Raw genomic sequence first — 57,671 nt, forward strand, 5'->3', positions numbered from 1 at the left:
TCTTGTCTTTTTTAGCTCTCCAGATCGAGTAACCGATCGCTCCAATCAATAACAAAAGGATTATCAATGAACTAAATGAGGTTATATAAGCCGCCGTAATATAACCTTGCGGTCTAAACTCAAATACGATCTGATGCTCTCCCGCAGGAACTAACATAGCCCTTAATATCCAATCCGCCCGGAAATGAGGAGCGGGCTTCCCATCAATCGTAGCCTCCCATCCCGGTTGATAATAGATCTCAGAGAATACTGCTAATTGCTCAGAATTAGTCTTCGTCGTATAAACTAACTTATTAGGGCGATAACTATCCAATGTTATCGTAGCGGTAGAGTCCAATTGAGGCGTGAAACCTTTCACCTCATCAGCGAAACGTTTATCGACAACCGCCGTCGTTAACGGATTAATCGTATTCAACGCCGCTATTTCCGCATCCGCATTCTCCACGACCTCCACTTTATCCACAAACCAAGCGTTGCCGAAAGCGAACGGATTCCTCAAAGGCGGTTGCTCCGGATTATAGATAATATAACGTGTATTTAGCATATTCAAGGACGGGCAAGCAGCGAACGCCCCCATCAAATCCTCCGCGATCTGCGCTTTCTGGAAAGCCTCGATAACCGAGTTAAGCTCTCCTTGCAGACGGTGGTCGATCAGTTCTTGGTACCGTCTCAGCTTCGCGGCATAATAACCACCAACGGAATGGTGATAGTACGAGGTCGTTGTCTCCAAGAAAGGATTATTCAAATTCAAGACACGATAAGAAAGGTCCTTATCCTTCATGATTTCTTGATCGGCTACCGTCTCTTTATATACCTCTGTAGGTTTCTGGCGGATAAAGTTACTATCGTTCAAATACCGTTTATCCACCGTCCATAAGTCAACCAACATCAAGACCGCAACACCGATCCCTACGAATGTCGCCACCTTTTTCCGATCTTTCGAGGTATAGAACCAGAACAACAAAGCCGCCCCTAATAAGATAAAGACCAAAGAGCGCAACGCATCCGCCGAAGCCAAGGAAGCACGATCCATTAACAAGGCGTTGTAATACCAATCTGGCAACTGATATTGAGCGTCGAAAGAAGAACGGAAATCCAACAGCATACTCGGCATCAACCAAAGGATTAAAGAAATGCCCCCCGTGATAGCCAAAGCAGCGATCAATCCTTTCTTCAACAAGGCATCGCTCACGGTCTCGGATAACACCTCTTTCAATCCCCATATAGCGATAATAGGAAATACCATACCCGGAATAACCAATGCCATCTCTACGGTACGGAACTTATTATACATCGGCAAGTAATGGAACATAAAGTCATTGAAGCTATCAAAATTACGTCCCAATGCCAGCAATATCAAAAAGACAGAACCTCCGAATAACCACCATTTCATCGGATTCCGGATCACGAACATTCCCAGAACAAACAAGAAGCAGACCAATGCCCCGAAATAAACCGGCCCGGAAGTAAATGTCTTCTCTCCCCAATAGGTAGGAGCCTGTACCTCTTTTCCGACTTGAGCGCCTTTCGCCCTTAATTCCTTATATAGCTCAGAATCCGGGCCTAGCATTCCACCTGAACTTCCACCATAGGCATTCGGGACCAACAAGGTCAACAACTCCCCTTTTCCATAGCTCCAAGCGAACGCATAATCCTTGTCTAAGCCGGAAGAAATCTTCTCGCCCGAAGGGGTCGTTGTCGTTAATTCCGTAGCCCCACGGATAGAGTTCTGTCCCAAATCCCATTGAGCATACATATTCTGGGCATTCGGCAACACCGCCAATATCACGCATCCAGCCATAATAGCGGTTACCGTACCCAGTTCTTTATAAGCTTTTTCCTTCAGTTTATTGAACAAATATCCCAAATAAACGAAGAAGCAAAGTAATAATAAATAATAAGTGATTTGCAGGTGCGTATTCGCGATAGAGAATGCGACACCCAACAAGAACACGACCGCCCCCCATAAATACTTACGCTTGAACAACAGGGCCATACCCGCCAACGTTAATGGCATATAAGCGATTACATACGCTTTCGTGACATGGCCGGCCTCTATAATGATCAGATTATAAGATGCTAAAGCGAAAGCGATAGCACCAGCGATCGCCAACCACCAATTTACGCCCATGACACACATCAAGATATAGAAACAAACGAATCCGGTAAACACCATCCCCGCATCCATATACCCCAGCGCTTTTAAAGGCTTCTCCACTAAAAGATATCCGGGAAATCGTGGAGCCGGATTTCCATATCCCGACACATAAGGCATTCCGCCAAACATAGCATCAGACCATGCGCTGAATTCTCCCGGTTGGGCCGTCTTCTCATATTCATCCATCTGGCTATTCCCCATACCGATAGCCTTTTCCGTATCCCCTTGCCGGACTACCTTACCCTCAAATACGGCCGGAGAAAAATAAATCACCGTCAATACCAAGAATACGGCTATCGCTGCGATATGTTTTCCCCATTTACTCATTATACTCCGCATAAAACTTATCTATAATTTATTGTTTATACTCTACCTTTAAACCATTTGGCAAAATAGAATCTCACGGCGAACCAACCATGCAACAGAATCGTCGACACCTTGCCATAATACTTACACATGACCTCATATCGCTCCTTTAAGGAAGCTTTCCGGTTCACACTACTTAATCCTTCCTCTAAAAAATTAGACAGGGTCAAACGTGTATTATGTATTCTTTTCGATCGTCTCAGACATTGGATACACCAATCATAATCCGCCGTCAAACGGTATTCCGTATTATATAACGGAGCGATCTCCCGTTTTGATATAAACGACTGGTGACAAACCAACATTCCCATCCGGAAACTTTTCCAAGTCAGTTTCTCCGGTGCTTTCAATCTGCGCATCCCTAATGATCTACCCTCCGCATCAACGATCTGGGTCTCTCCGTAAATCACGTCTGGCAAAGATACTTTCTTTTTCAAAGACGCCACAATTCTTTGCACGGTATCTGCGGTATAAAGTGTATCCCCCGCATTCAGGAACCACACATAATCCCCCGTAGCCCGCTTCAATCCCTTATTCATAGCATCATACAAGCCTTTATCAGGCTCGCTTATCCAAGAAGCGATACCGGACTCATATTGCTTGATGATCTCTACGGTCTTATCCTTCGACGCTCCGTCAATCAATATATACTCGATATTCGGATACGACTGGCTAAGTACGCTCAATATCGTACGCTCCAACCATCGCTCCGCATTATAGGTGATCGTTATGATCGAAAATGTAGGTTGCTGATTCATTTCCATTATCTCTTATAAATTTCCGACTTGTCTCACACGATATTTTTGTAAAGGATGCTTAGGAGAAGACGGATATAATCTCTCTAGTAGCCCATCCTCTAACATTCTTGGTATAACCCGATTAATTAAATAAGAAGCCTCTCTATGAACAGCTTCCGCTATTATTTCCAGAGCTACATAATCCTCACAAACAGATAGTATTAACCTCGACAAATCCTCATAACGCATATATTTCTTACTTTCATCCTTCTCCAGTTTGCTTTCATCTTTTTGAGACTTGCTTTCATCCTTCTTCAGTTTGCTTTCATCCTTTTGAGGCTTGCTTTCATCCTTCTCCAAAAACAGCAAACGGTACCTAGTTCCCCGGCCATTTCCTATAGACTCCAAAAAACCAGCATTGCACATACTTTTTAGTAGCTTTGTAATATTTGAGCTATGTTGGTTCAAAATATATTGAAGTCTTTCATTAGATACTTGTTTTTCAGAGTAACAAAGAGCCAAAACCGTGAATTGATCATATGGAATTCTTTCAATTTCCCGTCCAAACAGACGCTTAAGTTCTTCTAAGACTTCCTCTGGATACAAACTTTCCATCGGTAAATTCAACACCACCCGATCCGGGTGACTTTGCTCCTCCACAAATGGAGGTCTCCAATTCGCATTTTTCCAACCCATAAAAATCTTATTCACCCCACTTCCTGCTTTCTCAGAGAAGCCAATCAGCATAAACATCTTTTGCAAGCTCTTATTACGGCATATACTTTCACCTCCGGCATAATACTGGGCCTTACTCACTAGCAGTGTTCCGGGATTTTTAAATACATAACGATCTTTCCATTGTTCTATCGTTATATTTCCTTCCTCCATATAATCACAATGCACCAATGTATTTACAAATGCCTCACGTAAAGCGACATGCGTGGTAGTATCTTCCAATCTCACACCATTCTCCAAACGGAATGGCTTAGGCAGTACAGATGATAATTTAGGATACACACGCCGATAAAATTGAAAAAGATTCGCTTCCCAAGTTCCATCCATACAAATGCGATCTGTCCATCTAACATTCTCATCTACCGACATTTTTTCCTGATAATCCGGAAAATAAGATGGAGCACATTCATTATCCGTTATACTTTCTGTCCTTCCAAACATTAATATACCCGCTAAAGTAAACCCTTCTTGACCTGTTTGCCTATCTTGTCGATATCCTCCCAATTTTCTCAAAAAAGCCATATCATCAAGTGTCAACCAAGGGTGATCTGGCTGACGACTAGAAAGTAGCAGTCGATATTGTTTAAGTGAGTCCAAATCAATATCTTCCATTGAATAATTACATAAAATACGAGAATCTCTCGGATGTTCCTCATCCGCATCGGCAATCATTCTGCGAACTTCCGTATCCGTACATTTATAATCTCCCTCATTATTTCGTTTATAAGTATGTCCATTCAAGGGATTTCTTGTTAAATATACAGGACGTTGTGAACGAGATGCTCTCGGAACATAAATCAGCAAAAGAGATTTTCCTCTATAGTCTACCTCTTGAATATTCTTGTCAGTAAGTAAATTAACATTAACGCAATCCGGATTATTCAATTGGTTACAAATGATTTGCCGATAAGACACAATTTGCTCTGGAAGAAGTCCCTCCACAAATAGTGCCCCATTTTTCTCCTTTATTCCCAGAACGATAGTTCCTCCATCTGTATTCGCAAATGAAGAATACGTTTCCCACACACTATTTGGGAATCCGGCACGAGCGGTCTTAAACTCTAAATCGACAGCCTCTTGACTACGCAACAAGCTATCCACATATTCTACAAAATCCCACTCGTCCACCTTAATCCATTCAGGCTTATGCTGATCGTCCATTTATTCCATTTTTCCACAAATGTAGCAATTTTCATTTGCTTTCAATCACTTACCAGCAAGCATTCATTCTTACTTCGATATGCTGATCTTCTTTCACGCTATTTTCTCTTATTACACAGGCTCTGATACAAAGCTATATATTTTTCGGCAATAACCGATTCCCTATAGCAATCATGCACCTTGCGGACGCAAGCCTCACTAAATCGAAAAGTCTCTTGGTTGTCAATTATCCACTTAATCCCTACAGCCAAATCATTTGTATCCTTATATTTAGCTACATACCCATTCTTCAAATGATCTATCATCTCCGGAATCCCTCCTGTCTCAAATCCCACACAAGGCGTACCGCATGCCATCGACTCCATAATCGTATTGGGTAAGTTATCCTCCAACGAAGGAATAACGAACATATCGGCACAGGCATAAACGGAAATCATAGAGTCTTGATCCGATATATATCCCAGCGTATTCACCTTAAAAGGAAACTGGCTAATCAATTCTTCCGAGCTATTTCCCATCAACACGATTTCTATGCGATCTTGGTATTTCTCTTTTAGTTTTTCGCAAGCCTCGATCAAAAAAATCGCTCCTTTCCGGGTATCTGAAAGCTTAGCGGCGGCAAAAAGAAGAAGGAACTTACCTTCCGGCAGGTCGAATCGTTTACGGGCCACCCGCTTTTCCATACGCTTAAAGGCTGTCACGTCAATCGGGTTAGGAATCGAGGTAAAACAGGCTGTTCTCAACCAATTGCCTTTTTGGGCCTCTTCCATTATCCATCGGCTACAACCGACAAATGTAATCTTAGATAACCCTATTTTCCCTTTCTCCTTAAAAACAGAAGCCGCTAAATCAAAAAACGGATTTCGTTTCAGCATCGGGCACTGATAACAATTCGATATATACTTCTCACATCCTCCCGGATAATGACAAATAGCCGTAGCTGGCCACAAATCATGCATAGTCCACACAATAGGTTTTCCGGTATTTACTAATTTCTTAATATCAGAAAGAGACAAAAATCCTTGATTCACCCAATGCAGATGAATCACATCCGCCTGTTGCACTAATGGGTGCTTCGATAAATCCGTGCCTGTATTGGCTATGGAAACTTGAAAGAGGTTCTTCTTGCTAAAGAAGTTACAGATAAAGATTATCAGTCGTTCCCAAATGAAGCGAAAAGAATTAAGCCTATGTGAAGTCCATGAATTATTTACAGAGAAAACTTTTACATGGTCTGTTTTCCGATCACGTACTAACATAGAAACCTCTACACCAGATTTACCCAATGCTTTCGCTAGTCGGTTTGCGGCGACTGCCGCTCCACCGGTTAATTCAGAGGTATTTAATATCAATATCTTCATGACTTCTCTATTATTTTCCAATAACCATTTTTCCTAGCTCCAATGCGTTCAATCCAACCATGCTCTTTCAACTTTTTTATAAGCTTCCGGATATACTGCTCTGTCAAATCCAAACGATTTGCTAAATCTATTTGACGGATAGTAGGCTCCTCTCGCAAGATCTGATATACCTCCCGTTCCATATCCGACAATTCATTTATCCGCTCATTTATCCGCTCATTTATCCGCTCATTTATCCGCTCATGAAAAAAAGTCAAGTATAAAAAACCCATCTTATGCTCATATACAGGAGCGGATAATCCTTCTGCCAAGCAGTTGTCAATAATACGTTGTGTTCCCCGTCCCCAACTCTCGATAAAGCCAGCTTTGTAAAAAACATCCGCTATCAACTTATTATGAGGTCTAGAGGGGTGAGGACGAGACAAGTCCTCAACCGTAATATCGTGCAAACGAGCTTCATTCCCTATCACCAGCTTGTCCTCGTAAACACGTACCTGAATTTCGGAAGAAACAAAATATTCTCGATGGATAATCGAATTCAATAAGGCTTCCCGCAGAGCCTCGTAGGGATAAACCAGTTTCTCACGCCTATGAATCCCCTCATACGATATATAACTTAATAAATATTTCGTTCGCAATATATCCAAAGCCCGATCAACCTGCTGAATCAGGTTCCCCTCGACAATATCGGTTGTCAGTACCTCCGTATCGGTAAGGAACTTTCCTATTTTAATACGAGCTTGTAACACATATCTCTGCACATTCTTTCCAAACAAGACTACAGCGGCTCTCTTGAAACGGCCTCCTACGATCAAATTCAACCGCTCCATCAAAGCCAGCAGATCCGTTTCCTGCTCGATGGAAGGAACCCGGTCTTTAGCCAATAGCTTAAAACGTTCTACCGTATCGGTATCTATGTCCTCCAATGAGAAATCCTCCTCGATCACACTTTCCCATGTCAAACCCATTTTCGCAGCCAAAAACATATTTAGCTGATTCCCTTGTAGCTCGGAAGTAACGCTTCCACTCCGGGTATAATACCGTCCATGCACGGAAATCGGCATGGCAGAAGGTTGGACTTCTATTTCCAAATATTCTTTACCGGCCTTCTCCCTCAAATGGATAAGAGGCATAATACCCGTTTTCTGAGCGATAAAGTTCGGCAGTTTCTCAATCAACTTCTTTGGCTGCTCTATCCCTACAACTTCTCCTTTATCATCGATACCGATATATAATACACCACCCTCCGTATTACAGAAAGCTGATATATAACGGGTATATTCGTCATGCCATGACTCTTTGAATTCGGTATGTTGGTTTTCTTCCATAATCTAAAATTATATCAAACTTTTTTTCTAAATATCCTCCGAACACAAGTATTTAATTTAACTAACAAGGAATATGGTAAACAATTTAAAAACAAATGATAGTTACAATCCAAATTCAATAATCCCCAAGGCAATAAACGTATATACTCCAAAAATGCACTTTTCTTATCATTATCAAAAACAAAGATTACAAATCTTATCTTGTACCAAAGATAAACATAATTATCTAAGTCTTTTATCTGATAAGAGCAGTTTAGCCTCCAAAGCTCTATACCAACATAGTCTTCTTTTATTGCTGGCTGCATATTTTTCTTAACACTCAAATAGCAACTGCTATCTCTTCTATACAATGCTAGGTTTGATTTCGAATAAGCTATTTTATACAAGCAAGCTAATTTAGCCCAAACGATTACATCTTCACCTAAAGAAATGCCCTCAGGGAAACAACCAATAGATAAAATAGCCTTTTTTCGAACAGCCACAGCTGAAGTCCAAATAGGTCCTCTCGCTTTTGAGGCCATCGTAAAATAATTATCTAAAATACCCTCATTCTCTTTAAAAGAATAATAATCAATTGATGCGGGAGTTATCATATTATTCATCTTAAATGAATAAGCTGTACCAAAAATATCACATTCCGGATATTTTTCAACCAAGAAAGCGATAGTTTTTAAATAATCAGGTAACCACTCGTCATCAGCATCAAGAAAGGCAATAATCTCACCTCTAGCTTCTTTAATACCTTGGTTCCTCGCTGCAGAAACACCTTTGTTCTCCTGTTCAATCAATCGAACTGAATTTTTAAACACAGCTTCATTTTCTGAAAGAAAATCCATCAAAACAGATAAACTGTCATCTGTCGAACCATCATTGACTATTAGAATTTCAAAATCAGAAAAGATCTGCTGTTTAACAGACTCCATGGTTCGACAAATCACTGCAGCTTTGTTATAAAGAGGAATCACTATGCTTATCATATTTACATAACGCCTTTATTAGCATAATTAATAGCTTGAGATATTTCCATTATCTTCATATGGTACATCTCATACAATTTACCCCGGTTCTTGATTTCCTGAAATCCCATCAACCCCTTATTCCAAATACGCATTCCTCCAGCTATCATTGACTTAAAACCAGCATTATACCATCCAACTTTCAAGCCACACAACCATGCACGTAAACACAACTCACAATCATCACATTGGAAGGGGGCTAAAGAGAAATCAATATGTCCTAAATGCTCAATGAATAATTTCTTGTTTAACAACATGGGGGCCCGATTTACAGCATGCACAAAATAAAAATCTTTATCTCGTAGTCTATCATCCTTATATAAATCCACATATCCCCACTTTTCCTTATCATCGGTAACGAACTCCAATCCATTCAGACCACCTAGAATAGCCATATCCGGATATTTCTTAAAATAAGATATACCTTTGTCCACCCAGTCCAAATCGGTTATCTCATCATCATCCTGCATTAAGACTATATATTCACCATTTGCGAAACGAATAGTCTTGTCATACATCACGTTCTCATACAAGTCGTTGGCACGCACCAAAAACTCATTACCACGAGTAAGAAACCTCATAAGAGACTTAGTATGTTTGTATTCAGAGCCATCATCTATTACTACGATTTCCGCGTTCGGGTACTCACGTAATTTACTAACAATACGTTTGACTCCCACGCTTTTATTATGAGATTCTATAATAAAGCTAACAAGCGGTTGATTAGTATATCCTTTCGCCAACCAATCCTCATAAGTTTTCTGCTTTCTTTTAAAGGCACGTTTCGCCAATGCCCAATAAACTTTCTCCCAATATAAACGAATATCCATTCTTCCTTAATTTATTATAGAATTTAACTGATTGAATAAAGATGTTATATACTGATCATAACTATGATACATATTATTCTCTTTAAGCAAGACATCCTTAACTCCCTCACAATGCCTTATGCTAAACAAGAGTTTTTCCCCTAACTCAGTATTTGAGTCAGGATCAAACAAGTCACCATTCCTATGGGGCTTTATCAAACAAGCCGATCCTGCCGCAGAAGAACATAACGTATAGCAACCTGCCAACAAAGCCTCATTAATAACAGTCCCAAAAGGCTCATAGATACTAGGTAACACGAATATCTGAGCTATATTGTAATAAGCGAACAGATCCAGCCCTTCTTGTTTCCCGACAAATTGAACAGAATGCATATATATATATCCCCGTATCTGCCGTTTTAATTCGGCTTGCAACTCACCATCCCCAACTATAAACAACCGAGCTTCCGGACTTTTTCCTATTACATCATGAAATGCTTTTAATAAGAGAGATACATTTTTCACTTCTACCAAACGTCCAACATACAATATAACCTTTTTCCCTATCAGATCATACTTCTTTGTTAAAGATACAGATAAAGGAAGAGCTTGCTTCAAACGCTCACGAAAAATGGCATCAGATTGAATTATAGGGAAATAACAGTATTTCGCCTTGTATTTCAAAGAAGTACCATACCATTCCATGGATTTCGGATCCGCCAAAATTACCGCTGATAGAATATGCAACATCACATAACGCATAATTCGTTTCACCCAACTAGCATTTTGAGCCATTTTCACATTATCATCACAGACCGTAACAATCTTCAGGCGCCAATTAACCAATATCTTAAACAAACATACCAACAACCCAAGCAAGTTATACTCAGAAATGAAAACAACATCAGCCTTATTTTTCCACAATATAGATAAAACATCAAATCGCAAGTTCTTAATACCCAGAAAGCCTGGGCTCAGGTACTTTGGAATAAAAGATAAATATTCTTGAAGTCGCTTTTGATCGAACGTTTGTTCCAACGCGTTGTCAAACTCAAAATAGAACTTTGCATCAAATATCTCATCTATCGAGTTAAAAAAATCAACTCGGTAAGGAGCGATCGCCGGATGGAAAACGATAAGTTTCTTTTTCATATCAAAAAATGTTTTATCTTCGTTGAATGCCAGACCTCCCTATTTGTTTCCAACTTCATCCTCCAATAAGAACGTCTTTCCTTATTGCTTAACAAAAGGAATTGAAAAAGACGAATATAACTTTTCAGCTGGGTAATAGCAAAGATCAATCGGCAGCCAAAAATACCATAAACCTTTCGAAAATAAATGTATTGCCCCTCATATAAAAAATAAAGACGAGATTGCTTTATATAAGAAGCACGTCCCTCCAAGTGCGTAATTTGAGCAGAGGGAACAGAATAAATAGAAAAACCAGCCCGGGTAATACGGTTGCATAATTCCGTCTCTTCATAATTCATGAAAAATTCAGGAGAGAAACCACCGACCTTCAACAATACCGATTTTCGAACCATCAAATCAGCTCCTATAATAGACGCAACAGGAATGGGCTTACCTTCCTTATTGAAATACACTGACCGAGGAAAGGACAAACAAATCGGAGAGATATATAAAATAGATAGAAACTCCCATATAAAAGAGGGGAAACTCCTGCTAAAAGAAGTCGTAGGAAGCCCTCGCTCATCATATAGATTTCCACCACAAGCCCCAACATCAGGGTGCTCTATCAAATACGCATACAATTTATCGATCGCATCATTTCTCAATATGGTATCCGGGTTCAAAAACAAGATACAATCACCTGACGCATATGTCATGCCCAAATTATTCGCACGTCCAAATCCCATGTTTTCATCAGCTTGTACACATATCACTTCCGGATATTGTTTTTGTATTAACTCCAATGAACCATCACCAGAGGCGTTATCTACAACGATAATCTCATAATCAACATCTTCCGTTTTTTCTTTCACCGACTTAATACTATCCAATATTAATCGCGCAGTCTTATAATTCACATAGACGATAGAAATATTCATTTTAACATAGAATTACCATTACAACTTTCGCAAATATTTTCGTATGCGCAAGTGCTTCTTACACAAATAGTACATATAATAAAAAAATCCCAATCCATTTAGAATCAATCGACCTCTATCTCTTAACATCACTATATCATGTTCTTTAGAGCTAAGGCCATCCATTCTGAAAACAGATACAATATCTTTCAAATATACAAATTTGAATCGTTTAGCAAACAAATTAATATTATATGCATAGTCTGAGAAGAGCCTATATTTCAAGTCATAAGAATAATTTTTATAAGCGGCCTTAGGATAAAAAATAGATTGATGGCAGATATTAGTACTACAAATCGTATAAGCAGAATATGGACCACCATAAATATACGATCGCCTTTGCGTCGGATCAACAAATAAAGCATCGCCATAATAAACAGCCTTCGGATCTCGTACACTCCTCATAGCATTCTCCACCGTAAACTCAGCCACAAATTTATCTCCCGCATTCATGAATATCAAAAAATCTCCCGTAGCCATGGACAATGCTTTATTCATCGCATCATAAACGCCATGGTCTTTCTCTACTAATAGCTTGGATATACGTTCTTTATAAGTTTTGACAATATCAATTGTCCCATCAGTGCTATCACCATCAATCAATATATACTCTATCAAAGGATAAGTTTGTGACAATACACTCTCAATCGTACCTTGAATCTCTTTCTTTGCGTTTAAAGAAACAGTGACAATACTTACTTTGAACATTCTATTTATTTTTTTATCAAATCAAAAATAGCACAGCCGAAATGACAACCACAGTTTGCCTCTATTAACTCTTGCGTCAACTTCACTTCTTTATGGAAAGAATTACTATCATCCACATATGAGAAAGTACGAATGTCGAAAAATGGGGTAATCATTTCCAATAAAAACTTCAATGAAAACACACGATGCGCATGAAACTCTATGCGCTGTTCTCCCATAGGTACCGAAAAATAGAACCGTCCCCCCGTATCTAGCAAGTTTGTGATATTCTTAAAACCGATAAAATAACCATCATAACAAATTGGATCTCCATAGCGTCCTAAACCAAAATGTTCCAACGCATGTAAGCAAGATACAGAATCAACGGGTCCAAGCTGCAGACCACCTGCCCGCATTAAATCTGCTTGGTGGAAAACTACATTTGGAATATTATCCTGCATTGGCCTTATATCAAGGACCTCTATTTCCCGAAATGATGCAACATGAGCAACAAAACCATCTATACGACTTCCAATATCCACATGACGATTAGGGTTATTATTCTTTACACAATTCGCCACATACAAGTCTTGAAAAAAATAATGGAAACTTAGAGAGCCGGCATTTTCTTCTTGATCGCTATAGCAAGGATACAAACATGTAACCGGGAACAATTCAGAAATATCCGAATATTGAGATTTTAATACCTTTAAATCTGCTTTTAATCTTTTGTATTTATTAAAAGACATTCGCCCTGACATCAAGGTAACCCCTAAATACAAATAAGAATAAAAATTAATCTTATTCTTACAAACACTTAATATCTTTCTCACGTTCATACTTTTCATATTCTAAAAACAAAATTTCTAAGACTCTTTATTCCTCAAAAAGGACAAGCTTTCTTTCAATATAGCGCAATTAGCCAACCACAATAGCGTTATATATATACTCCCCATCAACAAGACCCTCCCGATAAACAATAAATAAACAGAATGGATAGCAGCAGTCAACAACCAAGCACTCCCCAAGGACAAAGCCGTGATTACCGCATATGGAAACACATCAAACACAATGTCTTTCAGGCTAATTCCAATAAGCTTATAAGCTTGATAATGCCAATAGAACAGGCTTACAACATAAGTCGAAATATAAGCCTTTATCATGGTCTCAATTCCTAAGGGGGATGTAAAATAAAGAAGTAACAATTGAATAACTCCTTGGCTAACATTCCCTAGCAGATAAATATTTGATTTACCATATGAGATCAACAATTGTGTATATAATAGCCAAATGGGCAAAATCGTTCCTAGTAAACAAAACAATTGTAAGAAAGAGACACTTGGCATCCATTTTTCCCCAATTGTGATTAAAATAAACTCTTTAGCGACAAACGCCAAACCGATCATACAAGGAAAAGACAAAAAAACCGCAAACCGAACCATTTTCCGGAAAATATAGCATTGTCTCTGTCTCTCCTCTCGTACCTGCACCAATACTGGCTGAGCTACTGAATTGACCATACCACAAAGAATAGTATTTCCCATCAACATCCATTTATAGCCTTGAGAATAATATCCAACCCAAGTTGCGTTAAACAGCCTTCCTAATAAAACAGAGAAAAAATTATTATTGATTTGTTGGAAAATATTCGTAAGAAATATTTTTACACTAAAAGAGAACATATCTCTTAATGGACGAAAATCGAACTCTAAGGAAGGACGCCAAGGCGCTATCACACATTTTAACACAGAGCTGACACTAACATACACGACGCTTTGAAAGACCAAAGCCCAATAAGCCCACCCTTTTAAGGCAAAAACAATACCAATCAAACCAGATAGAACGAGTGCCGTAATATCAATCTTAGCTTGTTCCTTGACCATCAACTTTTTAAACATCACAGTAAAAGCGACAGTCCCGATCCCAGAGAAAAAGAAACCAACGAACAATACCCTTGACAAAGAAATCAGTTCCGAACGATTGTAAAAACGAGCAATTAAAGGAGCACTGAAGAATAAAACCACATACAAGAGGAGGCCAACAAAACAAGAAAACCAAAATACAGCATTATAATCTTTATGTGTGACATCCTGTTTATTAGTTAAAGCCACCGTAAACCCACTATTTATAATCGTATTAGCAATTCCTGTAAATATCGCCAACATCCCTACCAACCCATAATCCTCCGCATTAAGAATCCGAGCCAGATAAATACCAAACAACATCCCCAGCAACTGCTGCACCCCATTGCTGACCCCTCCCCAGAAGAGCCCTTTCGCTGTCTTATCTTTTAGTGATTGTTCTGCCATTTGATATTTACGGTAAAAGTGCCACAAAGATAAACATTTACTCTTGGGTAACGGGCAAAACCCGGAAGCTTTTCATACTTTATGTATAAAATAACAAATAGTACGTATGGAAATATGAATTAGTATCAATAGAAAACACCAATTAGTATCAATAGAAATCCGGATTTCTATTGATACTAATTAAAAAGTCTCGCACCTACTAGATATAACAAACTAATAATCAGAAATATACAAAACAGGCCCATTCTAATATAGCTTATTGTACATTTTTACATTTTACTAGTCTTGCGAACTAAAGGATGCGAAACAGGCACTCGTAGACTAATAGGCACATACACGGACATTGACAGACATAAACCGACACTGGCCGATTTGCCTCATACGGCTTACGATACCTTTGTCATGTTTTAGAAAACAAGGTAATTCATTTAATCATCTTTTAAAATTTAGAAATTATGGCAGTAAAGTACAGATTGATCGAGAGAAAGAACTTGGGTAACGACAAGACAGAAACACCCAAGAAACAGTATGCGCAAGTGGTCTATGGGGATCTCGTAGAGTTCGAGACTTTCCTTGAGGAAGTGGCAGATGGAAGTGGAGTAGGCTCCGCCCAAGTCAAGGCGGTACTCGACCGTATCAATATCGTGTTGAAACGAAATCTCTCGCAAGGGCGCAGGGTGAATGTAGGCGAATTGGGTAATTTCCGTTTTGGGGTAGGCTCTACGGGAGCCCCTACCACCGAGGAATTTACCACCAGTTTGATCAAAGAACCTAAAGTTGTCTTTAGCCCCGGAAAGGCCTTGAGAATAGCTAAGAAACTCACTAATTTCGAGAAAAAGGAACTCTCCGAACCGCAAAGCGGGGGTAGCCAAGACAGCGAAAGCCCTGACGAGATCTAAAATCTCAATCTCTATTCGCGGTGGATTTATGCTTTCAATACGTAAATCCACCGTATTGTTTCCAATATAAAACAAAAAGCAAGCGGATGCGTTCCTACATCTTAAACGTATGATGATTATCACCCGAGACGAGAAACGAACCATCCAAGTCCAAGAGAGAACGATCGAGGTAGTCCCTATCTGGGAATGGATTCTCAAGCCTTCCCCGCATAAATCCTCCGTATAATATCCACCACCTTCATACCTTCCAAGACGTTGGTCGTTATGATCTCGCCGGGGGCGCCGGAAAGGACATTGACTACGTTACGGATCACGAAGTTGTGGTTTTGGGCGGAGCCTTTGTAAGGGCCATAATCATTGCCGGGGTTGGTAGGGGCCAATTCCGGCATTTCATGCCCCTTGATATGGCAATATTCTACCTCATTCATATATTGACCGCCGATTTTCACGCTGCCATTCTCAGCCACGATCAGCATGCTGCTTTCCAGATTCTTGTCCCATACCGCCGTAGAGTAGCTCAAACTACCCATTCCACCGTTCACGAAATTAAAATTCACGAAACCGGAATCCTCAAAGGCGGTCAGTTTCTCGTGGTTGAAGTCGGCGAAACGGGTCTGGATATTACAGATATCCCCGAATAACCAGTACATAATGTCGATGAAATGGGAGAATTGGGTGAATAAGGTACCACCATCCAAGGCAGCGTCGCCATGCCATCCTCCGGGTTTATAGTAGCGTTCGTCACGGTTCCAGTAGCAATTCAGCTGCACCATATAAATCTGGCCTAATTTTCCGGACTCAACCATCTCCTTGATCCAGACCGAAGGCGGGGAATATCGGTTTTGCATCACGCAAAATACCTGCTTACGGAATCTCAGCGAGGTATAAACCACTTTCTCGGCATCCGCCAAGGTCAAGGCCATAGGCTTTTCTATGACCACATGATGTCCGCTTTCTATCGCTTGGATCGCCATCTCGGCATGTAAACCGTTGGGTGTACAAATATTCACCACATCTATATCCAATCCCAAACGGAATAGTTCATCTATATTCCGGGCGAAAGGGACCGCATAAGCCTCGATCCCCAGCTCCTCTTTCGGACGGATATCACACAAAGCGACCAACTCCGCCCCTTCATCCCGGGTAATCATCTCGGCATGACGCTTACCTATATGACCACAGCCGATCACGGCGAAACGTATCTTCTTATTCATAAAACACTCTTTATAGATTCTATAATATAAGCCTGCTCCTCTTCTGTCATCTCCGTATGAATCGGCAAGGATAATACGGATCGGCTCAAGCGAGAAGCGACATTCAAATCCCCGGAAATCCGGCATCGACCCCTCATCACCTCCTGCTCCTGCAAAGGCAATGGATAATAAATCATAGAAGGAATACCTCGTTCTTTTAACGCTGCTTGTACTTGATCCCTCTTTTCTACAGCTAGCTGTACCGTATATTGATGATAGACATGCGATGAAAAGACTGATTTTAGCGGTTTGCGTACAGTTTTCAATCCGGAAAAGGCAGCATCGTATCTAGCAGCCACTTTACAACGAGCGGCGGCAAATTCATCCAAATACCGAAGCTTAACATCTAAGACAGCGGCCTGCAAGGTATCCAAACGGGAGTTGCAGCCCACCAAAGAATGATGATATTTCATCTTTTGCCCATGATTGGCGATCATTCGCAGGCGTTCGGCCAATCGCACGTCGGAAGTAAACATCGCCCCACCATCTCCATAACAAGCCAACGGTTTCGAGGGGAAGAAAGAGGTCGTACCTATAGAGGCGATCGTACCGGCTTTCTTTACCGTTCCATCCGAGAAGGTATAATTAGCACCGATGGATTGGGCATTATCCTCGATCACATATAAATTATGGCGGCCAGCGATACTCAAGATCGATTCCATATCACAACACTGGCCAAAAAGATGAACCGCGATAATAGCTCTCGTCTTTTCAGACAGGGCATCTTCTATCTTTTCCGGGTCTATATTGAATGTACCGGGATCTACATCCACTAATACCGGCACTAGGCCAAGAGCCAAAGCAACCTCAGCCGCAGCGATATATGTAAAAGCAGGAACGATCACCTCATCGCCCGAATGTAAGTCTAATGCCATCAAGGAGATTTGCAAGGCATCCGTACCGTTGCCGCACGGGATCACATAAGGAACACCTAAATAATCTGATAAATGGTTACAAAATCCCTTCACCTGAGGGCCATTGATAAAGGCACAAGCATTTATCACCGTTTGCATGGCAGGATCGATCTCACTACGCAAACGTTCATACTGCTTCCGCAGATCTACCATCTGTATCTGTTTCTCAAGCATCTTATCCATTCAAAAAATAGGGCTATCCCGTCGTTAAAACGGAATAGCCCCCTCATTATTGCGTTTATCTTATTATTTCACCTCGCTACCCGGTTTCACCTCTTTCTCCGGGGTGATAACGGCCAGCTTTCCATCGAAATTCTCGGCGGAGAGAATCATGCCCTCGGAAACAATACCTTTCAGCTTACGGGGAGCTAAGTTAGCGATAAAGCAAACTTGCTTGCCTACCAATTCCTCGGGTTTATAATGCTGGGCGATGCCCGATACGATCGTGCGTTTCTCCAGGCCATCGTCTATACGGAACTGAAGCAGCTTATCCGCTTTCGGAACCTTCACGCATTCCAGCACCGTACCCACACGGATATCCAGTTTCATGAAATCATCGAACTCAATATTCTCACGGATCGGTTTCGCCTTATAATTCGCTTCCTCATTCGCTTTCTTCGTATCCAATAATTTCTGCACTTGGGCCTCGATCACGCTATCCTCTATCTTCTCGAACAACAACTCTGCCTTGCCCAATTGATGACCGGCCTCCAATAGATCCGTAGCACCTAGGCGATTCCATCCCAACGGCTCTACATTCAGCATCTTATTCAGTTTCTCCATGCTAAACGGCAAGAACGGCTCAAAAGCGATCGCCAGATTAGCCGTAATCTGCAAAGCGATGTTCATGATCGTAGCGACACGAGGCATATCCGTCTTTGCCAACTTCCAAGGCTCCATATCAGCGAGATACTTATTTCCGATACGGGCTAGGTTCATCGCCTCTTTCTGAGCGTCACGGAAGTGGTAGGTATCCAACAGACGTTCCACGTTCTCTTTCACATCCGCGAAATCCTTCAAGGTCTGACGATCGTAATCCGTCAACTCGCCAGCCGCCGGCACCTTACCCTCGAAATACTTATCCGTAAGGACTAACGCACGATTCACGAAGTTCCCTAAGATAGCGACCAACTCGTTATTATTACGAGCCTGAAAATCTTTCCATGTGAAATCATTATCCTTTGTCTCTGGCGCATTGGCCGTCAAGACATAGCGCAACACGTCTTGCTTGCCCGGCATATCCACCAGATACTCGTTCAACCAAACCGCCCAGTTGCGGGAAGTAGAGATCTTGTCGCCCTCCAAGTTCAAGAACTCGTTAGCGGGGACATTCTCCGGCAAGTTATAAGAACCTTCCGCTTTCAGCATGGAAGGGAACACGATACAATGGAACACGATATTATCTTTACCGATGAAATGGACCATTTTAGTCTCCGGATCCTTCCACCAAGTCTCCCAGCTATCCGGCAGCAACTCCTTCGTATTAGAGATATAACCGATCGGAGCGTCGAACCATACATACAGCACCTTTCCTTCCGCCCCTTCTACGGGAACAGGGATACCCCAATCCAAATCGCGACTCACCGCACGGGGTTGCAGACCCATATCCAGCCAACTCTTACACTGCCCGTAGACGTTCGGCTTCCATTCCTTATGATCCTCCAAGATCCATTTACGCAAGAATGGCTCCCACTTATCCAAAGGCAGATACCAATGCTTCGTCTCACGCATCACCGGCTTGCTGCCACTGATAGCGGATTTCGGATCTTTCAAATCCGTCGGGCTAAGGGAAGTACCGCAAGCCTCGCACTGGTCGCCATATGCCTTCTCGTTTCCACAATGCGGACAAGTACCCGTGATATAACGGTCGGCCAAGAATTGCTTCGCCTCCTCATCGTAGTATTGCTCGCTTGTTTTCTCGATGAATTCGCCTTTATCATACAATGTACGGAAAAAATCCGAGGCCATCTGATGATGCGTAGCGGAAGTAGTACGTGAATAGATATCAAACGTGATGCCGAACTCCTCGAACGATTTCTTGATAATACCGTGGTAACGATCCACCACATCCTGCGGTGTGATCCCCTCTTTCTTCGCTCTCAACGTAATGGGTACCCCATGCTCGTCCGAACCACCAATCATCAACACTTCCTCTCCCTTCAAACGAAGGTAACGGGCATAAATATCAGCAGGCACATACACCCCGGCCAAGTGTCCGATATGCACCGGTCCGTTCGCATACGGCAACGCCGTAGTAATCAGCGTTCTCTTAAAATGTTTTTCCATACCTTGTGTTCTCTTTTTGAGGGGCAAAGGTACGGAATAATTTGGTTAGACGAAAAAGAATAATTTCCTTTGTGAGTGAGTTTCCTCTTAATGAGGCTAGGAACTTTACCTCTAATAATAAATATATGGGAAGAAGACATAAAAACAAGGTATAAAAAAAGAGCTTACCGCTATTGGACATAAGGCGGAAGCTCTTGACATCATCGAAAAAGGTAATTTCTTCGACAAAAAGAAGATTATTATAATAAAGATCGAAGATAAGATTTACACGGCGGCTATTACGACTTCCGAGAAAGGGACTTTAATCTCATTTATTTAAATTTAAATTGAGAATATACATTTAAGCATTGAAAGATTGCACCCATCCTTCAATGCCCAAACATTCCGATTATTCATAAGGATTGATAATCTCCGTGGCAGTCTTTTCATCGACTAGCGTACCATCCACCATAATTCCGATCGAGATTTTTGACTTGGATTCATCATCCAGTTTCACCGTAAGATGATAGCTATGCGAAGGCTCCAAAGTCAAAACGTTCGAATAGGTATGAGGTTCCTTCTCGCCGGGCAAGGTGAGATTGATGGTATATTGCAAGGCCCTCCCCACCGCACCTACGTTGAAATAGGCGGTCTTGTAGCTATAGTTGTTCTTGTTGAAGGTAAAGCTACGGCTAGACACATCGACGGCGTACAGGGTGATAGCGTAATCCGAGAGGTTTTTCTTGATAAAATCGCTGAACTCGACATTTACCGAGGAGTTTGCCAAGACACATTTCAGCGTTACTTCCGTTGGCTCCACGGGTTTGACAGTAAACGAGGTATCTTTTGCCAGACGAGCCTGCCCCCAACCGCTATTGGTACGCTCTGCCTCACTCTCCGTGCAACTCTCTGCCGTAAGGAGATAGCCGGATCCCGCACTGCAAGTGATCGGCGAGCCGGCGATATCACCATATTTACGAGAAGAGAAGACCATCGTCTCGCCACGGGAAAGGCTCACGTTGAAATCCTTCACATCAAAGCCGGACAAAGCACGGGTAACAACTTCAACTTTCGAAGTATCGACTACAGATAGCCAGATCTCACCCAGCTCTTCTGTGAGTACCGGTTCCTCCTCGCTCGTGCAAGCGGAGAACGAGAAAAAGCATAGGACAGATAATAGGTATAGGATTCGCTTATTCATAATCATAATTCAATGTTACATTATCTATTTTGAGAACGCTGCCGACTACACGATCTTGATTGTAAGGACTAGTGGAGTATCCTCCTTCAACTTGCCGCATATTACCAATATCTGTATTTGTGCCAGATTGGAAAAAGATTCCAATATAAGCAGCCTTTGTAGTTGACTGTGTATAGGTAAAATTTAACGTTTCTTTCTTATAAACATCTTGAGTCATAGAATTAAATTCCTGAGTAGTCGCTATTTCCACATTATTGCTATCATATATTTTCGCATAAGCGATACACTGATCAGTAGAAGGTAGAGGAGCATATTTGTAATCAAAAGAAATACTCTTTGGACGTGCGGTATGCGCAATTCCTAACGAATAGGAATCACTATTTTTATCAAATGTCCCCGTAAATAAATACCCAACATACGCCGTTCCATTATCACGAGTATAAGAATAAACACTTGCTCGCTTCCAGCTACCACTTACATTACTATTATAAAAAGCCAATGTTGAAATCTCTGCCGCTTTTTCGCCATCTTTTTTATCTGTTGTAGACCAAGTTCCCGAACACCAGCGCCATCTTACACCATAACCTGATCCTTTATTCGAACCGAAAACACCTCCTGAGTTAGCATTCTCAGCCCCATTCGTTGTCTTTTCATTACGGGTATTCCAGTTTGTACAATAATCGCAATACATATCCGCATCCCAAGTTCCATTACCACTATGCAATTTCGTGCTACTCCACGCTTCCATATCCCCATTCGCTATCACTTGTGCGCTCTCCGTCGTCACCGTTTGAGTATTGCTGCTTAATACGCCTCCGAAGCGGGAGCGGATCGTATAGTTTTTGGATGGCTCCAAACCTTTGATTACATAGCGGCCATCAGAGGTCTTGTCCGAGGGGATCCAAGTCTCTCCATTATCGGCAGAAGCCTCGTACACAACATTGGCGATCACCTTATCGGCCATGTCAGCCTTATGAGCAGTCATGTTATCGGCTGTCATAGGCGTGATGTAGATGAACTTGCTCCATACATCGCCATCGCTTTGCGCGGGAAGGGTGAAGGCTGGAAGATCCGGATCGCATTGAACGATATAGCGTGTACGTCTCACTAAATCACTATAACTCCATGTATGCGTAACCGTCTCGCCTAATTTATTCTGGCCGGCAAGGATCAAGTTATAGGTCTTACCCTTACCCCCTGAGACGAAGAAGTCCTCACCGTTTGTCAATGTCTGTGAAGGCGTAACTCCCGAGCCGCCAGTCTCAGAGACAGTCAAGGTATAGAAATTATATTGTTCCACCAATTGATCCGCCATCTGAGGACGAATAACAGCACTCGCCAAAAAAGCCGTAAGGGAAACCGATTTCACCTCGCCCTCCACGATCGTTACCTTATCACTCTCGCCATAGAAATAAGGGACAGCGGACATGCCCGCCTCCCCGCCATAAGCCGCTTTTACCCGGTACTCGCCCACAGGCAGGAAACAGCCCGCCTCCACGCCCGGCGGCAGGGTCTTCACGGTCTCACCCGTAGCGGCACAGACGATCGTTATCGTAAAATCTGAGACGGTGGGAATCACGCCTTCCGCCAGCGAAGCCTTCGTCTGTACGTCGCTGACAGCAGATTCCACCTCGATCCCCGTGAGGAGCAAACGTCCCTCCCCCTTGCCACCATTACGGTCGATAACCTCATCGGCGCAACCCGCCACCATCCAGCAAAGGGTGGCCAAGGTCATTATCTGTCGTATCATCTTTCTCATATCCTATATCAATGCTTTTTATTCATAAACCAATTCCATCTCGTCTATCCAAAGGGTACTGCCTTCCCCCCCGATGAAGTAATCACCGTACTTGCTAGCCGCCGCCACGATGACGATATATTTGGGCGTACGATTCGTCGCACGATATTCCAAGGGTATCTCAACCTGCTTATAGCTCGTGGTAGACTGTCCGCTGATGAACTCGCCATAGGCGATGATATTACGGTCGTTCTTGTCGAAGACCTGCCGGACAGAGGGCTTGGTACGGATCTCGTAAGGTTCCGGCTTATCCGAGAGGGCGATATATATCTGGCAAGAGTCCGGACGGCCCCGAAGGTTTTCCAGACTGCCCACATCCTGCCCGATACGATTGATCGTGGTAGAGGTATATTTATATTGGAACTTGAGGGAGGTAGGGAATGAGGTGAACGGACGGCCCAATTGCAGCACGCCATTCGTGCCGTCCAACGCGAAATCGCCCGTGAAGATATTCCCGGCCCCCAGCTTGATCACGGCGTCCTTGGATTCCAGCAAGGCAGCTTTCCCTGACACGCTCTCGGTCGTAGGCGTCGTCAGATTACCGATGAAAGCCGCCGCACCCGGGTTGCCGGTTCCCCAGAAGGAGGTTCCACCCGAAGGCCACGGATTCCATTGCTTGCCGTCTTGCGACCAATCCTCGAAACCGCCATTTGTCAAAGCGATCTCACCGGCAGTGGTAAACGAGCCGCTGCCCGTTTGCGCATTGTCTACGCTGATGCGATAATCATAGGCTGTACCGCCCCGCAGCCCGCCGATCGTAGCGCTGAAAGAGGCACCCGAGGTCTTCACGTCTGCCGCCGTGCTCCACGCGGAAGCCGTCTGTTCCTTATATTCCACCACCGGGGTCTTGCCGCTTTGCACAGAGCCGGTAAGCGTGGCTTTCGTCACCATGGGGAAGACGCTCGACGAGGTAGAGGCACCGCCCTCGCTTTGCTCTATCACCACTTTCCATTCCTGCCATACCTCCTCGCCGGCACGAGCCGCATAAAAAGTCTGCGGATAGGTAAAGTCGCGCACGGTAGTAGGATCGGGCGTGACACGTCCATAGGCCCCACCAAGGTTAAGCGTACGAATTTTGATGTTGGAAAGATCCTGATCCGCACTCACGTAGATCACGGCGACACGGCTGACAGGATCTACCAAATGATCCACCATGCCGTCTACGTCTACCGTACGATCCACGATCTGGCGTACGGTAAGTGTCCATGGATTATCTTGGTAGGTACGGACGTTCAGCTCAAGCGGCGTGGAGAGGTCGAGCCGCGTATTGGCCGACAACGAGAGGCTATCAAGCGAGGCAAAATCATGAAAAGGGAATTTCTCCTTATCGTCGCATCGTGCGGAGTCCAGCTCGATCGTCGCGTCGCGCGGATCGAGGATGAGGCGCGTCAGTCTCAGCCGTGACACATCCACGGAGTCGTTCACATAGAGTGTCACGGTGCGAGCCGAGCGATCTATATCCACGCCGGAGGCTACCGTCCCGTCTTCCGAGGCACGCAGGCCCTCAGTCACGATCTCACTGATCGTTCCCTCCACCAGTGGGTAAGGAATATCGTTATCAATAGCGCACGAGGCCAGTCCCAACAAAGTTACCAGACCGGCCGCACGTAAATTCTCTTTAAACATCAATCGTTGAATCTTCATTAAATTATATTTTCTCCATTAAAGATAGAAGGTCATGCCTATGTTGATCGAGAAGAGGTTGATCTTGAAATTGCCGGAGGAGACACGCTGATGCCCCTCCTCTATCTGGTTCGTCTTTTGGTCGATCCACTTGAAATCGAAACCCATCACGCCAACCGATACCTCTACGGCCGACCAGTCGGTGATAAAAGCCGTCATCCCGGGAGCGATACCGATCTGCAGGTTCTGCGCCGTTTGGTAGGAGCCGTCGTAGGTGGCACCCGTACCGGTGGAATTCTTGCCCGTACCGTATCCATAGGTGAGGCGCGCCTCGTTGAACAGGCCGAATATCTTGCTGCGTCCGATAGGCATATAGGTGCGCAAGAAACCGGATACCTCGTACTTATGCTCCAGATAATAGAGGTTGTCGAGGCTGATGTTGAAATCCTCGCCGAGATTCAACTCGAAGTTCTTCAAGTCGAGGTAGTCGCGGTGATAGGCGAAACGCATGCCCGCGGAGATGTTGTTGCGGAAGAAGTAACCCACGTAGGGACTGACACCGAAGTTGTAGCCTTTTCCCTCCACGTTCTTCAAGACGAGGAAGTTCAGATTCCCCTCATCGTGCTCGGAGTAGGAAACAGTTCCTCCCGCCATCCACGTACCTTTCGGGATGAAGACGGTCTCTTGCACTTCTCGGTCGATACGATTCATGGCTCTCTTGCCACGTTGGGCCCAAGTCTCCCCTACGCAAAGGGCGCAGAGGAGGGCCAGACAGATTAGTTTATTTATTCTCATTTTTCCTATTCTAGTCATATTTCATCGGGAGATTCGGAATCCCCTCCCCCACCGGGCTCCGGCGTGCCGGGTTCGGCGGGTCCAGAGGGCGTGCCCTTGGAACGTTGCTTGTAGGCGGTTCGTACCTGGGCGAAAAGATGAGTCGCGTCACGAACAAATACGCGCGCCTCTTCCGAGGGTTGCAACAGGCTGGAGGCATTGGCCAGTGCGCACATATCGTCCAGCAGGTCTTGCGCCTCGGAGGACAGCTCCTTGGAGGTCACATTCTCTGTGCGTACCGATCTCGATTTGTCGCGTAGGGCGGCCAGCTCGGCATAGCGATCGTTGAGCCGTCGTAGCTCGGCGATGTAAGGTGCCAGTTGCAGAGTGACTACCGAGTCGGCGAACTCGGGCTTCGCTAGGTCGATAAGCAGGCCATTGATCACCTCCGTCTCCTGCGCTGTGGGCAGGTTGGCGAAGTCGCGGTAACCGCGCAAGGCGGGTTCCATCCGTTGGGCGGCGGTACGCTCGGCGGCAAGGGGCAGCTTGGCGTAATCGAGCACGCGGCGGACTATGTAGTTACCCGCCGTATCCCGATCGGCCTCCACTTGCTGCATTTCCGGGGTCTCCTCCGAGGAGGAGGCTTGCATCGTCAGTTCGGTCAGCTCATCGATAATGCCGTTCATACGCGTCACCTGTCCGGCGGAAATGTTTAGCACGGGCACTCCGCTATCGGCTAGCAACGAGATCTCGTCCGGCGATTCGGAATCGGAGCCGCTCGGCATCAGTTTCATGTAGCGTTTCAACAGACTTAGCTTCTCGGCCTTGTTCAAGTTACCTAACGACATCGGAGGAATCAATGTGAATGTACCCATAATTCGATTTTTTTTGAAGGTTATTATTCGTTTGTACCCGTTCGAAGGGTCGAAAAGCCCATTCCGGTTTCCAAAAATGGATTTTGAGGAGTCGAGAGCCGTTTTCCCGCTTCAGGAGGTGGATCTCGAGACCTCGAAATGTATTTTCTTGTCCCGGGAAAGCATCTCGAGCCCCCGAAAGGCATTTACCGGTCTTAGGAAATGGATTTCGAGGGGTCGAAACGGGTTTCGCGAATATAGGGAATTATTCCCAGATAGTAGGCGTTCCGTCATAAATGAGGGAAAGATCGTCTACATATAGGGTGCTTCCCGCGCCTCCGGTCATGTAATCGCCGTATTTACTGGATGAGCAAACCACGATGATATGGGTGGGCTGATCCGTCAGGTTCTTATATTTCAACGGGATGTTGAACTCCACGTAGCCATCGCCCTCCGTAGCCGCCCCGGAAGGGAGCTCGCCGTAGGCGATGATGTTTTCATCATTCTTAAAATCGATGAAAGTACTTTGATTGCCATTATCAATCGTATAGGTCTTTTTCGCCAAAGCGATATAAATAGCGCACTGGTCGAGTGTCTGATCTTTTACAATAGTTACGCCTGCTGGAACATTCTTTACTAGATTTATCACATTAGGCGTATATTTATAAAAACCTTTCAGCGCAATAGGCCGAGCGGTAAAGGATTGACCAAAATTGACGGTCGCAGTCTGAGTCCATATATTTGTTGAACCAAATGATCCCGTGTACAAACTGGCTGCGGCAAATATTCCCCCCATCAAATCCACCTTACCAGACTCCAGTTTAGCAGCCTTACCTCCTTGCGTATGAACAAAATCCGTGACGGCTTGTGTCGGGGTCAAACCACCCATCTTCGCGCCCTCGTTACTTGTATCCCAAAATTTGGAATCCGTGGCAGCATTAGGTGAGCTACCATCCCAGCCATCCAGGGATCCATTTTGTAAAGCAATCTCCGCCGCCGTAGTAAATTCTCCCGTAGCGACACTAATCTCTCCGTCTGTCAACCGATATTCGTAAGCCGTGGTGGAAGTCAATCCCGTCAAGGTAGCCGAGGCGGAAGAGGCCACCGTATTAACCGTGGTCGCCACATCCATCCAAGTATCCGTATTCTTTGGACGATACTGGAACTTCAAGGATGAAAGCTCACCGGAATCAAGCGTTATGTCAGTAGCCGTCAGATAAGCGAGCTGGCTCCACGGGTTCGCGGACAAGGTAGCGCCGCTCTTTGCGTTCGGATCGATCGTGAAGTCGTATGTGTACTGGTTCATCGTAGGATCTATCGTTACGGTTACATTTCCTGTGCCGGTAGCCTGATTCTTAAAGTTCAAGATATAATGATCTTTCGCACTGACCTCCGAGATTTTTTGCTCCTTGGAGTTCGTTTTTCCGGCAGCGGTAGTGACCGTATAGGCCACCGTTAAGTCGGAAACCGGGAAATAGGCCACACTCGTACCTTTCGGGGCGAAATCCACCGGAGTGATCGAAGCGGTAGCGCTCTTCACCTGCACCTTGATAGAACCGTTGCCCAGTTTGTCCAAGAAAGCCTGCTCGAAAGCCACCGTCACCTTCACGTTCGCCAAGGAGCAAACCAAATTGGCTGTCGCTGTCTTGCCTTTCTCGATCGTCACCGTCGTCTTGCCCGTGTAATAGGCACGATCCGCTCCGGCATTGCCGTCCCATCCGTTGGAAACGGCCTCGATGGTATATTCTCCCTGTTTCAAGGAAATCTCTTTGCCGGACAACTCCGTATGGTCGTTCGTCTCATACTTGGTCACACCGGCGGCGTTCTTTATCACCACACGCATCTGCTTGGAATTGTACGTAGCGTCAGCCTTCGTGTTCACCTCCGCGCTTTGCTCCAAGGTCACACGCAAGTAGCCTTCGCTTCCCTGTGTGCTCAATTCATCACCTTGACAAGAATAGAAGAAAATACCGGTTAAAAGCAATAATATAAATTGATATGTTTGTCTCATACTTCTATTCCTCCTTTTACTTTACTATGATAGATAAAACGGTCTCGTCATTAACATTTCCATCATTATCTTCTAGACGGATCTTAAAGACATGGCCATTAGCAGAAGTTGTCGTTTGATAAATACTTACCGCTTGAAAGAATTCGCCTAAGGGGAATTGGTAAGAAGTAGCGCCAGCAGCAGGAGCTTTCAGATTAGGAGCGATCATCTTTATTAATGTCATTACCGGACTGCTATCAGTCGCACCGACAAACTCTACTCCCTTGCTAAAATCACAACCTTTCTCTATTAATTGTGGATCACTGATTACCGAGTCAAAGCCTGAATTACCTGCTTCTATAACCACTTTCATACTTTTCAGTCCGCTCTCACTCGTAATAGTGGCTATTGCCTCCGCTTTTTTATCCGTATCATCCGGTAGCGTATAAGTAGTTAGAGGTATTGAAACTTTTATAGCGGAAGGATCACTCGGATCCACCGGACCCTCCGGCTCATCGCCGCCATCGTCCACCACCGGCACATCTACGGAATCCGTCAGCCCATTCCACGTCACCTCAGCAGAGATCTCGATACCCTGCAAACCATTCGGATTTTCCGGATCATAAGTGCCCGGCTTCATCGTGATGGCCAACGCGTCGCCACCCAGCCAGTCGGAGCTCTCGGCCGAGGCGGGCTTCGTGATCACACGGCTCTCGCGTATATCCTTATTATCCTTATTCTTTCCCACGAAAGAGACTGTTATCTCCTTTACGCCCTCATCTAGCATCCAATAGAAAGCGGAGGGTTGCGCAAAAGCCTCCGTTCCAGAGTAGGTAAGCACCTTGCTCCGCGTACCGGCCTTCACCGTGATCGACCAGCTAGTAAAGGAAGTCTGCATTTCCGTGGAATAAACAAGCTGTATCTTCGTATTTTCCATCTTACAAGTAACGGTGACATCGGTAGCCTCACCTTTCTTCACGGCGAAAGAGGTGCTTCCACCATAGTAAGGATCTGTCTCTGTCGGACCGCCCGGCTTATGGGCATACATCGTGTAGCTGTCTACCGGAAGTTCCACGGAGGCATTCGTAGGATCGTAAGTAAGGGTTTTGTAAACGCCCGTGCTGTTACTGATCTCCACGATATATCCCGTGGCGCTCACCGATGGGATAGACTCTGGAGTTCCGGGGTTAGCATCGGCCTTGGTCTGCACGTCGTTGTTCTTCGCGTCTACAGCTACCCCAAGATTCAGCAAGCCCATCTCGGAGGAGCCATCCTCTTTCCCGAGGATCTCGTTCTTCATCTCGCAGGAAGCCAGCCCCATTACTAGAAGGCAACCTGCCATTATCGTATATTTTATATTCATCATTAAATTCGTTCTACTGGTTTTACATCCTAATAACTATTAGAGCCAATCGGAAGGGATCTCGATATCGATAGGCTTATCGTTCGTGGAATCATCGAAAGTAATCGTGATGCCTACCTTGCCGGTGGTATCCTCTACTTTCGGGTTGACAGTGATTGTCCACATGCTGCCCCACTTCATCTCGCGGGTCAAGGTATTGACCTCGGCCTTCGTTCCATCTGCCTTCTTGGTAAACTGGAAAGTCGCCGTCACGTTCTCCCCGGCCTCGGCCAGCTTCACGTAAAGAGGATCCGTATCTCCCTTCGGCCAGATGATCGGACCGTTCTCACCTGCCGCTTGGGTAGAGAAATGAACGGCGTAATCAGAGAAATAAGTAGCCATCGTATCGCCAAATTTCACGACCAGCTTTCCGCAGGCCGGCTTACAAGCCACATTTACAGCCGCTACCTTATCGCTATTCACGTCGAATCGGCTAGAGCCATACATATAGATACCGTTACGGGTGGAGGCATTCACGTTAAACTCTTCCCCATCAGAAGCTACTACCGTGTAAGAGCCGTTGCTCAACTCGATCAAACCTGTGGGCCTTTCCGAGTATTTCCACTCACAGCCCGATACCACATGGCCTTGCGCATCCAAGATTTTCACCTTGTAATCCGCAAGGGGACGATCCGTCAGGTATGTACTCTCATCGACAGCTTTTGTCTTCGTATCAAAGACCGTCTCGGCGGCAAGGTCTAGTATTACCGCACCTTTTCCGCCCATAGCCTGCGAGCCTCCCTCCTCGGAGGAGCAAGCGCTCAACATTAGGCCTCCCGCCAAGGCACAGACCATTTTTACTAATAAAGTCCTCAATTTTCTCATGCAAAAATTTATTGATTTCTGTTTTTTTAATTTACCTAATAAAAAGTGTACAAAAGAACGACTTCGTTAGGAATCTCACAAGGTCAATTTTTATTATTACCTATTCTTTTTTTTAGATTCCATTTTATACAACAACAAGAACAGAGCGTCTTACGATTATCCTCTGTCCTGTTTTTATTCTTCATTATTCTATTTATTAGATTGAGTCCAAATAAAAATATCCTCAAAAAAACGTATATTTGCCATCAAAATTACGTAAGAATATGGAAAATGACATCCCTAAAATAGACCTGCCACAAGATTGGGTAATAGGAAAACTCTCGGAGAAAGACATTGGACTGCTGAATTTATACGCTAATTATCCTTGTCGACTAAAGGCGGGAATATTCGTGCTATGCCTAAGGGGAGAAGTGGAAGCATCTATAAATCTGACGCAATTTAAAGTAGAGGCCGGGAGTTTTATTACGATTCTGCCGGGTACGATTTTCCAGATTCATAGAATGGATAGAGATCTGCAAATTTATTTCATGGGATTCTCGTCTGATTTCATCAATCAAGCGAATATCAATAAATCGGTCATGGATATGCACTATGCCATAAAAGATAGTCCTGTTTTCAAACTAAAAGAAGAAGCCCAATCATTATTGAGAGATTATTTCGAATTGTTGATCAAGACATATCAGTTTTGTGTCTCGCAATTAAACAGGAGTCTCATCAACCACCTGTTTTCCGGAATATTAATGGGAGTCAGCATCATGTATAAAGATAAGACAACAGACACGTCCAATCTCTCTAAAGCCGAAATTATCAGCAAGAACTTCACTCAATTAGTCATGCAAAACTATACCATGCAACGATCCGTTGCATGGTATGCCAAGCGGCTTGGCATCACACAAGCGCATCTAAGCAGCATTATCAAACAAACTACCGGAAAAACTTGCATAGAGATCATAACCTCCATGGTAATCATGGACGCTAAAGCTCAACTGAAATCAACGAACCTTTCCATCCACGACATAGCCTATACGCTAAATTTCACGAATATGTCTTTTTTTGGAAAGTATTTCAAGCGGTATGTGGGCATGAGCCCACAGGAGTATAGAAATAGTTAGTCGATACTCACATTCCCCAATTCTCCCTATCCAAACTCCTATACTGTATAGCCTCCGCCAAATGCCGGACTTCGATATGTTCCGAATTATCCAAGTCCGCTATCGTGCGGGAGACTTTCAGGATACGGTCATAGGCACGGGCGGAGAGGCAGAGACGTTGCATGGCGGTTTTGAGGATGGAGAGGCCGGAAGCGTCGGGAACGGCGTACTGATGGAGTAGCTTGGAGTTCATCTGGGCATTACAATAAACACCCTCATAAGCGGCAAAACGCCTTTCCTGGATCGCACGGGCTTTTATGACCCGCTCACGGATAGCGATACTAGGCTCTGAGGGCTGTTGCTCGGATATCTTCTCGAAAGGGACAGGGACAATCTCTATCTGGATATCGATACGGTCCAATAAAGGGCCGGAAATGCGGTTCATATATTTCTGGACGGCTCCGGGAGAACAGAGACAAGGACGGTCCGGATGGTTGTAGTAGCCGCAGGGACAAGGATTCATGGAGGCCACAAGCATAAAGCCGGCCGGATATTCCACCGTGAAACGGGCACGGGAGATATTGATCACTCGATCTTCCAATGGCTGCCGCATGACTTCCAAGACACTCCTGTTAAATTCCGGCAACTCATCCAAAAAAAGGACACCATTGTGAGCCAAGCTGATCTCTCCCGGCTGCGGGAAAGTGCCCCCTCCTACCATGGCGACATTAGAGATCGTATGATGGGGAGAGCGAAAAGGACGTTGTACCATCAAGGAGGTGCCACCTCCTATCTTACCGGCTACGGAATGGATTTTAGTTGTTTCCAAGGACTCATGCAAGGTAAAAGGGGGCAAGATCGTGGGGAGACGTTTCGCCAACATCGACTTGCCACTTCCGGGAGAGCCTACCATGATCAGATTATGTCCGCCGGCTGCGGCCACCTCCATCGCACGCTTCACGTTCTCTTGTCCCCGGACATCGGAGAAATCGCAATCAAACAATTGCTGGCGGTCGTAAAACTCCTTACGGGTATCAATGACCGTAGGCCGCAATGTAGGTTTCCCCTCCATAAACTCCAGCACCTCTTTGATATTCGAAGCTCCATACACTTCCAGATCGTTCACCACCGCAGCCTCACAAGCGTTTTGCTTGGGTAAGATAAAGCCCTTAAAGCCTTCTTCCCTAGCCTTGATAGCGATAGGCAATGCCCCTTTTATCGGTTGGAGGCTCCCGTCCATAGAAAGCTCGCCCATCAATACGAATTTGGATAAGTTGGATGAATCTATCTGCTCTGCCGCCGCCAGAATACCGATCGCCAAAGGCAGATCATAAGAAGACCCTTCCTTACGGATATCTGCGGGGGCCATATTAATAACGATACGATTGCGGGGGAATTTATAACCACATACTTGAAGAGCCGAGATAATGCGTTCATGGCTCTCACGAACGGCCACGTCCGGAAGACCGACTAAAAAGAATTGGATACCTTTGGAACAGTTCACTTCTACGGTAACGACCGTAGCGGAAATCCCCTGCACAGCAGCGGCATAAGATTTTACTAACATAGTTAAGAATTTTGAGTTACTAATTACAAATTAAAACCGGAACCTCCTGTTTTCAATCGCTCAGTCTTCGAACAAGTTCTCCAGTGTTTGCTTGATCTCGATTCCATTCTCTGTTTTCATCAAGATCTTATGATCCTCATCTATCAAGAAACAGCGTGGCAATACGCTTACGTTATACAGATCTATCAACATAGCCGCTTGTCCGGCCGAATCTGTTACCAGGTTCCACGCTATACTATCCTTCTTCAGTACATCCCGGACATTATCCGGATTATCGTCCAAGCTAACCAAAAGAATGTCCAACTGATCTTTCGGATATTTCATCGCTACCTTATCCAGATATAGATCCTCTGTCTGGCACATATCACACCAAGGAGCGGTAAACGTCAGTAATAAATACTTCTGCGGGAAAGAATCCAAACTTACCGTATTCCCATAAATATTCCTTACGGAGAAATCTGGGGCTTCCGCACCCAAAGCCGTACGTTTCGCACGGGCGCTATATTGCTCCAGCTCCTTTACCAGATAAAAGTCTTTCAACCTTGGATTCAATAACGCCAACAACTCATCAATTTTACGAGTATCATCGGGATCTGAGAAAAAAGATTGAATCAAGACAACGGATGCCTCTTCATTCGGGTTCTCTTTCACGTACCGGATCGCTTCCTCGCTCAATTGCATATTAACATTCGCCAAACGAGCGGCGATATCCGTCTCCTCGATCGTATCGTTCAAATCCTTGCTATTTAAAGAATTTGATAAATTTGTCAATTCCGTCAATAAAGGAGCGATTTTCTTCTTAAAAGCGGCCAACTTATCATTTGTCCGTCCCCCCTTTACCTGCAATAGCAATGGAGAGTTAGCGTCGCCCGTGATTTTTACGGTTTCTCCCGGTTCCAGATAAGCCGTAACCCAATGCTCTTTATCCGCGAAGAAGATAGTCACACAATGGAAACCCGCTTCATTTTGATCGATCTGGAACTGCCCGGGTTTCGTACAAGCCACTGTATCAACTACTTTATAATTATCCTTCTCAAATACAGCATATACGGTTTGATCTTCCAGATTAGAAAGTTCCCCTTCAATCCGATAGACATAATCCTTGCCACAAGATGACAAACAAATTATAAAGCCAATAATAAGTGTCAGTTTTTTTATCATTACTCCTTTTTAAGCTCTTCTTATAACAGATAATCCGGTCTAAAGGTAGGAATATTTTTTAAAACTACTTCACATTTATAATAAAATTAACGCAGTTATCATAAAAAAAGCGCAGAATTAGTAATTCCACGCTTTTTTATAAAGATATTTTTAAACCTTGACCTTTTTTAATCAAGGTTTTTTAAGCAATTATAACTGAGGACCAGCAGCAACCAATGCCTTACCAGCTTCGTTGCCCGTGAACTTAGCGAAGTTCTTCTGGAAGCGAGCAGCCAAATCCTTCGCTTTCTCATCCCATTGAGCAGGATCAGCATAGGTATCGCGAGGATCTAAGATCTTCGGATCTACGCCCGGTAATGCAGTCGGAACCTCGAAGTCGAAATACGGGATCTTCTTTGTCGGAGCCTCATTGATAGAACCATCAAGGATAGCGTCGATGATACCTCTTGTATCTTTGATAGAGATACGTTTGCCGCTACCGTTCCAACCTGTGTTCACCAAGTAAGCCTTTGCGCCAGTCATTTCCATCTTCTTAACCAACTCTTCGCCGTATTTTGTCGGGTGCAATGACAAGAAAGCAGCACCGAAACAAGCGGAGAATGTAGGAGTCGGTTCCGTGATACCACGCTCTGTACCTGCTAATTTAGCGGTAAATCCAGACAAGAAGTAGTATTGAGTTTGCTCCGGAGTCAAGATAGATACTGGAGGCAATACACCGAATGCGTCAGCAGACAAGAAGATAACTTGTTTTGCGTGCGGGCCTTTAGAAACCGGCTTAACGATGTTCTCGATGTGATAGATCGGATAAGAAACACGAGTGTTCTCTGTAACTGACTTATCAGCGAAATCGATCTTACCATCAGCGGCAACTGTTACGTTCTCAAGAAGAGCGTCACGTTTGATAGCGTTGTAGATATCCGGCTCGCTCTCTTTATCCAAGTTGATAACCTTAGCGTAGCAACCACCCTCGTAGTTGAATACACCTTCGTTATCCCATCCGTGCTCATCGTCACCGATCAACAAACGTTTCGGGTCCGTAGACAAAGTAGTCTTACCAGTACCAGACAAACCGAAGAAGATAGCTGAGCTCTTGCCCTCTTTATCCGTGTTAGCGGAGCAGTGCATAGAAGCGATACCACGCAACGGGTTCAAGTAGTTCATGATAGAGAAGATACCCTTCTTCATCTCACCACCGTACCAAGTATTCAAGATAACTTGCTCTTTAGTCTTCAAGTTGAAAACAGTAGCAGTCTCAGAGTTCAAGCCTAATTCTTTGTAGTTGTCAACTTTAGCCTTAGCTGCGTTGAAAGAAACGAAATCAGGTTCGCCGTAGTTAGCCAATTCCTCAGCTGTCGGACGGATGAACATATTAGTTACGAAGTGAGCTTGCCAAGCAACCTCCATGATGAAACGTACTTTCAAACGAGTAGCCTCGTTAGCGCCACAGAATGTATCGACAACGAACAAACGTTTGCCAGACAATTCTTTTACGGCTTTAGCCTTCAAGTCTGCCCAAGCAGCCTCAGAACAAGGCTTGTTATCATTCTTATATTCATCAGAAGTCCACCATACAGAATCTTCGCTGGCTTCATTCTTTACGAAAAATTTATCTTTAGGAGAACGACCTGTATAAATACCAGTCATCACGTTTACAGCACCTAGCTCAGTTACCTGGCCTTTCTCGAAGCCTTCCAAACTCGGTTTAGTTTCTTCTGCGAACAGAACATCATAAGACGGATTGTGAACGATTTCTTTCACATCAACAATTCCGTACTTGCTTAAATCTAAATTAGCCATCTTGAATTTAATTTAAATGATTGACTTTATATAACTTTTCTCTCTACTCTAGTTCGATACGGTGAGGCTTTCCGACCTTTTGGAGCTTGCTGCGACTCCACCTTGTTAACCGCGGTACAAAAGTAATATTTTTTTTTATCGTACACAGCTTATTAAGGAAATTTTTCAGTAATAATTACTCTTTTCCATGCAATTAACAAAACCCTTAGTCTATTTGTAATATGGAGTTTACAAATCATATACTTTTAGCTAGCATCTCAACTATTTCCGAAGTCGTCATCATAGGTATTCGCTTTTATTGTGACTGAAACAAAGATATATACTTTTTTCCACACAAACAAATCCAGCGTATAAATATAAGAAAGGCGCAGGATAAATATCTTGCGCCTTCTCTTATATCCGATCAGAAATATATTACTTTACCTCCCAAATCTCACCTTTCATCAAAAGGTCGTGTAATTTACGTGTAGGATTCTTCGCTTGTACCTCCTCGATTTGCTGGTGGACAGCCTCATCATAGGTCGGTCCCTCCACATCTCGTATTACGCCTAACGCGATTGGCATATCACCGCTCATCATGGCAAGCATCATATGCAAGGTGTTATCCTTCTCATGGGCGTCGTGTACCAATACGTCATCCATCGTATAACCATCTTGTCCGATCGTTACGGATTTCAGTTTTAGGCCGTCTAGCACAAGGCCTTTATCCATGTTAGCGCCGTAAACCATTTTCTCGCCATGGCGAAGGAAAATCGTACGATCCGCACGGTATGCCTTATCAACGATCCCCTTATGGATACCATCATTAAAGATCACGCAGTTTACCAACACTTCCGTAACGGAAGCGCCTTTATGACGAGCGGAAGCCGTCAATACCTCGGTCGTATTCTTCAAATCCACATCGATCGAGCGGGCGAAGAAATTACCACGGGCACCCAATGCCAACTCAGCCGGCACAAACGGATCTTCCACCGTTCCATACGGAGAGCTCTTGGATACGAAACCACGGTCGGATGTCGGGGAATACTGCCCCTTCGTCAAACCATAGATCTTATTGTTGAAAAGAACGATATTCAAATCGATATTACGACGGACAGCGTGGATAAAATGATTACCGCCGATAGCCAAGCAGTCGCCATCACCCGTAATCAACCATACGCTCAAGTCCGGGCGAGCCGTCTTTACGCCGGTAGCGATAGCCGCTCCACGACCATGGATCGTATGGAAGCCATACGTATTCATATAATAAGGTAAGCGGGAAGAACAGCCGATACCTGAGATAACTGCCATATTGTGAGGAGCCACTCCTACCTCGGCCATAGCCTTATGCAGGCAATTCAGTACCGCATGGTCGCCACAACCCGGGCACCAACGTACGTACTGGTCGCTTTTATAATCTTTCGGTTGAAATTTAGTTTCTTCTGTTGTCATCTTTTAAGCCTCCAATATTTTAGTGAATTCCTCAACTAATCTCGCAACGACAAAAGGTTGTCCCTTTACACGATTGAAGCGATACGGGTTAAATCCGGGTACCTTTCCACGTAAATAGTTAGCGAACTGTCCGTTATTTTGCTCAGCCACCACCACTTTCTTATACTTAGAAAGAACCTCAGCCGTATTCTTAGGCAGCGGGTTGATAAACTTGAAGTGAGCGAAAGCCACCTTCTTGCCATTCTCCTGCATCGTCTCCATCGTCTCGTAAAGGTGTCCGTAGGTTCCACCCCAACCAACGATCAATAAATCAGCGTCCTCATCTCCGATCACTTCCAGTTCGGGGATATAGTCGGCGATCTTATCGATCTTAGCCTGACGGGTCGTCACCATCTTCTGGTGGTTAGCCGGATCGGTAGAGATAGCGCTCGTCTCGTAGTCTTTCTCCAGACCACCCAGACGATGAGCAAAACCTTCCGTTCCCGGAATCGCCCAGTAACGAACCAAGCTTTCCTTGTTACGACGATACGCCTTCCAAACTTTCTCGTCTTGATAATTAGCTACGTAATTCGGCTTAATCTCCGGATATTTATCCATTTCCGGAATTCTCCAAGCGGAAGAACCGTTAGCGATAAAGGCATCGGTCAACAAGATAACCGGAGTCATATGCTCCACGGCCAACTTACCCGCCCAAAATGCGGCATCAAAACAATCAGTCGGCGTAGAGGCCGCTATTACCACGGCAGGGCTCTCACCATTACGGCCATACAGAGCCTGCATCAAGTCCGTTTGCTCGCTCTTCGTCGGCAAGCCCGTAGAAGGACCGCCACGCTGAACATCGATAATCACCAAAGGCAACTCGGCAATTACAGCCAAACCGATCGCCTCGCTCTTCAAGGCAAGACCTGGTCCGGAAGTAGACGTAGCCGCCAAGCAACCGGCGAAACTAGCTCCGATAGAAGTACAGATACCGGCGATCTCATCCTCGGCCTGAACCGTGATAACGCCTAAATCCTTACGTTTAGATAATTCATGTAAAATATCAGTAGCCGGAGTGATCGGGTAACTACCCAAGAACAACTGCAAACCAGCTTTCTCGGCAGCGGCTATCAAACCATAGGAAGTAGCCTTATTACCATTCACGTCCGTATAGAATCCGGGCTCGGCTTTCTTACTCTCGATACGATACGTAGAAACCGAGGCATGGATGTTATTACCATAATTATAACCGTCCGTCAAAGCCTTGATATTAGCTTGGGCGATAACCGGTTTCTTAGCGAACTTATTCTGCAACATGTGCATAGCCTCCTCCAGCGGACGCTCGAACAACCAGCAAACAAGTCCTAAGGCGAACATATTCTTACAGCGAAGAGCCGATTTATTGTCCAAGCCAAACTCAACCAATCCGTCTTTTACCATCGTAGAGATCGGAGCGGCAACAACCTGCACGCCAGTCAATCCCAGCTCAGTAAACGGATCATCGGTCGTAAACAAGGCCTTATCCAAATCACTTTTCTTGAAAGAGTCCGTGTCGATTAAAACAATCGCATTGGGTTTTAGGTGTTTTACGTTCACCTTTAGCGCGGCGGGATTCATGGCCACCAATACGTCGGCCTTATCACCGGGTGTGAAGATTTTGCGCGATCCCAAGTGCACTTGGAATCCAGATACACCACTTAGTGTTCCTTGTGGAGCACGTACTTCTGCCGGATAGTCTGGGAATGTAGAAATCTCGTTCCCGAAAACCGCGGACAGGTTTGAAAAGATTGTACCGGTTAACTGCATGCCATCTCCCGAGTCTCCCGAGAAACGAATTACAACCTTCTCCAGCGTCTTAACTTTTGTCTGTTCTGCCATAATATACTTTATTAGCTTTATCGCTTATTGGTATTTAGATCGTCCGCAAAGTAAAGCATAAACTTTGCGAGTTCAAAACTTTTCCGCATCAAAAAGCAGAGAGGTATAGATCAAGATTATTAGATGATAGATTAAAATGATTAGACACATAACTATTCACGGTCTTCCCATAATACATATATACTCCCGCCCTAAAGCCCTTATCCGATTTGATCATTCCTTGCACGGAACCGGCGTCGCCCAACGACAATAATAAAGGCACGAATATATTACTATAAGCCATCGAGGTAGTACGAGCCACCCGGTTGCTGATATTCAGTTTGCAATAATGTAATACCCCATATTGCTCGAACACCGCGGGATCTTCCCTCGACAAGCAGCAAGTCGTCTCAAAGCAACCGCCTTGGCTTACCCTCAGATCGATCACCAAAGCTCCCTTTTTCATCGTACGCACCAAGTCCGTAGCGATAATATAGCGATGTCTCGTATTAATATAACGCATCGCCCCGATCACCACGTCGGCGCTACGAAACGCGTTATGCAGCACATTCGGATGGAACGTGGAAGTAAAAAGCCCTTGCCCCAAGACCTGTTGTATTATACGCAATTTATTGATATCATCATCGAATACTTTCACGGATGCTCCCAAGGCCAACGCGGCACGCGCGGCCACGGTCCCGGCGTTTCCGGCCCCGATGATCACCACTTCCGTAGGGGATACGCCCGGGATACCGCCTAATAATATCCCTTTACCTCCTTGGGTATTGCTCAACAACTCGGAAGCGATCGTTATGGAAGCCGCCCCCTCGATCTCGGAAGTGACATTCAGCACCGGGAAACGATTATATTCATCCGCCATCAACTCATAAGAGATAGCGGTAATCCGTTTCGCCATCATCAACTCGAAAGCCTCCTGAGCGAATAAATTAAACTGCACCAATGAGAAAACGGTCGTGCGAGGTCTCATAAGCGCGATTTCCACCGGCAACGGAGGCAATATCTTCAAGATCAGATCCGCTTGGAAAACTTCCGCGGGCGTATCGACGATCTCCGCCCCCGCCTCCGAGAAATGATTATCGGAATAGTTGATGCCTAATCCGGCGCCACTTTCCACCAGCACCCGGTGACCGCAATCGGTCAGCATATCCACCGCCTCCGGAGTCAACGGCAAACGTTTTTCCGCCTCGCATCGTTCACGAGGAATACCGATAAGCAAACGGTTATTCACCTTGCTGATCTCTTTCAATAATTCCTGCGGGATATAGGCCCCCTGTGCCTGCCGGCCGTCGTTCGCTTCCATATGCTATAGGATTTTCATTAACGCGTTCGATATGTCATGTACATCAGATTCTGTTAACATCTTCTCGGCATCAAACGTTATGGACGCCTTCGTATAAAACGGATTCCTTTTCTCCAGACTCTCGGCGATAAACGCCCTCAGTTCCTCCCCGGAACGTCCTTTCAACACCGGACGGGTATGTTTGCACAACTCCAGACGCTTCGCCAGCTCCTCGACTGACACCTTCAAGTAAACCGTCGTGCCAGAAGCGTTCATAAACTCCATGTTATCGAAAAAGCAAGGAGCGCCTCCTCCCGTGGAGATCAGCACGTCCTCAAACTCAGCGACCTCGTGAAGCATATTCCGTTCTATCTCTCGGAAAGCCTCCTCCCCTCTCTCGGCGAATATCTGCGAAACGGCCTTATGATAACGCCCTTCTATATAGAAATCAAGATCTATGAACGAAAGACCGGCGAGCTTGGCAAGCTCCTTTCCCACCGTTGTCTTGCCCGCTCCCATATATCCGACCAAAAAAACACGTTTCATACGTTATTATAATAGTTTTCGCAAATGTAAACTTTTTCCGGGAACTCTATCTTCTTTATTCCTAAGAATCAATAAAAAAAATCAGAGGCCAATGGCTTTTACTGTCTGGGTCGCACGATCCACTACCAATAAAGTATGACGAGCACCGGCTATTTTCTCGGGATAGACCATCGAATCTGTAAAATCCTGCAATAATTTTCCGTTCTTAGGGCTGATCTCCCATAGCTCCGACCGTTTATCATCGACACGAAGCGTAACAAACAAACGATCCCCTACAAACGCTATCGACTGGGGAGACTTTTCAAATCCCAATGCCACCAGATACGGCGCAAAGCCCGTGTCCCCTGCCCGAATGTCCGCAGGATCGAATAAATAGATCATATTTTTATTCTGGGCCGTCACATACAAAAAGCCATCATTTCGCGCCGCTACCGCATAAGTACCCATTGCCTCTTGTAAATTTACGCTACGGCTATATATAGGTACCCGAGCAGCGGAACCGGGCTGTACATCTTGCTCCAAGACAACTACCAGTTTCCGTTTATCCCGGATAAAGACAGCCCCTTGACTAGCCGTCACATCAAACGCATGAACGGTCTGATAACCACCCTCACCCCAAGTACCCGTACCGATACAAGTAATGAACTCATACGTTTCCGCATCGAACACATCCGTACGGCTTCCCGTATTCGTGACATATATTTTCCCATACGAGCGAGTCACGCCGTTTGGCTCCCCCGCAAAGGTCTCTTTCTTATCTCCGTTCATCCACTCAACCATACTTTTCACATGACGCACATTACCGGAAGATACATCAAAGACCTCCAAACTATAATGTCCCGGAGCGTCATTTGCTACATATAGCGTATTCCCATAAAGATGGACCGCTTTCGGATGAAAAGTTTCCACAGTGGCACCGGGAATATCCAAGACAGAAAGTGTAAATGAGAGAGGAGAACCCTCATCGCCAGCCCTATCCGTCTCCATCGGAGCAAGCCCAAGCCCGCCATCTATGGCATCCAATTCCGGATCATCGATAATGTATTTCGAGGAAGTATACACGTTTTTATTCTCTACCAGATTCTTATTCCTCCGGGTATGCAAGAAACGGCGGGAATAAACCGGTAATTTCTTGCTCACGGAAAGCTGTGAGTAAACCTTCATACAAATTGTAGGGAAACCGCCTTCCGCCGGATAGTACGTCATATTCCCACTATGCCCATACCCCAAGCAGTGCGCCAGCTCATGATACGGCGTGTCAGAACCATTGGCATCGTCGGCATAATGGGTCAGATAGACATATTCACCTAGCCCAAAGGTATTTCCTCCACCCAGACCGACAACATTCACCACGCGTCCATAACACAACCCGCCATGATTCGTGATCTGTTTCTTCAACACATCTATATCCACGATTTGCTCGTTATTTATCAGCTTGCCACGCCACTTCTCCAGTTCCTCATCAAAAAGCGAGGAAGAAAACATCGCGGCCATATTCAAGGAAAGGGCAACCGCCTCACGAGCCAGATGTGGCCTGAAGTTGCCCCAGTTCGAACCGGAATATTTACCAAACCAAATATCCCACTTAGGTTTCACGTTTATCATTCCTTGATAGACCGGATCTCCACATTCAACCCGCAAACTTATATTCTCGGCCACGATATCCGGATGGGCATCTATGGTAACCTCCTCGCCGGAACGTGTATAATAAACCTTCGCCTGTTCTAGAAAAGGCAACTTCATTTTAAACTCCTGAAAAGGTAAAACCGTAGTAAACTCCGCAAACCGTACCTCATCCTCATAACCCTCAACCGTAGCCCAGACAATCACATTATGGATAGCTCTAGGAGAATAGAAACGGAGCATCAACTCCTTCTGCCCGGTAACTGACACCTGCAAAGGCTCATTCACCTTGAATTTTCGCTTTGACGAATCGAAAAGAACCTCGTCCGGTTCCTCATCCTGAAGGATGTAAGAAGTATTCGACGAATCATAATCCTCCTCTGCCATCCGTATTAAACCATATTTACTCGTTCCTCCACTATTATCCACATCATCTTCATCCGAACATCCGAGAAGAAGAAAGCCTCCCATTACAAACAGAATGACACGAATGATCGTGTATCTCAACATTTCATTCATAAATAATCTCTTACCAGTTTTGGACGCAAAAATAGTATTTTTATTTAACTCGCATAAAAGTCACCGTTTTTATGTAATTTTGCCCCGTAGACAGATGTAGATTCGATGATGAAATTTATAGATAAGTTCAATACAATTATCCATAAGCCATTTTTCAGCAAATATAGTACCTTAATGGGGCTATGGGCATTGCTGGGGGTTATCGCATGGATTACCAAGTATTTCCCCGGGAAATATAACAACTTCTCGATCTTCAGGCAATCCTTTTGGCATACGTTGAATGAGTTACCGCTCTATGCCGCCTATCCGGAAGAATACAACGATATTTTTCACTACGGGCCGGTATTTAGCTTGGTAGTAGCTCCGTTCGCCATTACACCGTTATGGTTAGGACTGCTTACTTGGTCGGTGGCGCAAAGCCTTTTTTTATTCTGGGCGGTCAAGATGCTACCGGGGACCAAGCGGGAACGCATCTTTATCTATTGGTTTTGTGCCCACGAGTTGCTTACCTCGCTTTTCATGTCGCAATTCAATATCAGTATCGCCGCTATCATTGTCCTCGCTTACGTATTGATAGAGAAAGAGAAAGACGTATGGGCCGCTTTCGTGATCATGTTGGGTACCTTTACTAAATTGTATGGGATCACGGGATTGGCGTTCTTCTTTTTCTCTCGCCATAAGATGAAGTTCAGCCTATCTTGCGTAGGATGGGCGGTCGTCATGGTCGTAGCCCCGATGATATTGTCCGGGCCGGATTATATAATGTCCCAATATACCGGTTGGTTCGAGGACTTATCCGGAAAAAATTCGGAGAACTTATTCGCGCTCATGCAGAACATTTCCTTCTTGGGAATGGTTCGTAAGATATCGGGATCGGTCAGTTACTCGGACATTTATCTGATAATAGGGGGATTAATATTATTCGGCCTGCCTTATCTACGCATCAGTCAATATAAATATGAGGCTTTCCGGAAAACGTTATTGGCCTCGGTGTTGATGTTTGTCGTACTGTTCAGCACGGGTAGCGAGTCCAGTACCTATATCATAGCGTTTATCGGAGTCGCTATTTGGTATACGGCTGTACCGTGGAAACGTTCGACATTGGATATTGTCTTGATGGTCTTCGCCTTTATATTGACCAGCATGTCTCCGTCCGATCTTTTCCCGAAATACATACGAGTGCATTATGTATACCCGTATGCGTTAAAAGCGTTGCCTTGTATGCTGATCTGGCTAAAGCTGACATTTGAGATGTGTACGAGGAGTTATAATCCGGTAAAGGTATAAATGGAATGAACGCACGAGCAGACATAGATTTGGTATTACCTTGTTACAACCCGCCTTCGGGCTGGGAGGAACGAGTAGCCACCCATTTCCGCGAAGTGGAGCGATTATTCAGCCCGGTACGTTTCCACCTTTTTATTGTCAGTGATGGTTCGAGACGGGGATACGAGCCGGAAACGATCGACCGCCTCCGGCAATTGATACCGGATGTCTGCGTCGTGGACTATAAGCCCAACCGGGGAAAAGGATATGCCTTGCGAGAGGCGGTAAAGCGATGTACCTCTCCTTACATTATTTATACAGACTACGATTTTCCATATACAAACGACTCATTCGGCAGGATGGTCGAGGCGTTGCTAGGAGGAGCGGACGTAGTCGTGGCTACCCGCGGCAAAAGTTATCAGGATAATCTACCTCCTTTCCGGCAAATGTTATCCAAACTGTCCCACATATGCAATACATGGGTCTTGCGGATCAAGATCAAGGATACGCAAGGGGGCATGAAGGGATTCAGCCAAGCGGGACAGGCGATATTCCTGACGACCCGTATCAATAGCTTCCTATTCGATACGGAATTTATCTATAAGGCAAGTCGCCGGAAAGAGATAAACTTACGGACGATCAACGCGAACATCAAAGAAGGACTGGCGGTATCCGATATGGGATTCAAGGTCCTGCGGCGGGAAGCGTTGAACTTCTTATCCATCTTATTTCATAGAGATTAATTGACATACATGATATTACTTAGTTTTGATATCGAGGAGTTTGACGCTCCATTGGAACACGGCGTGGAATTGCCGTTCGAGGAACAAATGCGTACTTCCGTAGAAGGAACCCGGAAGATACTGGCATGTCTGGCCCGTCACCGGGTAAAAGCGACTTTCTTTTGCACGGCGAACTTCGCCCTTCACGCAAAGGATTTGATCTTGGACATCCAAAAGGGTGGACATGAGATCGCTTCGCATGGTTTTTATCACTCGTCGTTCGAGACCGCCGATCTACGCAAGTCCAAAGAGGCGTTGGAGGAACTGACCGGACAACCGGTGAACGGTTTCCGTATGGCCCGCATGATGCCCGTCGAAGAAGAAGAGATACATAAGGCCGGTTACTTATACAACTCGTCCTTGAACCCGACTTGTATTCCCGGCCGTTACAATCATCTGGGGCAGCCCCGCACCTATTTCATGAAAGATGGCGTATTGCAACTGCCCGCCTCGGTGACCCCGATCGTCCGTTTCCCCTTATTTTGGCTGGCTTACCATAACCTTCCGGCTACCTTGTACCGTAAGTTAGCGCTTTGGACTTGGAAAGAGGACGGTTATTTCCTAACCTATTTCCATCCGTGGGAGTTCACCTCCTTAAGTGATCGGAAAGAGCTAAAGTTACCGTTTATCATGACCAACCATTCCGGTTGCAGCATGGAAAGAAGGCTGGACGCCTTGATCCGTTTCTTCAAGGATAAAAGAGCGCCGTTCGGTACCTATACGCAATTCTCACAAGAAATCTTGAGTAAGAGTCATGGCCAAGAATAAGTTTTATGTCGTATGGAAAGGGTTGAACCCGGGAATCTATGATAACTGGGCGGAATGCAAGGCACAGGTAGACGGACAAGAGGGAGCCAAATATAAATCCTTCGAGAACCGGGAGGAAGCTGCCAAAGCCTTCGAGGCCGGCTATACCCATTACCTAAAGACCGCCTCTTCCCCGAAAGCCGTGGCCCGTCTCGCACCGGAAGCCCCGATCGGGAACCCGATCAATGAGAGTCTTGCCGTAGACGCCGCCTGTAGCGGTAATCCCGGGGATATGGAGTACAGAGGTGTTTATACCGCTACCGGACAAGAGATCTTCCATATCGGCCCGCTGAAGGAGGGCACGAACAATGTCGGGGAATTCCTCGCCTTAGTACACGGCCTCGCCTTGCTACAGCAAAAGGGAAGCGACCTGCCGATCTATTCGGATAGCCGCAACGCCATCAGCTGGGTCAAGAAAAAGAAATGCAAAACCCTATTAGCACGCAAACCGATCAACGAACCTATCTTCGAGCTCATCGAGCGGGCCGAGAAATGGTTGAACACCCATACCTATACCACCCAGATCCTCAAATGGGAAACATCCGTATGGGGGGAGATCCCGGCGGATTTCGGAAGGAAATGAGGTAAAGGTAATTAAAATTATATCGTATATTTGCCCAATATATCGAATTCAAGCCTATGAAGATCGCTTTCGACGCAAAACGGATTACGCATAACGCTACCGGACTGGGTAATTATAGCCGGTTCGTAGTGAATAGTTTGTCCACTTCTTTCCCGGAGCATATCTATCAACTCTATACGCCGGGCAAAGGCAAAGAGGCGTTACGGAAACGGATCGAGGAGCGTCCAAGTGTCTCATTCCATTATCCGGAAGGCAGGTTCGATAAACTATTTCCGTCTTTATGGCGTACCTCCGGTCTAACGACTACGCTTCGAAAAGAGCACGTAGATCTGTTCCATGGCTTGAGTAATGAGATTCCTATGAATCTAAAACAGAACGGAATCCCAGCGGTCGTAACGATACATGACTTGATCTTCTTGCGTTACCCGCAGCTTTATAAACCGATCGATCGTTCCATCTATACCTACAAATTCAAGCAAGCTTGTTTACGATCGGACAAGATCATAGCGATCAGCAGGCAGACGATGCGAGACATCCGGGACTTCTTCCACATTCCGGAAAGCAAGATCGAGGTTGTTTACCAAGGTTGTGACCCGATATTCGGGCAAGCGGTTCAAGAAGACGTGAAATCGTCCGTACGCGAGAAATATCAGATAAACGGGCCTTATATATTATATGTAGGGAGCATCGAGGAACGGAAGAATTTATTGCTTCTGGTAAAAGCCCTGAAAGCCCTGAAAGAAGATATCTCCGTGATCGCTATCGGTAAGCATACGCCTTATACGGATACGGTAGAGACCTATATCCGGGAAAACAACCTGTCCGGTCGCGTCCGTATCTTGACCCATATACCTTTTAACGAATTAGCCGCTTTCTATCAGATGGCGACCTTATTTGTATATCCCTCGTTTTTCGAAGGATTCGGTATCCCGATATTAGAAGCCCAGCTTGCCGGTATTCCGGTGATAGCGGCTACCGGTTCTTGTCTGGAAGAGGCGGGCGGATCGTCCGCTCTATATACCGATCCGAGAAATGAGCAAGAACTGCGCGGCTTGATAGAGTCCGTATTGAACGAGCCGAAGCTGGCCGAATCCATGCGTTCCGGCGGACGAGAGAATATACGGCGATTCATGCCCGACGTATTAGCGGCTCATTTCATGCGAGTATACGAGAATATCTCACGATCTTAGCAAATCCATTTTATCCATACACAATGAATATACTTTTAGTCTATAAAGAAGCCGACATAGCGACCTACAAAATGCTGGAAGGATTGTCCAAGCTTGAGGACTTCAACATCTATATCGCTTCCCCCCAATCGTATACCGACAAAAAGATCTATGGGAATTGTACACCCTTGGATCTGCCGGTCATTACCTCGAAGTTCAACTGGAACGTTATTCGTGCCCTGCGCGAAATCATCAAGACTTATCGGATCGACCTTATCTACTCACCAAGTAGTTCCGGTTTATCAAACGCTTTATTCGCCTCCATAGGCACACGGGCGAAGAATATCGCATACCGAGGCACGCAGGCTAAATTGAAGCGGTTCGATCCGACCTATTATCTAGGCATATTAAATCCCGCCGTGGAGCATGTCGTATGCGAGACCAAAGATATCGAGGAATATCTCTCCCGATTCATCGCACGAAAAAGACTAACAACCAGCACAAAGCCATTTGATATCGATTGGATCAAGGAGGCAGTCCGTACGCCCAAACAAGCAGACGATATTCCGGACGACGCCTTTCGTTGCATCTATATCGGAGCGACGAAGAACAGGCCGTTCAAAGGCTTAACCGATTTGATTCATGCGTTTATCTTATTGGATGATCCACGGGTACATCTTACAATCGTGGGAGAATATGGGGAAAATGATTTCCAATTAGCCCAACAGTCGAAGGTAAGCGCACAAATTCATTTTCTGGGACAGCGTTCCGACGCCATCTCTTTTCTGGTCACGTCCCAGTTGTTTATACTTCCCTCGCACCGGGATGCCTCCCCGAGAGTCGTGCGGGAGGCTATGGCTTGTTCCGTTCCTTGTATCGTAACAGACATACCGGGAGCAAGAGACTTAATCATAGACGGAGTCACCGGATTGTTAGTGCCGCCTTCTTCTCCTCAAAAAATGGCGGCGTCTATCCGCTCGCTTATCGATAACCCGGAGCGATTGGAAGCGTTCGCCAAGGCCTCACGTGAGCATATCATCCAAGATTTCAGCGTAAAGGCTTATACAGATGGCTTCGCCACGTTATTCAGGTCGATCAAGAAAGCATAGATTATTTACAGATTCAGAAACAACGGATATAAGCTAATGAATAGCTATCATAAAGATGGTCCTTCATTCCATGTTTATATTGGAAGGACAAGATATTTTTCTTAAGCTCATAATTTAGCTTTGTCCGTAGAATCATCGGCTTATCCCCATTATCCCGATATCCCCGGAAACCGGCATAATTACAATCCAACGAGAACCCCCGATAGGTCCCTAACACACCTGCCCCATAACAGAAAGCGTCGTTCTGACGATTAACGACATCGTTAGTCATCCAACAATAAAAACCCGCTAAAGCTTGCACACGGATCGAAGCGTTTACATCTTTCCGCTTCCACAACGTACGTCCCAGATTGGCGTCGAACCAATAAGAGGCCGCATCCGTATAACGAGCGTCGCACAAGCGTCCGCCACTGGCGGTTTTCAGGTTGGCGCTTACCACGATATCCATCCATTTCTCGCTCCGGAGGGCTTGGAAATAAAAATTAAAGATCACGTCGCCCCGGCAAACAATCGGGGATTTCAGTTCTACCGCATAACGCTCATCCCGCACTTCCGGCGACATCTCATACCATTCTTGGAATACCCAACTGACATTCACCCCTACACGCCCCTTTACGACAGGAATGTACAAACGGGTAAAGATATCTTTCGTCTGATCGCCTCGCGTCTTATGATATTCCCCCCGAAGCTCCACTTCCCAACGGCTGGACAGGCTTCCTCCTACCAACTCGGGAATCGGAAAGGCATTTGGCCCGAAATAACGGGGCGAGTAAGTCAGATACTCTACCTTTTCCCACCATTCTAACGCCTTAACCGGAGATACATAGGCCAAAAGACAACTAACAACTAAACAGAACCGGAGTATTTGTATTTTCATAAAAGTCTATAATTCAAATTCAATCTCATGCTTCAACGCATATCTCTTCCAGAAACGATTTCGATAGTATAATATCCAACGAAGGCATTCCGCTTTATCAAAATGCCGGCTCTCGGCATAGGTCTCTGCCATTAAACGAAAAGCGGCTTCCCGTCCCCACAAACGGGAGAAATTCGCGCATCCTCGTTTCAGCGAGACAGGCCCGAAGTGCATCCGGTTTATATCGATCAAGGAGAACTTAACCCCTTCCTCCGTACGATCGTACAATACATTTCCGGGAGAGAAATCGGCATGATAAACCTCCGCCTCATGCAACTTTGCCATATAAGTACCTAACGCACGGAAAATATCCTCGTTCTCCTCTACCGGACGCTGTCCGACTTTATACAATGTCTTATAGCTGGATTGCAGACTGATAAAATAACTATATTCCAAAAACCCTTTCTTCCTAAAAAGGATATAAGCGATCGGGGCAGGAGTCTCAAACCCCTTGGCAACCAATCGCAGAGCGTACTCATAGGCTCGCACAGCCTTAGGCTGACGGAAAAAACGATAAATAACACGGTTTATCAAGAGGGGGATTCTATACCGCTTGACATTCAGTTCCACACCATCTACCTCAAAAACCTTGATCTCATTCCTCGCCTTATAAATCGTTTTTCCCTCTTCTGAAAATATACGAGGTACACGCCTTACAAAATCCTCGAATCGCCCGTACGCCGGGTTAATGATCTCCTTCATCCGAAACCATTTCATTTAAAGAGGTTAATACCTTGTTTATGATTAGATCCGGATTGAGCTGTTTCATACACGCCCAATCCTTCCGCAGGCAGGGCTTTTGGCCGAATACGGAACAAGGACGGCAAGGTAAGTCCAACTGGATACAATCCTCCGGATCCTGATGATATCCGTAAAATCCGGCATAGGGATGGGTAGCGCCCCAAACGGAAAGCACCCGTGTACCGACCAAGGAAGCAAAATGCATATTGGCGGAATCCATGCAAATCAACAGATCCAACCGACTGATCAAGGCCAGTTCCTGATCCAAGGAATACTTGCCCGCCACGCTTTTTACCCGGGGATACTCAAAAGCCCATTGATCCAAGAGCGCCTCCTCGTAGCCACGACCACCGAACAGGAAGATGGTAAAATCCTCTCGATCGGAAAGCTCGGCCATGACCAGCTCCATCTCCCCGGTCGGATAAATCTTTCCCCGGTGCTTGGCGAAGGGGGCGATACCGATCCATTTGCCCGTCTTCGTTCCCGCAAGGGGTTCCAAGGCGGATAAATCAGGGGTCGAGGTCTCATAAAGCGAGGTGAACGATTCCGTATAGTTAAGCCCGGCGTTGCGGAACACATCCGCATAACGTTCGATCACCGGGCGAAGTTGTTTAAATCGTTTATGCTTCGCGTCGGTCAACCGGGCACGATCTTTCCGGGCCTTATCCACGACAAACACCCGTCTGCCGTTCAAGCGGAACAGCGTACGGATAATCATGGTTCGCAACACATCGTGCAAATCCAGCACCATATCGAAATCGTATTTCACCAAGGCAGAGGCAAAACGAAGCAATCCCGCCAACGTTTTCTCCGTGCTCTTCGTATTGATACCGATCACGTTCACGTTCTTCGGGCGGTTGATAAAAACCGGGATCAAGAACGCTTGCGTCAACACGGTAAACGAGTCCGTAGGATTCGCCTTGGCTGCGGAATAGATAACGGGAACGGTCATCGCCACATCCCCGATAGCCGAAAGTCGTATTACTAATATATTTGCCATTATTTCTTACCGTACAACACAGGATTCAAGGCCGGGTCGTTGTACATCTTCATTTGCTTGTAGACCTTCATGTATTTCTTACCGTCACGGATATCGGATAGCAATTGATCCAAAGCCATCGACAAATCCTTCTTCTGTTCCAACAAGACGGCCAACTTCTGCTCACAACGAGCCTTATGCTCGGCAGTAGCGTCCGGACGGTTTGCCTCCTCACGCATATGATAGATCTTAAGCGTAAGGATCGACAGACGATCGATCGCCCAAGCCGGGCTTTCCGTATTGATCGTAGCGTCCGGCAATACTTTCACGTTCTTGTATTTATCCAGAAAGAAACTATCGATCAACTCTACCAAATCCGTACGATCTTGATTCGACTTGTCGATGCGGCGTTTGATAGCCAGCGCTTCCACCGGGTCGATCTCCGGATTCCGGATAATGTCCTCCAAATGCCATTGGACGGCATCGATCCAGTTCTTAAGATAAAGATAAAACTCGATGCTCTTTACCGCATAGGGATTATGCACTGTAGCATCTACATTGTCAGTTACATGATAAGCCTCCGTAGCTTGCTCAAAAATGCGGAAACATTGTTCGCTGAAGTTCATATATGATTCATTTTCTTTCTGTGAATACTTTGTGGGACAAAGATAATGCTTACGGATCAGAAACCCAATTCTACCGGATAAATTCTATCCTCTTAGCATATATCCTTTCTTCGGCAAGGATACGATGCCGGTAGACGGATCGTTATGAAGCGCTTTACGGAGATAGGTGACCTGCACATTCAAGGCCAGGGAGTTGGCGTATGAGCTAGTTCCCCAGACGGTTTCCAACAGAAGGTCACGATCCACCGCCAGATTCAGGTTTGTCGCCAGGATTCGCAGAAGATCCGCTTGGCGGGAAGTGATCAATACCTTGTTATTGCCCGTACGGATCTCATTCGTGGTATAGTTGAAGGTCGTGTTTCCGAAATGGAAGCTCTCCTCCTGCACGTTTTCATGGACACCGATCTCAAAACGGTCCTTGATACGGGCGATCAGCTCTTCCGGATAGAAGGGTTTCGCCAAGTAATCGTTTCCGCGCAAGCTAAAACCTTTCAAACGGTCGTTCTTATCGGAACGGTCGGAAAGGAAAAAGATCAAGACATGGCGGTCTTGCTCACGGATCTTTTCCGCTACCTCGAAACCGTTTAGGCCGGGCATGTTGATATCCAGCAAGACCAGGTCCGGTTTCACGACCGGGAATTGCTCCAAAGCCATGGTACCATTGCCGGTATAAGTCACCTCATACCCCTCCCGTTCCAAGAATCGCTTCAAGACGAGGGAATACTTAAGGTCATCGTCAGCGAAAAGTATTTTCAATGTCGATTTCATAAGGCTGTAGTCGGTAGATTTATAGTAATTCGAGTGCCTTCACCTAATTCACTTCGCAGGGATACTGAACCATGATGCGCCTCTACTATTTGGCGAACGTAGCTCAATCCCAACCCAATACCGGGAATTTGCTTATCAGGCAGATGAGACGAACGGTAAAACTTCTCGAATACCTTTCGCCGCTCATCCGGAGCGATACCGAAGCCATTATCCGAAACGGTCAATTCCACCCCTTGCTGATTCCAAAGCACTACGATATCGATATTCACTTCCTCTCCCGAATATTTGATCGCATTCTCTATCAAGTTAGACAAGACATTCGCCACATGTACCGGATCGGCCGTCAGATCCGGCATATCCGGGGGAAAGGCCGTCGAGAAAGAGACTTTTTTCCCGGCGGGGATATTGGTTAGGCGTACCACCTTCTCCACCAACTCACGGAGATTAAAAGCGGAAGGTCTCAGAAGCGTCTCCCGCTCGTCCGCACAGACCATATCTTTCAATTTTCCCAGATAGGCGGAAAGATTATCCAACTCGAACATGGAGTCTTGAAGGACCCGTTCCGTCGTGGCCTCATCCATCCGCATCTCCCGGTCATTCAAGAAAGAGACGAATACCTTCAAGGTTTGTACCGGTCGCCTCAGCTCATGGATCATCGTATGCACGAACCCCTCACGCAACTCGTTCAAGCGCATTTGCTCCCAGATCGTACGGATCTGGAAACCCAAGCAAGCCAGCAATAACAAGATAAGGAAAATACTTAGGAAAAGCTGCCATCCCATCCGGCCCAATAACGGATTTATGGGAAGATCCACATCCACCCACACCGCCATTCGCTCGATCGGGGCGAACACATAGCATATCGAGATAGAGGTTGAAAACAGGTTTTTCGATAATGGGAACCATAAGGCCGATGACTGTCCGGACAATGTATCGCTCGCTACGAACGGACGTACCCGATAATCCAGACCGGGCAGACCGGCAGACAAGATGGAGTCCAAACGCTCTGCGGAGAAAGGCACGAAGAACTCCACGACCGAACGATCTACCCCAACTAATAAGCTATCTTCCGGCATATTCGGGTCCAGATGAAGCCGAAAACTATGGATCTTTGTCGTATCCTTGGGATAAAGCTGGAAACCGAACGAGTTTTTCAACCCGTTTAACACGCTATCACCAGACTGGTATTTCGACTGGCGTTCTATGATATAAGTACCTTTCGTCATCTCCGCCTCTTCCTTCCGTATACGAAATTCCTCCTGCCCGGCATGAAATACCTCACCGGCGATCTCATCCGCATAAGTACACATCTCGTACCGGAACTGATTGAACAGCCAATAGCCTTGTACCCCGATCGCCGCCAAAGCCGCCGACAACGAGATTACCCATATCCATCGAATTCTCTTTCCCATGTCTCATTCCTTTCCGGCAAAGATAGATAGCTACTCCATGATTACAACGTACATGTAGCCATTTTTATAAGCGGAGTAATATTTCAGTAATAAAAATCTTCCTTACGGCGAACGTTCCTCTCTTACATTCGCGACAAATAACTTCTAAAACCAACAGATCATGAAACGAATCATAGCGACAATCGGCCTGCTTTGCGTAGGTCTGTCAGGGGCGGGACACGAGACGAACGCCCAAGTGACAATCAACATCTTCAACCTAAACGACGTACTAAGAGCCAAGCCCATCGACGAGACACGTTTCACGGTACAATACCAAACCACGTCCATGCCGGACACGCTCCAACCCGACAAGAAAGAGGAAGAGACCCTCATGCTGAAGGTCGGGGATAAATGCTCCGTTTACTATAGTTACGCCAAATTCCTCACCGATTCCGTACTAGAGGCCGACAAAGCCGCCGGAGCCTCACAAGAAGTCATCAATGAACACCTGCAACGATATTCCTCCAAGACCAATGCACAGGTCTACAAGAATTATCCGGCGGGAAAGACCACGACCTTGGATGCCCTTGCCGCCAGTCGCTTTCGCTGCGAGGAAAAGGAGGAGCGCCCGGAATGGACCTTACTGCCCGATACGATGACCATCCTGTCCTATCCTTGCCGGAAAGCGACCTGTCATTTCAAGGGCAGGCATTATGAGGCTTGGTACACGCCGGAGATACCGAAAAGCGAGGGTCCTTGGAAATTATGCGGATTACCGGGCCTGATCCTAAAAGCCCAAGACAGCCAAGGACATTACACTTTCATCTGCACGGGTATCGAACTGAGCCGGGGTAAGAACCCGATCCTTTTCGGGGGAAACGATTTCGAGCCGATCAGCCGCAAGAACCTGCAAAAGGCTTACGAACGATATGCCGCCGATCCTATCGGATACATCGCCTTGACCTCGCCACAGGTGAAAGTGACCGTCACCGACGATAACGGAAAACCTTACCAACCCAAGAACATGCCGTATAACCCTATAGAAAGGGAAGAAAGATGAAACGGATCATACTGCATATACACACTTTTTGTTTACTTACGCTGCTCTGCCCGGCAGGATTGGCCGCCCAATCCGTCATCCGAGGGATCGTGATCGACAGGGAAAGCCAACTGCCGGTAGAAGCGGCCACCGTGCAATTAACCAGAGGCAACGTCTCCTTTCCTATCAACTATACGTTAAGTAATAATGAAGGGACCTTTACCCTCACCCAACCGAAGCGGACGGACTCACTTCTCGTCTCCGTCTCGCTCTTAGGGTACCAAACCCAGCAACAAGCCGTACATGCCGGACAAACGCTTCGTTTTGAGATGGAGCCGCAGGTATTCAGCCTAAAGGAGGTGAAAATCCATCCGGGACGTGTCTGGGGGCGGCAAGATACGATCAATTATGATGTCACCCGCTTTCTCTCCCCAAAGGATCAATCCATCAAGGACGTATTACGGAAACTTCCGGGTATCGATATCGATGATCTGGGGAAGATCTCTTACAACGGGAAAGAGATCCGTAATTTCTATGTGGAGGGACTGGATCTCACCAACGGGAAATACAAGCAAATCAGCGAGAACCTGCGAGCCGACGCCGTACAGAACATACAAGTGATGGAGAACCACCAACCGATCCGTGTGTTACAGAGAAAGATCAAGACCGAAGACGTAGCGTTGAACCTCAAGCTGAGACCGGAATTCCGAGATCGCTGGTTGATCAATGCCGAAGGCGGTCTCGGCGCATCCCCGTTCTTATGGAAAGGAGCCGCTGACGCCTTGCAGATCAGCCGCAGCAGCCAATCCGCTTATCTATATAAAGGGAATAATACCGGGCAGGATGTATCGGACGAGCAAAATACGCTTACCGAATCACCCGAATCCCGTTTATCCGAGCCCAAGGTTCCCCAATTTCTGCTACAGCCCTCATTCTCCGCCCCGCTAAAGAAAGAGCGCTGGCTGTTCAACCATATACACAGCCTATCCGCAAATCGCCTATATAAACTGAACGAGAACACCCAACTCCGTATAAACGCCGGTTATATCCACGACCGGCAAACACAGGAAAGGGGGAGTGAGACGACTTATTACCAATCCGAGGATACGATTCATCTAACGGAGCAAAGCGATAGCCGCATTCGCTCGGATCAAGCCAACCTAAATATCGGAGTGGAAAACAACTCGCAGGAAAGGTATCTCAAGAACCAGTTCTCAGCCACCGGAGATTGGCAATCCAGCCTTTCCCATATAACCGGAAACACAATTTCCACCGGCCGTACAACATTGGACCAACGCATCAAAACCCCGAACCTCGACTTGCGTAATAATTTACGGAGCCTGTGGAGCTTGGACAAATACACGTTGGAAGTCCAGTCTTTGCTCCGTTACCACAGCAACGCGGCCGATCTTCGCTTGGATAATTACCCTTATCCAATGAACTTACGCGACTTTTATACCGATAATTCCTTTTCATTCCTGAAAAAGAACGGTTCCCTCACCCAGCGATATACGGTGGGCATAAACGGGGAGATCAGCAATATCGAGAAAAGCCTGCAAACTTATCTCTCACCCGATTACCAATGGAATACCTATAAATGGACCCTATCCCTCAGCGCCCCTCTCAGATGGACCGGATATACAGGGGTCGGTTTCTCCCGCATCTCGGTTAATCCGTCCCTGTCCATTATCTACAAACTGAATTACGCATGGCGTTTCACGGTACACGCCTCCTATAAGGAAAGATACGGAGAGATGACCGACTTATACGACCGGCCTTATCAAACGGATTACCGGAATAGCGTCTGGAATTGCGGAATCCTCCCGGTTTACAGACAACAGCTTTATTCCGTTTATGGGGAGTACAAGAATACGGCACGGGAATTCTTCGCCACGGTAAACCTGACACACAACCGGGAGTGGTACAACCGTATATACGAGCAACGTATAGAGAACGGACAGATACAACGAGTCTCCTTACCACTGTCCAACCACGGTTCCGGATATACCGTCAAAAGCACGCTATCCAAAGGCTTTTACGATCTAGGGCTA

Annotated in this window: 47 protein-coding genes (1 of these 47 only partly in view); 10 read left to right on the plus strand and 37 right to left on the minus strand. The window is 45.5% G+C overall.

Annotated elements, in window-relative coordinates:
• The 12 genes from DW205_RS12645 to DW205_RS12700 all read right to left on the minus strand — a co-directional run.
• Positions 1-2,497 (minus strand): YfhO family protein (locus DW205_RS12645; RefSeq protein WP_121963100.1); only part of this gene is annotated, 2,497 nt, incomplete at its 3' end.
• Between the two features lie 23 nt (positions 2,498-2,520).
• Positions 2,521-3,282: a glycosyltransferase family 2 protein gene (locus DW205_RS12650; protein WP_005864108.1), complete on the minus strand. Its 762-nt coding sequence runs from the start codon at positions 3,280-3,282 to the stop codon at positions 2,521-2,523.
• A 12-nt stretch (positions 3,283-3,294) separates the two neighbouring features.
• On the minus strand, positions 3,295-5,157 hold the full coding sequence (locus DW205_RS12655) for an RNA-binding domain-containing protein (protein WP_008778788.1): 1,863 nt from the start codon (positions 5,155-5,157) through the stop codon (positions 3,295-3,297).
• Between the two features lie 98 nt (positions 5,158-5,255).
• Positions 5,256-6,518 carry a glycosyltransferase family 4 protein gene (locus DW205_RS12660; protein ID WP_005864103.1) on the minus strand — a complete coding sequence of 421 codons (1,263 nt, stop codon included), beginning with the start codon at positions 6,516-6,518 and terminating at the stop codon, positions 5,256-5,258.
• On the minus strand, positions 6,515-7,846 hold the full coding sequence (locus DW205_RS12665) for an RNA-binding domain-containing protein (RefSeq protein WP_005864101.1): 1,332 nt from the start codon (positions 7,844-7,846) through the stop codon (positions 6,515-6,517). Before DW205_RS12665 ends, DW205_RS12660 begins: the two co-directional genes overlap by 4 nt.
• A 14-nt stretch (positions 7,847-7,860) precedes the next feature.
• Positions 7,861-8,823 (minus strand): glycosyltransferase family 2 protein, encoded by a 963-nt coding sequence (locus DW205_RS12670; RefSeq protein ID WP_008778789.1) that lies wholly within the window; start codon positions 8,821-8,823, stop codon positions 7,861-7,863.
• 2 nt (positions 8,824-8,825) lie between these two features.
• Positions 8,826-9,692 (minus strand): glycosyltransferase, encoded by an 867-nt coding sequence (locus DW205_RS12675; protein WP_005864097.1) that lies wholly within the window; start codon positions 9,690-9,692, stop codon positions 8,826-8,828.
• 6 nt (positions 9,693-9,698) lie between these two features.
• Positions 9,699-10,823, minus strand: coding sequence for a glycosyltransferase family 4 protein (locus DW205_RS12680; protein WP_005864096.1), 1,125 nt, complete (start codon positions 10,821-10,823; stop codon positions 9,699-9,701).
• A complete protein-coding gene (locus tag DW205_RS12685) occupies positions 10,820-11,740 on the minus strand; it encodes a glycosyltransferase family 2 protein (RefSeq protein ID WP_005864095.1) in 921 nt (306 codons plus the stop codon). The genes DW205_RS12680 and DW205_RS12685 overlap by 4 nt, the downstream gene beginning before the upstream one ends.
• Before the next feature lie 18 nt (positions 11,741-11,758).
• Positions 11,759-12,487, minus strand: a complete 729-nt coding sequence (locus DW205_RS12690) for a glycosyltransferase family 2 protein (RefSeq protein WP_005864094.1) — start codon at positions 12,485-12,487, stop codon at positions 11,759-11,761.
• A gap of 5 nt (positions 12,488-12,492) precedes the next feature.
• Positions 12,493-13,305: a DUF268 domain-containing protein gene (locus tag DW205_RS12695; protein ID WP_005864093.1), complete on the minus strand. Its 813-nt coding sequence runs from the start codon at positions 13,303-13,305 to the stop codon at positions 12,493-12,495.
• A gap of 27 nt (positions 13,306-13,332) precedes the next feature.
• Positions 13,333-14,775 carry a lipopolysaccharide biosynthesis protein gene (locus DW205_RS12700; protein ID WP_005864092.1) on the minus strand — a complete coding sequence of 481 codons (1,443 nt, stop codon included), beginning with the start codon at positions 14,773-14,775 and terminating at the stop codon, positions 13,333-13,335.
• 455 nt (positions 14,776-15,230) lie between these two features.
• On the opposite strand from DW205_RS12700, the gene DW205_RS12705 reads away from it, so the two are divergent.
• Positions 15,231-15,674, plus strand: coding sequence for an HU family DNA-binding protein (locus tag DW205_RS12705; RefSeq protein ID WP_005864090.1), 444 nt, complete (start codon positions 15,231-15,233; stop codon positions 15,672-15,674).
• A 194-nt stretch (positions 15,675-15,868) separates the two neighbouring features.
• Here the strand turns inward: DW205_RS12705 and DW205_RS12710 are convergent, their stop codons facing one another.
• The 11 genes from DW205_RS12710 to DW205_RS12760 all read right to left on the minus strand — a co-directional run bounded on the left by DW205_RS12710 (position 15,869) and on the right by DW205_RS12760 (position 30,573).
• A complete protein-coding gene (locus DW205_RS12710; RefSeq protein WP_005864088.1) occupies positions 15,869-16,888 on the minus strand; it encodes a Gfo/Idh/MocA family protein in 1,020 nt (339 codons plus the stop codon).
• Positions 16,885-18,015, minus strand: coding sequence for a DegT/DnrJ/EryC1/StrS aminotransferase family protein (locus DW205_RS12715; RefSeq protein WP_008778791.1), 1,131 nt, complete (start codon positions 18,013-18,015; stop codon positions 16,885-16,887). Before DW205_RS12715 ends, DW205_RS12710 begins: the two co-directional genes overlap by 4 nt.
• A 72-nt stretch (positions 18,016-18,087) precedes the next feature.
• Entirely contained in the window at positions 18,088-20,127 is a 2,040-nt protein-coding gene (gene metG / locus DW205_RS12720; RefSeq protein WP_005864084.1) for a methionine--tRNA ligase, read from the minus strand.
• Positions 20,128-20,515: 388 nt separating this feature from the next.
• A complete protein-coding gene (locus DW205_RS12725) occupies positions 20,516-21,307 on the minus strand; it encodes a DUF4493 domain-containing protein (RefSeq protein ID WP_008778792.1) in 792 nt (263 codons plus the stop codon).
• Positions 21,300-23,057, minus strand: a complete 1,758-nt coding sequence (locus DW205_RS12730; protein ID WP_172514242.1) for a DUF4493 domain-containing protein — start codon at positions 23,055-23,057, stop codon at positions 21,300-21,302. The genes DW205_RS12725 and DW205_RS12730 overlap by 8 nt, the downstream gene beginning before the upstream one ends.
• Positions 23,058-23,084: 27 nt before the next feature.
• The gene (locus tag DW205_RS12735; protein ID WP_005864077.1) at positions 23,085-24,749 is read right to left on the minus strand and encodes a PCMD domain-containing protein; all 1,665 of its coding nucleotides are present in this window, start codon (positions 24,747-24,749) and stop codon (positions 23,085-23,087) included.
• An 18-nt stretch (positions 24,750-24,767) separates the two neighbouring features.
• A complete protein-coding gene (locus tag DW205_RS12740) occupies positions 24,768-25,523 on the minus strand; it encodes a hypothetical protein (protein ID WP_005864076.1) in 756 nt (251 codons plus the stop codon).
• A gap of 14 nt (positions 25,524-25,537) precedes the next feature.
• A complete protein-coding gene (locus DW205_RS12745) occupies positions 25,538-26,377 on the minus strand; it encodes a DUF6261 family protein (RefSeq protein ID WP_005864074.1) in 840 nt (279 codons plus the stop codon).
• A gap of 244 nt (positions 26,378-26,621) precedes the next feature.
• Complete coding sequence (locus tag DW205_RS12750; RefSeq protein WP_005864072.1) at positions 26,622-28,367, minus strand: DUF4493 domain-containing protein; 1,746 nt, start codon at positions 28,365-28,367, stop codon at positions 26,622-26,624.
• 16 nt (positions 28,368-28,383) lie between these two features.
• Positions 28,384-29,688, minus strand: a complete 1,305-nt coding sequence (locus DW205_RS12755) for a DUF4493 domain-containing protein (RefSeq protein WP_227713691.1) — start codon at positions 29,686-29,688, stop codon at positions 28,384-28,386.
• 60 nt (positions 29,689-29,748) lie between these two features.
• Entirely contained in the window at positions 29,749-30,573 is an 825-nt protein-coding gene (locus tag DW205_RS12760) for a DUF4493 domain-containing protein (protein WP_005864068.1), read from the minus strand.
• Between the two features lie 263 nt (positions 30,574-30,836).
• Between DW205_RS12760 and DW205_RS12770 the strand changes: the two genes are divergently transcribed.
• Complete coding sequence (locus DW205_RS12770) at positions 30,837-31,685, plus strand: AraC family transcriptional regulator (RefSeq protein ID WP_005864065.1); 849 nt, start codon at positions 30,837-30,839, stop codon at positions 31,683-31,685.
• A gap of 7 nt (positions 31,686-31,692) precedes the next feature.
• Here the strand turns inward: DW205_RS12770 and DW205_RS12775 are convergent, their stop codons facing one another.
• The 8 genes from DW205_RS12775 to DW205_RS12810 form a co-directional block, all read right to left on the minus strand.
• Positions 31,693-33,231: a YifB family Mg chelatase-like AAA ATPase gene (locus tag DW205_RS12775; protein ID WP_005864063.1), complete on the minus strand. Its 1,539-nt coding sequence runs from the start codon at positions 33,229-33,231 to the stop codon at positions 31,693-31,695.
• Between the two features lie 60 nt (positions 33,232-33,291).
• Positions 33,292-34,392, minus strand: coding sequence for a TlpA disulfide reductase family protein (locus tag DW205_RS12780; RefSeq protein ID WP_005864061.1), 1,101 nt, complete (start codon positions 34,390-34,392; stop codon positions 33,292-33,294).
• Positions 34,393-34,581: 189 nt separating this feature from the next.
• Complete coding sequence (gene pckA, locus DW205_RS12785) at positions 34,582-36,189, minus strand: phosphoenolpyruvate carboxykinase (ATP) (RefSeq protein WP_005860732.1); 1,608 nt, start codon at positions 36,187-36,189, stop codon at positions 34,582-34,584.
• Between the two features lie 414 nt (positions 36,190-36,603).
• Positions 36,604-37,620, minus strand: a complete 1,017-nt coding sequence (locus DW205_RS12790) for a 2-oxoacid:ferredoxin oxidoreductase subunit beta (protein WP_005864059.1) — start codon at positions 37,618-37,620, stop codon at positions 36,604-36,606.
• 3 nt (positions 37,621-37,623) lie between these two features.
• Entirely contained in the window at positions 37,624-39,477 is a 1,854-nt protein-coding gene (locus DW205_RS12795) for a 2-oxoacid:acceptor oxidoreductase subunit alpha (protein WP_005860728.1), read from the minus strand.
• A gap of 88 nt (positions 39,478-39,565) precedes the next feature.
• Positions 39,566-40,777 (minus strand): alanine dehydrogenase, encoded by a 1,212-nt coding sequence (locus tag DW205_RS12800; RefSeq protein WP_005860726.1) that lies wholly within the window; start codon positions 40,775-40,777, stop codon positions 39,566-39,568.
• Positions 40,778-40,780: 3 nt separating this feature from the next.
• A complete protein-coding gene (locus tag DW205_RS12805) occupies positions 40,781-41,302 on the minus strand; it encodes a shikimate kinase (RefSeq protein ID WP_005864057.1) in 522 nt (173 codons plus the stop codon).
• Positions 41,303-41,383: 81 nt separating this feature from the next.
• Entirely contained in the window at positions 41,384-43,444 is a 2,061-nt protein-coding gene (locus DW205_RS12810; RefSeq protein ID WP_005864055.1) for a hypothetical protein, read from the minus strand.
• Between the two features lie 105 nt (positions 43,445-43,549).
• Here DW205_RS12810 and DW205_RS12815 point away from each other — a divergent pair, with 105 nt between their 5' ends.
• From DW205_RS12815 to DW205_RS12840, 6 genes are read left to right on the plus strand one after another with little or no spacing between them, the layout of a single operon-like run.
• Positions 43,550-44,731: a glycosyltransferase family 87 protein gene (locus DW205_RS12815; RefSeq protein WP_008778798.1), complete on the plus strand. Its 1,182-nt coding sequence runs from the start codon at positions 43,550-43,552 to the stop codon at positions 44,729-44,731.
• 5 nt (positions 44,732-44,736) lie between these two features.
• Entirely contained in the window at positions 44,737-45,453 is a 717-nt protein-coding gene (locus tag DW205_RS12820) for a glycosyltransferase family 2 protein (protein ID WP_005864051.1), read from the plus strand.
• 9 nt (positions 45,454-45,462) lie between these two features.
• The gene (locus tag DW205_RS12825) at positions 45,463-46,260 is read left to right on the plus strand and encodes a polysaccharide deacetylase family protein (protein ID WP_005864049.1); all 798 of its coding nucleotides are present in this window, start codon (positions 45,463-45,465) and stop codon (positions 46,258-46,260) included.
• Positions 46,247-46,882, plus strand: coding sequence for a viroplasmin family protein (locus DW205_RS12830; protein WP_005864047.1), 636 nt, complete (start codon positions 46,247-46,249; stop codon positions 46,880-46,882). The genes DW205_RS12825 and DW205_RS12830 overlap by 14 nt, the downstream gene beginning before the upstream one ends.
• Before the next feature lie 56 nt (positions 46,883-46,938).
• On the plus strand, positions 46,939-48,072 hold the full coding sequence (locus tag DW205_RS12835; RefSeq protein ID WP_005864045.1) for a glycosyltransferase family 1 protein: 1,134 nt from the start codon (positions 46,939-46,941) through the stop codon (positions 48,070-48,072).
• 23 nt (positions 48,073-48,095) lie between these two features.
• Positions 48,096-49,160, plus strand: a complete 1,065-nt coding sequence (locus tag DW205_RS12840) for a glycosyltransferase (RefSeq protein WP_005864043.1) — start codon at positions 48,096-48,098, stop codon at positions 49,158-49,160.
• 13 nt (positions 49,161-49,173) lie between these two features.
• Here DW205_RS12840 and DW205_RS12845 read toward each other — a convergent pair whose 3' ends face one another.
• The 6 genes from DW205_RS12845 to DW205_RS12870 all read right to left on the minus strand — a co-directional run bounded on the left by DW205_RS12845 (position 49,174) and on the right by DW205_RS12870 (position 54,602).
• Positions 49,174-50,037 carry a hypothetical protein gene (locus DW205_RS12845; protein ID WP_005864041.1) on the minus strand — a complete coding sequence of 288 codons (864 nt, stop codon included), beginning with the start codon at positions 50,035-50,037 and terminating at the stop codon, positions 49,174-49,176.
• A gap of 6 nt (positions 50,038-50,043) precedes the next feature.
• Positions 50,044-50,778 carry a lipopolysaccharide kinase InaA family protein gene (locus tag DW205_RS12850; protein ID WP_005864040.1) on the minus strand — a complete coding sequence of 245 codons (735 nt, stop codon included), beginning with the start codon at positions 50,776-50,778 and terminating at the stop codon, positions 50,044-50,046.
• The gene (locus DW205_RS12855; protein WP_005864039.1) at positions 50,762-51,817 is read right to left on the minus strand and encodes a glycosyltransferase family 9 protein; all 1,056 of its coding nucleotides are present in this window, start codon (positions 51,815-51,817) and stop codon (positions 50,762-50,764) included. The genes DW205_RS12850 and DW205_RS12855 overlap by 17 nt, the downstream gene beginning before the upstream one ends.
• A complete protein-coding gene (locus DW205_RS12860; RefSeq protein WP_005864038.1) occupies positions 51,817-52,422 on the minus strand; it encodes a DUF4254 domain-containing protein in 606 nt (201 codons plus the stop codon). The genes DW205_RS12855 and DW205_RS12860 overlap by 1 nt, the downstream gene beginning before the upstream one ends.
• Before the next feature lie 84 nt (positions 52,423-52,506).
• Positions 52,507-53,190 carry a response regulator transcription factor gene (locus tag DW205_RS12865; RefSeq protein WP_005864037.1) on the minus strand — a complete coding sequence of 228 codons (684 nt, stop codon included), beginning with the start codon at positions 53,188-53,190 and terminating at the stop codon, positions 52,507-52,509.
• On the minus strand, positions 53,187-54,602 hold the full coding sequence (locus DW205_RS12870) for a sensor histidine kinase KdpD (protein WP_008778801.1): 1,416 nt from the start codon (positions 54,600-54,602) through the stop codon (positions 53,187-53,189). Before DW205_RS12870 ends, DW205_RS12865 begins: the two co-directional genes overlap by 4 nt.
• A gap of 160 nt (positions 54,603-54,762) precedes the next feature.
• Between DW205_RS12870 and DW205_RS12875 the strand changes: the two genes are divergently transcribed.
• Together DW205_RS12875 and DW205_RS12880 are read left to right on the plus strand one after the other, a co-directional pair.
• The gene (locus DW205_RS12875; protein WP_005860706.1) at positions 54,763-55,641 is read left to right on the plus strand and encodes a GLPGLI family protein; all 879 of its coding nucleotides are present in this window, start codon (positions 54,763-54,765) and stop codon (positions 55,639-55,641) included.
• A protein-coding gene (locus tag DW205_RS12880; RefSeq protein WP_005864035.1) for a carboxypeptidase-like regulatory domain-containing protein crosses the window boundary here: on the plus strand, positions 55,638-57,671 show its 5' portion. 492 nt of this gene lie beyond the right edge of the window; the window shows 2,034 of its 2,526 coding nt (coding positions 1-2,034); it begins with the start codon at positions 55,638-55,640; the stop codon falls past the right edge of the window. The genes DW205_RS12875 and DW205_RS12880 overlap by 4 nt, the downstream gene beginning before the upstream one ends.

It is taken from the genome of Parabacteroides sp. AM17-47 (genome assembly GCF_003434625.1).
Classification (GTDB): domain Bacteria; phylum Bacteroidota; class Bacteroidia; order Bacteroidales; family Tannerellaceae; genus Parabacteroides; species Parabacteroides distasonis.

What these genes read in the sequence shown, in the direction of transcription:
- DW205_RS12745 (WP_005864074.1), bottom strand. Translation starts at nt 26,377, where the DNA reads ATGGGTACATTCACATTGATTCCTCCGATGTCGTTAGGTAACTTGAAC.
- DW205_RS12810 (WP_005864055.1), bottom strand. Translation starts at nt 43,444, where the DNA reads ATGAATGAAATGTTGAGATACACGATCATTCGTGTCATTCTGTTTGTA.
- DW205_RS12800 (WP_005860726.1), bottom strand. Translation starts at nt 40,777, where the DNA reads ATGGAAGCGAACGACGGCCGGCAGGCACAGGGGGCCTATATCCCGCAG.
- DW205_RS12680 (WP_005864096.1), bottom strand. Translation starts at nt 10,823, where the DNA reads ATGAAAAAGAAACTTATCGTTTTCCATCCGGCGATCGCTCCTTACCGA.
- DW205_RS12855 (WP_005864039.1), bottom strand. Translation starts at nt 51,817, where the DNA reads ATGGCAAATATATTAGTAATACGACTTTCGGCTATCGGGGATGTGGCG.
- DW205_RS12870 (WP_008778801.1), bottom strand. Translation starts at nt 54,602, where the DNA reads ATGGGAAAGAGAATTCGATGGATATGGGTAATCTCGTTGTCGGCGGCT.
- DW205_RS12805 (WP_005864057.1), bottom strand. Translation starts at nt 41,302, where the DNA reads ATGAAACGTGTTTTTTTGGTCGGATATATGGGAGCGGGCAAGACAACG.
- DW205_RS12705 (WP_005864090.1), top strand. Translation starts at nt 15,231, where the DNA reads ATGGCAGTAAAGTACAGATTGATCGAGAGAAAGAACTTGGGTAACGAC.
- DW205_RS12670 (WP_008778789.1), bottom strand. Translation starts at nt 8,823, where the DNA reads ATGATAAGCATAGTGATTCCTCTTTATAACAAAGCTGCAGTGATTTGT.
- DW205_RS12860 (WP_005864038.1), bottom strand. Translation starts at nt 52,422, where the DNA reads ATGAACTTCAGCGAACAATGTTTCCGCATTTTTGAGCAAGCTACGGAG.
- metG (WP_005864084.1), bottom strand. Translation starts at nt 20,127, where the DNA reads ATGGAAAAACATTTTAAGAGAACGCTGATTACTACGGCGTTGCCGTAT.
- DW205_RS12740 (WP_005864076.1), bottom strand. Translation starts at nt 25,523, where the DNA reads ATGAGAATAAATAAACTAATCTGTCTGGCCCTCCTCTGCGCCCTTTGC.
- DW205_RS12655 (WP_008778788.1), bottom strand. Translation starts at nt 5,157, where the DNA reads ATGGACGATCAGCATAAGCCTGAATGGATTAAGGTGGACGAGTGGGAT.
- DW205_RS12775 (WP_005864063.1), bottom strand. Translation starts at nt 33,231, where the DNA reads ATGTTAGTAAAATCTTATGCCGCTGCTGTGCAGGGGATTTCCGCTACG.
- DW205_RS12875 (WP_005860706.1), top strand. Translation starts at nt 54,763, where the DNA reads ATGAAACGAATCATAGCGACAATCGGCCTGCTTTGCGTAGGTCTGTCA.
- DW205_RS12665 (WP_005864101.1), bottom strand. Translation starts at nt 7,846, where the DNA reads ATGGAAGAAAACCAACATACCGAATTCAAAGAGTCATGGCATGACGAA.
- DW205_RS12660 (WP_005864103.1), bottom strand. Translation starts at nt 6,518, where the DNA reads ATGAAGATATTGATATTAAATACCTCTGAATTAACCGGTGGAGCGGCA.
- DW205_RS12815 (WP_008778798.1), top strand. Translation starts at nt 43,550, where the DNA reads ATGATGAAATTTATAGATAAGTTCAATACAATTATCCATAAGCCATTT.
- DW205_RS12825 (WP_005864049.1), top strand. Translation starts at nt 45,463, where the DNA reads ATGATATTACTTAGTTTTGATATCGAGGAGTTTGACGCTCCATTGGAA.
- DW205_RS12715 (WP_008778791.1), bottom strand. Translation starts at nt 18,015, where the DNA reads ATGCTTGAGAAACAGATACAGATGGTAGATCTGCGGAAGCAGTATGAA.
- DW205_RS12700 (WP_005864092.1), bottom strand. Translation starts at nt 14,775, where the DNA reads ATGGCAGAACAATCACTAAAAGATAAGACAGCGAAAGGGCTCTTCTGG.
- DW205_RS12755 (WP_227713691.1), bottom strand. Translation starts at nt 29,688, where the DNA reads ATGGCAGGTTGCCTTCTAGTAATGGGGCTGGCTTCCTGCGAGATGAAG.
- DW205_RS12790 (WP_005864059.1), bottom strand. Translation starts at nt 37,620, where the DNA reads ATGACAACAGAAGAAACTAAATTTCAACCGAAAGATTATAAAAGCGAC.
- DW205_RS12710 (WP_005864088.1), bottom strand. Translation starts at nt 16,888, where the DNA reads ATGAATAAGAAGATACGTTTCGCCGTGATCGGCTGTGGTCATATAGGT.
- DW205_RS12780 (WP_005864061.1), bottom strand. Translation starts at nt 34,392, where the DNA reads ATGATAAAAAAACTGACACTTATTATTGGCTTTATAATTTGTTTGTCA.
- DW205_RS12835 (WP_005864045.1), top strand. Translation starts at nt 46,939, where the DNA reads ATGAAGATCGCTTTCGACGCAAAACGGATTACGCATAACGCTACCGGA.
- DW205_RS12650 (WP_005864108.1), bottom strand. Translation starts at nt 3,282, where the DNA reads ATGAATCAGCAACCTACATTTTCGATCATAACGATCACCTATAATGCG.
- DW205_RS12685 (WP_005864095.1), bottom strand. Translation starts at nt 11,740, where the DNA reads ATGAATATTTCTATCGTCTATGTGAATTATAAGACTGCGCGATTAATA.
- DW205_RS12840 (WP_005864043.1), top strand. Translation starts at nt 48,096, where the DNA reads ATGAATATACTTTTAGTCTATAAAGAAGCCGACATAGCGACCTACAAA.
- DW205_RS12760 (WP_005864068.1), bottom strand. Translation starts at nt 30,573, where the DNA reads ATGAGAAAATTGAGGACTTTATTAGTAAAAATGGTCTGTGCCTTGGCG.
- DW205_RS12865 (WP_005864037.1), bottom strand. Translation starts at nt 53,190, where the DNA reads ATGAAATCGACATTGAAAATACTTTTCGCTGACGATGACCTTAAGTAT.
- DW205_RS12675 (WP_005864097.1), bottom strand. Translation starts at nt 9,692, where the DNA reads ATGGATATTCGTTTATATTGGGAGAAAGTTTATTGGGCATTGGCGAAA.
- DW205_RS12850 (WP_005864040.1), bottom strand. Translation starts at nt 50,778, where the DNA reads ATGAAGGAGATCATTAACCCGGCGTACGGGCGATTCGAGGATTTTGTA.
- DW205_RS12770 (WP_005864065.1), top strand. Translation starts at nt 30,837, where the DNA reads ATGGAAAATGACATCCCTAAAATAGACCTGCCACAAGATTGGGTAATA.
- DW205_RS12690 (WP_005864094.1), bottom strand. Translation starts at nt 12,487, where the DNA reads ATGTTCAAAGTAAGTATTGTCACTGTTTCTTTAAACGCAAAGAAAGAG.
- DW205_RS12725 (WP_008778792.1), bottom strand. Translation starts at nt 21,307, where the DNA reads ATGAATAAGCGAATCCTATACCTATTATCTGTCCTATGCTTTTTCTCG.
- DW205_RS12795 (WP_005860728.1), bottom strand. Translation starts at nt 39,477, where the DNA reads ATGGCAGAACAGACAAAAGTTAAGACGCTGGAGAAGGTTGTAATTCGT.
- DW205_RS12735 (WP_005864077.1), bottom strand. Translation starts at nt 24,749, where the DNA reads ATGAAGATTCAACGATTGATGTTTAAAGAGAATTTACGTGCGGCCGGT.
- DW205_RS12830 (WP_005864047.1), top strand. Translation starts at nt 46,247, where the DNA reads ATGGCCAAGAATAAGTTTTATGTCGTATGGAAAGGGTTGAACCCGGGA.
- DW205_RS12820 (WP_005864051.1), top strand. Translation starts at nt 44,737, where the DNA reads ATGAACGCACGAGCAGACATAGATTTGGTATTACCTTGTTACAACCCG.
- DW205_RS12750 (WP_005864072.1), bottom strand. Translation starts at nt 28,367, where the DNA reads ATGAGACAAACATATCAATTTATATTATTGCTTTTAACCGGTATTTTC.
- DW205_RS12730 (WP_172514242.1), bottom strand. Translation starts at nt 23,057, where the DNA reads ATGATACGACAGATAATGACCTTGGCCACCCTTTGCTGGATGGTGGCG.
- DW205_RS12695 (WP_005864093.1), bottom strand. Translation starts at nt 13,305, where the DNA reads ATGAACGTGAGAAAGATATTAAGTGTTTGTAAGAATAAGATTAATTTT.
- DW205_RS12845 (WP_005864041.1), bottom strand. Translation starts at nt 50,037, where the DNA reads ATGAAAATACAAATACTCCGGTTCTGTTTAGTTGTTAGTTGTCTTTTG.
- pckA (WP_005860732.1), bottom strand. Translation starts at nt 36,189, where the DNA reads ATGGCTAATTTAGATTTAAGCAAGTACGGAATTGTTGATGTGAAAGAA.